Raw genomic sequence first — 56,778 nt, 5'->3', positions numbered from 1 at the left:
TCCAAGCCCGGACGGCAAAGGCACCCTGGAAATCAAGCGCGGCATCGAAGTCGGGCACATCTTCCAGCTGGGCAACAAGTACAGCAAAGCGATGAAGTGCGAAGTGCTGGGCGAGAACGGCAAGCCGGTGACCCTGGAAATGGGTTGCTACGGCATTGGCGTGTCCCGCGTGGTCGCAGCTGCCATCGAGCAGGGCAACGACGAAAAAGGCATCATCTGGAGCGACACCCTCGCGCCATTCCAGATTGCCCTGGTACCGCTGCGCTACGAAACCGAACTGGTACGCGAAGCCACCGACAAGCTCTACGCAGAACTGACTGCGGCCGGCTTCGAAGTGCTGCTGGACGATCGCGACAAGAAAACCAGCCCGGGCATCAAGTTCGCGGACATGGAGCTGATCGGCATTCCTCACCGGATCGTGGTCAGTGATCGCGGCCTCGCCGAAGGCAACCTGGAATACAAGAGCCGTACCGAGGCCGAGCCGCAAGCGCTGCCGGTCGCTGACGTACTGTCGTTCCTTCAGGCTCGCATCCGCCGCTGACACCAGATAGAGAAGTCATGTTCAAGCGAAACACCTTAAGCCTCGGTGGTGCTGCCCTGTGCAGCACCCTGCTGCTCAGCGGCTGTGCCAATCAAATGTCACAGCGCAGCGAGCACGAGGAACGTATCGAGCGCAAACTGCTCGATCACAGCCTGCAGATCGATGTCGGTGAGCCTAAGGTGCTTGAGCTGCCGCAACGCCGAGTGCGGATTCATGAACAGAAGACCTTCGAAGTCACCGAGTTCGAAGTCACCCGGCGCTACGACCGCTACACACCTTACCAACCCTGGCGGGAGGTCTATGAGATTCCGCTGGGCGCGGTCGCAGTGGTGGCAGGCGTCGGCGCCAACGTGGTCAACGTGTTTGCCCTCGGCAACCTGCCGGACAGCGTCACCAAGGACTGGATCAGCTACGGTTTTGCCGGGCTCAACCCGTTCATGAACGTGCAGTCCCACGGTCGGGCGCAACAGAACCTGGCGGGCATTGATGAAGTCGAGCGGGAAAAACGCACGGAATACTCAAGCCTGCCCTGGAGCGAACGCCCGGTAGAGGTCAAGACCGGCAAGCAGACCTTCGAGCTCACCACCGACCGCAATGGCGTGCTGCGCTTGAACCTGCTGGACAGTCCGTTCTCCGAACATGACCTGAGCCGCATCAGCAAGCTGCAGATCTCTGTCGCAGACGCCCAGGATGACGTGCACAGCGATTCCTCGCTGGCCATCAGCGGCAATTTGCGCGGCAAGCTGCTGGAAGCCCACGAACTGATTTACGACGACCTCGAAGATGACGAAGTGAGCCAGTGGGTGCACCGGGTCAAGCGCCTGTCGGAACTGGGCCTGGAAGAAGAGGCCAGCGAATTGGAGCAGAGCCTGATCGAACTGACCCGCAACGATCCCGAGTTGCAGAGTGAGTTCCTCAAGTCGCTGACCAAGGATGCCGGGCGCCTGGTGGCGGATCCGGGCGTCAATTAGTACCGCAAATGTTCGCGGGCAAGCCCTGCCCGCGACTACTTTCTAGCGCCCGAACAGGTCCAACTGCTCGAACCCACCGCGCAAATCCTGCAATCGCACGCCAATCCCCAACAACCGCACCGGCTTGCCACCCCGATTGAACGCCTGAGTCAGCAACAGCTGATAACTGCCCAGGTCACGCCCTGCCCCAGCCTGTTCCAGGGTGGTCTGGGTAAAGTCATGGAACTTGACCTTCACGAACGGCTTGCCCGGACGGTAACTGCTGTCGATGCGCGCCATGCGTCCATTCAGGCTTTCCAGCAGCTCGGGCAGCTTGTCCAGGCAACTGACCAGGTCGGGCAGGTCGACATCGTAGGTATTCTCCACGCTCACCGATTGCCGGCGACTGTCGTTTTGCACTGCCCGCTCATCAATCCCACGAGCCAGACTCCATAAGCGCTCGCCAAAACTGCCAAATTCACGCACCAGCGCCAGCTTGTTCCACTCGCGCAGTTGCAGGCAATCGACGATACCCAGGCGCGCCAGCTTGTCCGCCGTGACCTTACCGACGCCATGCAACTTGCTCACTGGTAACTGTGAGACAAAATCCTCGACCTGATCCGGCGTGATCACGAACAGTCCGTTGGGCTTTTTCCAGTCGCTGGCGATTTTTGCTAAAAACTTGTTTGGCGCCACCCCGGCCGACACCGTGATGTGCAACTGATTGGAGACGCGCCGGCGGATGTCCTGGGCAATCCGCGTGGCGCTGCCGGCAAAATGCCCACAGTCGGACACATCCAGGTAAGCCTCATCCAGCGACAACGGCTCGATCAGGTCGGTGTAGTCACGAAAGATCGCCTGGATTTCCTTGGATGCCTCGCGGTAAGCGTCCATGCGCGGCTTGACGATGACCAGGTCCGGACACAGCTTCAACGCATGGCGCGAAGACATTGCCGACCGTACGCCATAGGCCCGGGCTTCATAGTTGCAGGTCGCAATCACCCCCCGCCGATCCGCGGAACCACCCACCGCCAGCGGTTTACTGGCCAGCGTTGGGTCGTCACGCATCTCGATGGCTGCATAAAAGCAGTCACAGTCGACGTGAATGATTTTGCGTTGAGTCATAAAAGGCGGTGTTCGCTGAAGGAAAAAGGACAAATATCAGTCAGATCACCAGTATCTCACTGACACCTGTATATAGCACCAGTGCTTTTAATCTTCTGTTACAGCAGGCAATAGCGCCAGGATGGATTTATTTTATTAATCGAAATCAGACCATCAATAGAGCTGAGAGCCTTACGGGGCAAGCCCTGCAGCCCTCCAGGCATCTCCCGCATAAGCGCTAAGCGCTTGAACAGGAACAGATTTTTCTCAGTTAGCGGTTGACACCCCAGCGATCCTCTGTAGAATGCCGACACACAGACGCGGGATGGAGCAGTCTGGTAGCTCGTCGGGCTCATAACCCGAAGGTCGTCGGTTCAAATCCGGCTCCCGCAACCAAACATCAAAAAAGGCTACTCGAAAGAGTGGCCTTTTTTGTGCGTGGGTGTTTTTGCCCACAGCCTTTGAAGACATAACCGAGACGCGACAAATTCTCGTTATGCTTCTGACACTTAAGTGCAGCCCCCGCGTCTTCCCAGGGCAATTTACGTTTATTTGACCCAATCCACGATTAACGGTTGACACCCCTGCGTTCCTCTGTAGAATGCCGCCACACAGACGCGGGATGGAGCAGTCTGGTAGCTCGTCGGGCTCATAACCCGAAGGTCGTCGGTTCAAATCCGGCTCCCGCAACCAAACATCAAAAAAGGCTACTCGAAAGAGTGGCCTTTTTTGTATCTGCAGAAAAAGTCCTTTCGCAACAATGGTCTGGCAAGGTACTGCGAACCTTTGCCGCTCCCCGTGATCCATCAAGCTATGCTCAATCGCAGGCGACCCTTCCAGCGTTGAATCGCGCCCACGCGCCAAGGCTCAATGACAGGCGTCAGTATTTGTAACTATTTTTTACTACAGGGATTGGTAACTTGGCTGGATACCCCCATCCTGTCGCGCACAATCCAAGAGGTGATTGATGCGCGCCAACTCGTCTGATTCACAAGACACCGTCACTGCGACCCAACCGATCAAAGCCACACGCCTGCATTGGCTGGATCTGCTCAGCAAGTACCGCCAGCCCATCGGCCTGGCCGTGACCTTGTTGCTGTTCGCGATTGCCTTGATTGCCTGTCGCCATCTATTAAGCGAACTGGATCTCTACGCCCTGCATGACTCCATCCTGCAAGTGCCACAACCGGCCTTGCTCGGCGCCCTGGGTGCAACGATCGTCGGCTTCATCATCCTGCTCGGCTATGAGTGGTCGGCATCGCGCTATGCCGGTGTAAGCCTACCGGCCCGCAGCCTGATGTTCGGCGGCTTCAGCGCATTTGCCATTGGCAACGCCATAGGCCTGTCATTGCTCTCGGGCGGCTCGGTGCGTTACCGGCTCTACGCGCGTCACGGCCTCGGGGCTTCGGAAGTCGCCCACATGACCCTGTTTGCCAGCCTGTCCCTGGGCTGCGCCCTGCCCCCGCTGGCAGCCCTGGCGACCCTGAGCAACCTGCCGGCCGCCTCTGCCGCCCTGCACTTGTCCGAGGCCCTGCTGGGCGGCATCGCAATTGCCGTGCTGCTGCTCTGTGCGGTCCTGGCGATTGGCATCTACCGGCGGCGCCTGCCCGAGCAACCCTACCCGGACAACCTGCTGGTGCGTGCCGGGCGCCGCACCCTGCGCCTGCCGGGCCGGCGCCTGACCTTCCTGCAACTGATCATCACCGCGCTCGACGTCGCCGCGGCTGCCACCGTGTTGTATCTGCTGCTGCCGGAAACCCCGCCATTCGGTGCATTCCTGCTGGTCTACCTGCTGGCCCTGGCCGCGGGCGTGCTCAGCCACGTGCCCGGTGGCGTCGGCGTGTTCGAGGCCATTCTGCTGGCGGCCTTTGCCGACAAGCTCGGCGCCGCGCCGCTGGCCGCCGCCCTGCTGCTGTATCGCCTGATCTATGTGATCCTGCCAATGCTGGTGGCCTGCCTGCTGCTGTTGATCAATGAGGCCCAACGCCTGTTCAACAGCCGTGAGGCGCTGCGCACCGCTTCCGGCCTCGCCGCGCCGGTGCTCGCGGTGCTGGTGTTCCTGTCTGGGGTGGTCCTGCTGTTTTCCGGCGCCACACCGGAGATCGACACCCGCCTGGAACACATCGGCTTTCTGATCCCCCATCGCCTGATCGACGCCTCGCACTTCGGCGCCAGCCTGATCGGCGTACTGTGCCTGTTGCTGGCCCAGGGCCTGCGCCGGCGCCTGTCGGCCGCCTGGATGCTCACCACCGTGCTGCTGCTGGCCGGTGCCTTGCTGTCGCTGCTCAAGGGCTTCGACTGGGAAGAAGCCAGCCTGCTGATCCTGACGGCCAGCCTGCTGGCGATCTTCCGCCGCTCGTTCTATCGCCCCAGTCGCCTGACCGAACTGCCCTTCTCGCCGCTGTACCTGGTGGCCAGCGTGTGCGTGTTGGCTGCGTCGATCTGGCTGCTGCTGTTCGCCTACCAGGATGTGCCGTACAGCCATCAGCTATGGTGGCAGTTCACCCTGGATTCCGATGCACCGCGCGGCTTGCGTTCGCTGCTCGGTGCCGCGGTGCTGCTGGTGGTGGTGTCGCTGACCTGGCTGCTGCGCACTGCCCGCCCGGCCATTGACCTGCCCGACGCCACTGACCTGGCAAAAGCGCAGAAGATCCTGATGGCCTCGGCCCAACCGGACGGCGGCCTGGCCCTGACCGGGGACAAGGCGTTGCTGTTCCACCCCAACGGCGATGCCTTCTTGATGTATGCCCGGCGCGGCCGCAGCCTGGTTGCCCTGTACGACCCGATCGGCCAGCCGCAGCAGCGTGCCGAGATGATCTGGCAGTTCCGCGACCTCTGCGACCTGCATCACGCCCGCCCGGTGTTTTATCAGGTGCGCGCAGAAAACCTGCCCTACTACATGGACATCGGCCTGACCGCCATCAAGCTGGGCGAAGAGGCGCGGGTCGACCTGTTGCGCTTTGACCTGGAAGCCAAGGGCAAGGAGATGAAGGACCTGCGCTACACCTGGAACCGCGGCACCCGTGATGGCCTGTCGTTGGAAATCCACGAGCCCGGCCAGGCGCCGATGGACGAGCTGAAAGTGATTTCCGATGCCTGGCTCACCGGCAAGAACGTGCGCGAGAAAGGCTTCTCCCTGGGCCGCTTCAGCGATGACTACCTGAAGCACTTTCGCATTGCGATCATTCGTTTTGAGGGGCGCCCGGTGGCATTTGCCAACCTGCTCGAGACCTACAGCCACGACCTGGCCAGCCTCGACCTGATGCGCGCGCACCCGGACGCCCCCAAGTTGACCATGGAATTCATGATGGTCGGCCTGATTCAGCATTATAAGAACCACGGCTATGCACGCTTCAGCCTGGGCATGGTGCCATTGTCGGGCTTGCAACCCCGGCGTGGCGCGCCACTGACCCAGCGCCTCGGCTCGATGGTGTTTCGCCGGGGCGAGCAGCTCTACAATTTCCAGGGGCTGCGCCGCTTCAAAGACAAGTTCCAGCCTGACTGGGAACCTCGTTACATGGCCGTGCCCGCCGGACTCGATCCGCTGGTGGCACTGGCCGATACCGCCGCCCTGATTGCGGGCGGCTTGACTGGATTGGTGAAACGCTGATGATTCAACGCTCCTGGCGGTATGTATTGGCCACTCTGGTGGCTCTGGCTGTGATCCTTGGCGGTGGTTACTGGTACTGGAACCGTCCAGCCCCACAACCCACCGTGGAACTGTTGACGCCGGCTGACGGCGCGCCCATGACCCGGGTCATTCCGGGCACCCAGGTGCGCGCCCAGGTGATCGTCGCGGTCAATGCAGAGCAGAAGCTCAGCGACACCCAGTTGATCACCCTCAGCCGTGGCGGCGCAGCAGAAATCGTCCAGGTGATCCTGCCCAAGGACTGCATGCTGCAAGGACGTGCCCTGCAGTCGGCGCTCAAGCAGCTCAACGGCCCAGCCACCCTGGTCAGCGGTATCGGCCCGGGCGCAGTACTGGCGTGGCGCTGGCTGGCCGAGCAGAAGGACGACAAGTCCCAGGCGGTCTCGGTCGACCTGGCCCTGGAGAAACCCGGTTGCACCCACCTGCTGCCAAAAAGCGCCGCCCACGGCCACTGGCTGGTAGCGTGGAACGATAACCCCGACGACACCAGTGCCGGTTTCGTACGGGACCAGGCCAATGCGCAAACCAGCATCAGCGACTACGACATCAACCTGCCGCAGGTGCTGAACAACGAACTGCGCAAGCTGCTGATCGGTGCCGACAAGGGCAATGGCGGCCTGAACATTCCGGTGGTCGAAGTACCCGCCGGCCAGGCCAAGGACACCGTCACCCTGTTCCTCTCCGGCGACGGCGGCTGGCGCGACCTGGACCGCGACGTGGCCGGTGAAATGGCCAAGATCGGCTACCCGGTGGTTGGCATCGACACCCTGCGCTACTACTGGCAGCACAAAAGCCCCGAGCAGAGCGCCATCGACCTCGCCGAGCTGATGCAGCACTACCGGCAGAAATGGGGCACCAAGCGCTTCATCCTCACCGGCTACTCATTTGGTGCCGACGTTCTGCCCGCCATCTACAACCGCCTGGCGGAATCGGAGCAGCAACGGGTCGACGCGATCATCCTGCTGGCCTTCGCCCGCACCGGCAGCTTCGAGATCGAAGTCGAAGGCTGGCTCGGCAACGCCGGCAAGGAAGCCGCCACCGGCCCGGAAATGGCCAAGCTGCCCGCCGCCAAAGTGGTGTGCATCTACGGCGAGGAAGAAGCCGACGAGAGCGGCTGCACCGATAAGACTGCCGTGGGCCAAGCCATGAAGCTGCCAGGCGGGCACCACTTCGACGAGAATTACCCAGCCCTGGCCCAGCGCCTGGTGGACATCATCGAGAAGCGCCAGGGCGCTGACAAGGTCGCTGAAGACTGAGTGCGCCCCCCCCCCAACAAAAAGCCCCCGCTGCCATTAGGCCGCGAGGGCTTTTTTACATGTACAAGCATGAAGCGCTACCAACTCGCCGAACTTCATGCGGATGCTCTGAACTTCCAAGACTAAAACTGAACATCTATCCATGTCACGTCATCTTCAACAGCGATAAAGTCGCTATCCGGTGCTGCCAGCAAGCTGCGTTGCTGCTCCTGCGTTAACTCCGCCCAAAAGCCGTCGGTTACGAACACCAATCGCTCATCGACGGCCAATGGGTGAAAAACAAAGTCAGGGTTCGGGGGACGATCAACTTTCAGGCATCGGGTTATTCTGTTTCGAGCCGGATCTAGCGCCAGCTCAAGGTGCGAACGGTCGCGCCTCCAATTGGCCTTGCAATGGGGTGGTGTAATCCACTCGATCGTGCCTGCCGTTGTCACTACACCACACGAACAGTCCCCCTCATACGCAAGCGTGAGCCTCCCATGAGCAGCGAAACCGATCAGGTAACAGGTGGCCCCAGTCTGGCCCGCAAATAAAGCAGGGTGAAGCTCAGCCAGCACTGAAGCAAGTACCCGCTCAACTGCTCCATCCTCAGTGAGATCGCCCTCCCGATCCAAATGTTTCGGGTAGGCCGCTAAAACACCTTTTACGAAGCCTTCAGCAAGATCACCACTGCCAGGCTTCGCCGTACCGTCCGTGATGACGAATAGCCCTCTGTCGCCATCGCAGAGAGCTCCAGCACAATCATGATTGGCTTTCCTGGTCCGCCCTATTACTGATCTGGTGCCGTATCTCATGCGTTGCCCAGGCCCTTCATACGCTCGTGAATGATTCGCCCCCTACCCGGATTAGCCTGCACCGAACCCGAGCTCAGCGTGGCGAACCTCCTCCAAAAGCTCTGTACGACCATCAATCAAGATGATTATGTCTTCGACGTCTTTATGGTAGGGATAACCCTCGCCACGACCGCTAAAAGCCTCTAGTTTCGTCGCAAGAAAGTAGGTCGGTTTAAATATCTGGATTACGGTACCGCTGGGCAACGTAAATTTATCGGCCCTCGCCAGTCCCTCCACGAACCAACGGTTGGCATATCCGAGAACTTCAGGATCAGAAGGCATCACGTCAACGACGACGTCGTTGAAACGGAAACGACAGTTGACTTCATCCTCACCGGTGATCTTGAAGTGCTTGGTCGCCAGCCGCTCTATGAGGTGTTGCCAGGCGCTAATGCCTGCCAGCTCGATCACCAAGTCGACATCATCGGTGAACCGGATGTCGTCCAGCACAGCAGCATCAGTGACCAGCATGGCCGTGGTGCAACCGCCGACAAAGGCAACTTCAGCGAGAAACGCCTGCCCCAAGCCGTCTGCCACAAACTCTATGAGTTCGTAGTTGTGATCCGCGCTTGATGACATGTTATTTCAGCCCCATCCCTGCTTTCAGAATGTTGACCGCCACACCACGCTCTCGCGGGCCACCAAGACGGATCGCGTCAGCAAGCGCAAGATAGTGATAAAGGATTCTGTCCCTCTTCACCGCTTCCGGCACTGTCTTGTAGAGCGGCACTATCGCCTGACCACGCTCAGTTCCGAGTGCATCAGGCCAAACCGGAATCAACCCGCCAGCGCTCTTGATGCTTTTGGAAAGGGCCGGAGCTGCGAAGCCTGTTGGAATACCGCGAACCATCGCGCCCGGTTTCACGGGGAAAAAGTATTTCAGAGCGTGCTCGGTAATTTTCAGCAGCTCTCGCCGATTAACTTTCGCAAACCCGGTGTCGTAGTCATTGGTGAGAATTCCGGACTCACGGCACCTAGCCATAGAATTTGAAACTTCACTTTTGCTTATCCCAAGAGACGCAGATAACGCACGCAACGAGTAACCCTCACTCCAACTCGCCAGCCGCGGAGAAGGCACAGGCTCCGACCACCCTTCCCACCCATCCTCATCCCCCAAGGGCAAGTCGAACTCCTGGCGGCGGAATACAGTTTCTTCACCATCAATGGGGTAGCTGTCCAGCGGTAGCCCTACTCGCTCCCCTGCCGTCATTCGATTGATCTGCTGGGGCTTCAACAACTCTTCAACCCTGTTCGAATTCGACTCAGATTCCATCTTCCCAAAGAGATTTTCTTCCTGGGCATGCAAGCTGGCCATCTTGAACAAAAGCAAAATGTCTTGACTCTTCATGAAGCTAAAAACTCCAAGTGTCCACGTTCCATAAAACGTGGACACTTGCCTCATTGGAAATGTCGAGCAGTCAAGCTCTTTCGATACTTGTCAGTTTTCACTGGGCAAACCTGCAGATCGTCTGCCAATTCGCAAACAGCAGGGACAGTGACTGAGCTTAGAACCCCCTCGAACCGTAGCGCTAAAACCCCTTAGACGAAAAAGCCCCCGCGACCTTGAGGTGGCAGGGGCTTCTTCATCCAGCAACGCTTACATCTCCACCTGCGTCCCCAACTCAATCACCCGGTTCAGCGGCAGATTGAAGAAGCGCAGGTTGCCGTTGGCGTTTTTCAACATGAAGGCGAACAGCGCTTCGCGCCAGCGGGCCATGCCTTCGAGCTTGGAGGCGATCACCGTCTCGCGGCTGAGGAAGTAGGTGGTGCGCATCGGGCTGAAGTCCAGCTCATCGAGATGACACAGCTTCAGCGCCTGCGGCACGTCCGGCTCGTCGACGAAACCAAAGTGCAGGATCACCCGGAAGAACCCTTCGCCGTGGGCCTCGACTTCAAAGCGCCGCGCTGGCGGTACCCTTGGGATGTCTTCGTAGACCACGGTCAGCAGCACTACCTGCTCGTGCAGCACCTGGTTATGCAGCAGGTTGTGCAACAACGCGTGGGGCACGGCGTCCGGACGTGCGGTGAGGAACACTGCCGTACCCTGGACGCGATGGGGTGGCTGCACACGGATGCTGCTGATGAAGATCGGCAAAGGCAGGCCGCCCTCGTCCATCCGCTCAACCAACAGTTGTTTACCGCGTTTCCAGGTGGTCATCAGGACGAACAGCGCCAGACCGGCGATTACCGGAAAGGCCCCGCCCTGGACGATTTTCGGCACGTTGGCAGCGAAATACAGACCGTCCACCAGCAAGAAGCCCAGCAACACCGGGACGGCGAGCAGTGGAGGCCATTTCCACAGCAACAGCATGACCGCCGACACCAGGATGGTGGTCATCAGCATGGTGCCCGTCACCGCCACCCCGTACGCCGAGGCCAACGCCCCGGAGGATTCAAACCCGAGCACCAGCAGGATCACCCCGACCATCAGCGACCAGTTCACCGCGCCAATGTAGATCTGACCCTGTTCGGCACTGGAGGTGTGCTGGATGTGCATGCGCGGAATGTAGCCGAGCTGGATCGCCTGGCGGGTCAGGGAGAACGCCCCGGAAATCACCGCCTGGGAGGCAATCACCGTGGCCAGGGTCGACAGGCCGACCAACGGAATCAAGGCCCAGCTTGGCGCCAGCAGATAAAAGGGGTTGCGGGCCGCGCTTGGATCGCCGAGCAGCAACGCGCCCTGGCCGAAGTAATTCAGTACCAGCGCCGGCAGTACCAGGATGAACCAGGCACGGGCAATCGGCTTGCGGCCGAAGTGGCCCATGTCGGCGTACAGCGCTTCGGCACCGGTCAATGCCAGCACCACCGCACCGAGGATTGCCACGCCCATGCCTGGGTGGACAATGAAGAAGCGCACACCCCAGACCGGGTTCATCGCCTGCAGCACTTCCGGATGTTGCAGGATGCCGTAGACACCCAGCGCGCCCAGCACCAGAAACCAGGTGACCATGATCGGCCCGAACAGAATGCCAATACGCGCAGTGCCATGGCGTTGGATCAGGAATAGCGCCACCAGCACCACCAGCGACAGTGGCACCACCCAGTGGTCAATGCCGTCGAATGCCAGTCCCAGGCCTTCAATCGCCGAGAGCACGGAAATCGCCGGGGTAATCATGCTGTCGCCATAAAACAGCGCTGCGCCGATCAGCCCGCAGACCACCAGCAAGGTGCGCAATCGGGCATGCCCGGCCGCCGCTCGCCGCGCCAACGCGGTCAAGGCCATGATCCCGCCTTCGCCCTGGTTGTCGGCACGCAAGACAAACATCATGTACTTGATCGACACCACCCAGATCAACGACCAGAAGATCAGCGCCAGAATCCCCAGGACGCCGTCATGGTTGACCGGTACGCCATAGTTCCCGGAGAAGACCTCCTTGAGGGTGTACAGCGGGCTCGTGCCGATATCGCCGTAAACCACCCCAACTGCCGCCACCAGCATGCCGATCGGCTTGGCCGCCGAATGCTCGGAACCTGCCGCCTGACTACTTGCCTGCCCCATCCACCACCCCTACTACCCAGACCCGGACTGCCTTGGAAAAGCACGACGCTTTATCGTGCAGCATGCGCTGTTTTACTTTCCGTTACAGACGTTTTGTTGACTGTAAGAAATCGGCAAAGCCCAACGGCGCGAAGCATAGCGCAGCACTCGTCGTATTTCCCTGCATAAAGCTGGTCAAGTGGGCCGACCATCGCTAGAATTGCGCACTTTTTGATCAGAGGCGCTGTAAGCGCCCGTCTGTCGCCTTGCCGTTTCCGGCTGGAGGCGTCACAAATACCGAGGTTAGACATGTCCACCACTCCTGCGTCGGCCAACCCCAAGGTTGGCTTCGTATCCCTGGGTTGCCCAAAAGCGCTGGTCGACTCCGAGCGCATCCTTACCCAACTGCGTATGGAAGGCTATGACGTCGTGTCCACCTATCAGGACGCGGACGTCGTGGTGGTCAACACCTGTGGCTTCATCGACTCGGCCAAGGCCGAATCCCTGGAAGTGATCGGCGAAGCCATCAAGGAGAACGGCAAGGTCATCGTGACCGGCTGCATGGGCGTCGAAGAAGGCAATATCCGCAACGTGCACCCAAGCGTGCTGGCCGTCACCGGCCCGCAACAGTACGAGCAAGTGGTCAATGCCGTGCATCAGGTCGTGCCGCCGCGCCAGGATCACAACCCGCTGATCGACCTGGTGCCGCCACAAGGCATCAAGCTGACCCCGCGCCACTACGCCTACCTGAAGATTTCCGAAGGCTGCAACCACAGCTGCAGCTTCTGCATCATCCCGTCGATGCGCGGCAAGCTGGTCAGCCGCCCGGTGGGCGATGTGCTGGACGAAGCCCAGCGCCTGGTCAAATCCGGCGTCAAGGAACTGCTGGTTATCTCCCAGGACACCAGCGCCTACGGCGTTGACGTCAAGTACCGCACCGGGTTCTGGAACGGCGCGCCGGTGAAAACCCGCATGACCGAACTCTGCGAAGCCCTCAGCACCCTCGGTGTCTGGGTGCGCCTGCACTACGTTTACCCGTACCCGCACGTCGACGAACTGATCCCGCTGATGGCCGCGGGCAAGATCCTGCCGTACCTGGACATCCCGTTCCAGCACGCCAGCCCGAAAGTCCTCAAGTCGATGAAACGCCCGGCCTTCGAAGACAAGACCCTGGCGCGCATCAAGAACTGGCGCGAAATCTGCCCGGACTTGATCATCCGCTCGACCTTCATCGTCGGCTTCCCTGGCGAAACCGAAGAAGACTTCCAGTACCTGTTGAACTGGCTGACCGAAGCGCAACTCGACCGCGTGGGCTGCTTCCAGTACTCGCCGGTAGAAGGCGCACCGGCCAACGACCTGGACCTGGAAGTAGTCCCGGACGACGTCAAGCAGGACCGTTGGGAGCGTTTCATGGCGCACCAACAGGCCATCAGTTCGGCACGCCTGCAAATGCGCATCGGCCGGGAAATCGAAGTGCTGGTCGATGAAGTCGACGAGCAAGGCGCGGTCGGCCGCTGCTTCTTCGATGCCCCGGAAATCGACGGCAACGTATTTATCGACAACGGCAGCAACCTCAAGCCAGGCGATAAAGTCTGGTGCAAGGTGACTGATGCCGACGAGTACGACCTGTGGGCTGAACAGATCTAAGACAGGGCATCCCCTACGGATTGCACTGACTCCAAAAAGCCCCGCTCTTTTTCATGAGATGCGGGGCTTTTTTACGGCTATCGTTTGCTTATCCACTAAAAAGAGGCAGGCGGGCATGCGTCAGCATTCGGTCATCCACACACCGACACTCAGCGATTATCAGGAACTGACCCAGGTCTGGGAGGCATCAGTGCGTGCGACCCACGATTTTCTGCCAGACAGCTACATCGAGTTGCTACGCAATCTGGTGCTCACCCGCTACCTCGACGCGGTGATGCTGATCTGCACCCGCGACAAACAGCAGCACATCAGCGGCTTCGCCGGGGTTGCCGCCGGCAAGATCGAAATGCTCTTCATCGCCCCCCAGCATCGTGGTGAAGGCCTGGGCAAACAGTTGCTGCAGTACGCCATGCAACACCTGAATGCCGATGAACTGGACGTCAACGAGCAGAATCCGCAGGCCCTGGGCTTCTACTACAAGCAAGGGTTTGAAGTGATCGGACGCTCGGCAGTCGACGGCATGGGCCAGCCCTATCCGTTGCTGCACATGCGTTTGAAGCAGTCCAGGCCGCAAGCCCTGCGCGGCTAAAAACCACACAAGGCAAATGGACCCGCGATTAACCGGCGCGACGCAGGTACAATGCCTGCCCCCTTTTTGTTACGGCCCTGTCATGACTGACCCGATTCGTCTTTCCAAACGCCTCATCGAACTCGTCGGCTGTTCCCGTCGGGAGGCTGAGCTGTTCATTGAAGGCGGCTGGGTCACCGTGGACGGCGAAGTCATCGACGAGCCGCAGTTCAAGGTCGATACCCAGAAAGTCGCGCTCGACCCTGAGGCCAAGGCAACTGCGCCGGAGCCGGTGACCATCCTGCTGCATGCTCCTGCGGGCATGGACGTGGAGAGCGCCCAGCAATTGATCAGCGCCGACACCCTGAGCGAAGAGCACCGTTTCAGCAAGCGCCCGCTCAAGGGGCATTTCCTGCGCCTGACCGTCAGTGCCGACCTGCAGGCCAACGCCAGCGGCCTGCTGGTGTTCACCCAGGACTGGAAGATCCTGCGCAAGCTCACGGCCGACGCGAGCAAGATCGAGCAAGAGTATGTGGTCGAAGTCGAAGGCGACATGGTCGCCCACGGCCTCAACCGCCTGAACCACGGCCTGACCTACAAGGGCAAGGAATTGCCAGCGGTCAAAGCCAGCTGGCAGAACGAAAACCGCCTGCGCTTCGCGATGAAGAACCCGCAACCGGGAATCATCGCCCTGCTCTGCCAGGCGGTCGGCCTCAAGGTCATTGCCATCCGCCGCATCCGTATCGGCGGAGTTTCCATCGGCAAGGTTCCGCTGGGCCAATGGCGCTATCTGTCCGCCAAAGAGAAATTCTGAGGCTGCCACTCATTTCGGTGTCGCCGGTACCGGCAACGCCCACAGCTGAATGATCAGGACTGCACACATGATTCATAACGACGTACTGCGCAGCGTGCGCTACATGCTCGACATCAGCGACAACAAGGTCGTCGAGATCATCAAACTCGGCGGCATGGACGTCACCAAGGAAGACCTCGTTACCTACCTCAAGAAAGACGAGGAAGAAGGTTTCGTGTTCTGCCCCGACGACGTCATGGCGCATTTCCTCGATGGCCTGGTGATTTTCAAGCGTGGCAAGGACGAAAGCCGTCCGCCACAGCCGATCGAAACGCCGGTGACCAACAACATCATCCTGAAGAAACTGCGCGTGGCCTTCGAACTGAAGGAAGACGACATGCACGCCATCCTCAAGGCCTCCGAGTTCCCGGTGTCCAAGCCGGAGCTGAGCGCACTGTTTCGCAAGTTCGGCCACACCAACTACCGCCCGTGTGGCGACCAGTTGCTGCGCAACTTCCTCAAGGGCCTGACCCTGCGCGTCCGTCCGCAGTAAGAGCCGGCCAGCCGGCGATGGCGCCCTTCTAAACGCCATCGCCCGCAGCTCGACCCGCCCGTATGGCGGCACATTCCCGGTAAAAATAGTGGCTCCGCTTCCCGCGGCTGACGACTAGGGTGTAGTGACCCTCAGTTATCAGGATTCGCCATGCACCCCTACTTCTCCCTGCAAGGCCGCACCGCTCTGGTGACCGGCGGCACCCGTGGTATCGGCAAAATGATCGCCAAAGCCTTCGTCGAAGCAGGAGCGACGGTGTATGTCTGCGCGCGCGACGCCGAGGCCTGCCAACAGACAGCCGATGAACTGGGCGCCCTGGGGCACTGCCACGCGATCGCGGCCAACCTCGCCACAGAAGAAGGCGTCGCCCAATTGGCCAGTCGTCTCGGCGAACACGTGAGCCACCTGGACATCCTGGTGAACAATGCCGGCACCACCTGGGGAGCGCCGCTGGAGAGCTACCCAGTCAAGGGCTGGGAAAAAGTCATGCAGTTGAACGTGACCTCGGTATTCAACTGCATCCAGCAATTCCTGCCGCTGTTGCGCAAGGCCGGTTCGGCCGCCAATCCGGCCCGGATCATCAACATCGGCTCGGTCGCCGGGATTTCCTCCTTCGGTGAACAGGCGTATGCCTACGGGCCGAGCAAGGCAGCCCTGCACCAACTGTCGCGGATTCTCGCCAGGGAGCTGGTCAGCCAGCACATCAACGTCAACGTGATTGCCCCGGGACGCTTCCCGAGCAAGATGACCCAGCACATCGGTAATGATGAACTGGCACTGGCCGAGGATACGGCGTTGATCCCGATGAAGCGCTGGGGCCGCGTGGAAGAGATGGCGGCGCTGGCGATCAGTCTGGCGAGCACTGCTGGAGCGTATATGACCGGGAACATCATTCCGCTGGATGGCGGATTCAGTCTCTGAAATCGGCGGTGAGGCCATCGCGGGCAAGCCACGCTCCCACAGGGTTCTCGAGCGCACACAAAACCTGTGGGAGCGGCTTGCTCGCGAAGAGGCCGGTACAGGCACAACTGAATCCAGACTGATCGGGGTATCATGCCCGCCTCTATCCCGCCTCGACCGCAAACCATGACCTACAGCGTTTCCCCCATCGGCTTCGTGCGCTCCTGCTTCAAGGAGAAGTTCGCCATTCCCCGCCAGCCCCAACTGGCCCCGGCCGCGCGGGGCATCCTGGAGCTGGTGGCACCGTTCGACCAGGGTGATGCGGTACAGGGCCTGGAGCAGGTCAGTCACGTCTGGCTGCTGTTCCTGTTTCACCAGGCCCTGGAAGACAAGCCACGGCTCAAGGTGCGCCCGCCGCGCCTGGGCGGCAACAAATCCATGGGCGTGTTTGCCACGCGCGCAACCCACCGTCCCAATGGCATCGGGCAGTCAGTGGTGAAACTGGACAAGGTCGAGGCGAATCGCCTTTGGATTTCGGGCATCGACCTGCTCGATGGCACGCCGGTTCTGGACATCAAACCCTACGTCCCCTACGCCGACATCATCGACACAGCCTCCAACAGCATCGCCAGTGCCGCGCCGCAGCTGATTCCCGTGCAGTGGAGGGACGCAGCGCTGCAACAGGCTCACGAGCACGCTCAGCGCCTTGCAGAGCCCCTGGTGGAGCTGATCGAGCAATGCCTGGCACAAGACCCACGCCCGGCCTACCAAATTCCTACATCCGAGCGGGAATATGGCGCGCAGTTTTGGGATCTGGATGTGCGATGGCATTACCCGACACCGGAGCTGATCCGTGTGCTGGAAGTCATTCCCGCGCAGGTATAAACGCCAAAAACGAAAAAGCCCGCGCTGCCCTCTCAGGCTGCGCGGGCTTTTTTTGTAGGAGCTGGCTTGCCAGCGATGAACTCGAAGACACCGCGTTTACCCGGCAAACATGCGTTATCGTTGACGATCATCGCGAGCAGGCTCGCTCCTACAGGTGACCTTCGGTCACTTCTCGACGAACGCACGCTCGATCAGGTAGTCACCCGGCTCACGCATACGCGGCGACACTTTCAGGCCGAAGCTGTTGAGCACTTCGCTGGTCTCGTCGAGCATGCTCGGGCTGCCGCACAACATGGCGCGGTCGTCCTGCGGGTTGATCGGGGGCAGGCCGATGTCGCTGAACAGCTTGCCGCTGCGCATCAGGTCGGTCAGACGGCCTTCGTTTTCGAATGGCTCGCGGGTCACGGTCGGGTAGTAGATCAACTTGTCACGCAGGGCTTCGCCGAAGAACTCGTTCTGCGGCAGGTGCTCGGTGATGAACTCGCGGTAAGCGACTTCGTTGACGTAACGCACGCCGTGGCACAGGATCACTTTTTCGAAACGCTCGTAGGTTTCCGGATCCTGGATCACGCTCATGAAAGGCGCCAGGCCGGTACCGGTACTGAGCAGGTACAGATGTTTGCCAGGTTTGAGGTCGTCCAGCACCAGCGTGCCCGTAGGCTTCTTGCTGATGATGATCTCGTCGCCTTCCTTGAGGTGCTGCAACTGGGAAGTCAGCGGGCCATCAGGCACCTTGATGCTGAAGAACTCCAGATGCTCTTCCCAGTTTGGGCTGGCAATCGAGTAAGCACGCATAAGCGGGCGGCCGTTGGGCTGTTGCAGGCCGATCATCACGAACTGACCGTTCTCGAAGCGCAGGCCCGGATCGCGGGTGCACTTGAAGCTGAACAGAGTGTCGTTCCAGTGGTGAACACTGAGGACACGCTCGTGGTTCATGTTGCTCATGTACGTGGGACTCCTGGAGATTTTGCCTGCGCCGCTGTGCGCAATTGCATCGCATTCTAATGGCAGCGACAATATCTGTTAAATGGATTATTAAGATAAGGGTTATCGGTTATATAGATATGCGATTTACTCTACGTCAACTTCAAGTCTTCGTCGCCGTTGCCCAGCAGGAAAGCGTATCCCGTGCTGCGGGTCTGCTCAACCTCTCGCAATCGGCGGCCAGCACCTCGATCACCGAGCTGGAGCGCCAGTGCAGCTGCCAATTGTTCGATCGCGCCGGCAAACGGCTGAGCCTCAACGCCCTGGGTAAACAGCTGTTGCCGCAAGCGGTGGCCCTGCTCGACCAGGCCAAGGAAATCGAGGACCTGCTCAACGGCAAGTCCGGTTTTGGTTCCCTGGCGGTCGGCGCCACACTGACCATCGGCAATTACCTGGCGACCTTGCTGATCGGTAGCTTCATGCAGCGCCACCCCGAGAGCCAGGTGAAGCTGCACGTCCAGAACACTGCCAATATCGTGCAACAGGTCGCGCACTATGAAATTGATCTGGGTCTAATCGAAGGCGACTGCAGCCATCCGGACATCGAAGTGCAGAGCTGGGTCGAAGATGAGCTGGTGGTGTTCTGTGCCCCCCAGCATCCGCTGGCACAACGCGGCACTGCCAGCATGGAGGAGCTTAGCCATGAGGCGTGGATTCTTCGCGAGCAGGGTTCCGGGACTCGCCTGACCTTCGATCAGGCCATGCGTCATCATCGCAGCGCGTTGAACATCCGCCTGGAGCTGGAACACACCGAAGCGATCAAACGTGCGGTCGAGTCTGGCCTGGGCATTGGCTGCATTTCCCGCCTGGCCCTGCGCGACGCCTTCCGACGCGGCAGCCTGGTGGCGGTGGAAACCCCGGATCTGGACCTGGCGCGGCAGTTCTACTTCATCTGGCACAAACAGAAATACCAGACCTCAGCCATGCGCGAATTCCTCGAACTGTGCCGCGCCTTCACCGCCGGGGTTCAGCGCAGCGACGAGATCGTGCTGCCGAGCATCGCCTGAGGGGTCAGATCAGGATCACCGCCCACACCAGGGCAATCATGCTCAAAGCCACGAACTGCGCGGCGCTGCCCATGTCCTTGGCGTTTTTCGACAGCGGGTGCAGGTCGAGGGAGATGCGGTCAATGGCCGCTTCTACTGCGGAGTTGAGCAACTCCACGATCAGCGCCAGCAGACAGACGGCAATCAGCACAGCCTGTTCGACGCGGCTGACATTCAGAATGAAGGTCAGCGGAATCAGTATCACGTTGAGCAACACCAGTTGCCGAAAAGCCGCTTCGCCGGTGAAAGCGGCGCGCAGGCCGTCCAGGGAGTAGCCCGAAGCGTTGAGGATGCGTTTGAGGCCGGTCTGGCCTTTGAAAGGTGACATATGAGTAGGCAACTGAAAAAAGGAGTGGGAAAGCTAGATCAACAAAAGTCAAAAAAGCGTGAATGAGCCGGCTTCACTGCGGCGAAATTGACTCAAGTTGTTGCAGGAGCAACGCCGCCTGAGTCCGGGTGCGTACCCCCAGCTTGCGGAAAATCGCCGTCACGTGGGCCTTGATGGTCGCTTCCGACACACTCAGCTCGTAGGCAATCTGCTTATTCAGCAAACCTTCGCAGACCATGGTCAGCACGCGGAACTGCTGCGGGGTCAAACTCGCCAGGCCCTCGCTCGCGGCCTTGGCTTCCGGCGAGACACTGACCGCCTCGAACGCTTGCGGTGGCCAGAACACGTCGCCATCCAGCACCGCACGCACCGCCTGCTGGATCACTTCCAGCGAGCTGGATTTGGGAATGAAGCCGCTGGCCCCGAACTCCCGGGACTTGACCATGATCGACGCTTCTTCCTGTGCCGAGACCATCACCACCGGAATCTGCGGGTACTGGCCGCGCAACAGCACCAGCCCGGAGAATCCGTATGCACCCGGCATGTTCAGGTCCAGTAGCACCAGGTCCCAGTCGGCCTTCTCGGTCAGACGGATTTCCAGCTCGGCAATGCTCGCCACTTCCACCAGGCGCACGTCCGGGCCCAGCCCCAGGGTGACAGCCTGGTGCAGTGCGCTACGAAAGAGAGGGTGGTCATCGGCAATCAGGATTTCGTATGTGGCCATTGTTCAAATGATCCTGTTTTTTATGGCAGGCCTGATGCATTCAAGCCTCACCAAAACAACTCAAGGTAGCACCAGCAGGCGCAACCAACAGGGTACGTTCAACGCCAAGAGCCCATAAAACCGGCGTTTCAATCTTCGGCCGCACCCTAATCGGCGCCAAGGATGCCCAGCGAAGCCGGGGTGGTCAAGCCGCATCCTTTACGGCATCTTAGCTGGCTAACTAATAAGAGTGCCATCATGCAGACCAAAGCCCTGCGTGCCGATGTCCTGATGTTGATCACCGCGATGATTTGGGGATCAGGATTTGTCGCACAAACCTCCGGCATGGATCACATCGGTCCTTTCCTCTATTCCGGCCTGCGCTTCGCGCTTGGTTCGTTGTGTCTGCTACCGCTGGTCCTGCGTGGCTCCCGTCAGAACAGCCACCACGAGCCCTTCCTGACCCGTGGCTTGTTGATCGGTGGCGGCCTGATGGGCCTCGCCCTGGCTCTGGGGATCAACCTGCAACAGGTCGGTCTCTTGTTCACCAGCGTGACCAACGCCGGTTTCATCACCGGGCTCTACGTCATCGTCGTGCCACTGCTGGGGCTGTTGATTGGCCACAAGACCGGGCTCGGCACCTGGTTCGGGGCGATTCTGGCGGTGGTCGGAATGTTCCTGCTCAGCGTCGGCGATCAGTTCCAGGTTGCGTCCGGCGACTGGTTGCAATTGATCGGCGCCTTTGTCTGGGGTGGACACGTGGTGCTGGTGGGCGTTTTCGCCAGCCGCCACGACCCGATTCGCCTGGCATTCCTGCAGTTCACTACCTGCGCGGTGGTCAGCCTGGTCCTGGCCCTGTGCCTGGAGACCTTCGAGCTCAACGCAATCATCGCCGCCGGCCCGGCCATCCTCTATGGCGGCCTGATTGCGGTCGGCATCGGCTACACCTTGCAGGTGATCGCCCAGAAAGACGCAATCGCCTCCCATGCCGCGATCATTTTTTCCCTGGAGGCGGTGTTTGCCGCCATTGCCGGGGCCTGGTTACTGGGTGAGGAACTGAGCCCGCGCGGCTATGTCGGCTGTGGGTTGATGCTGGCCGGGATGCTGGCAGCCCAGCTCTGGCCAAAAAGCCCAGCGCTGACTCGCAGCACAACCTAGAGGTAGGGCTTGAGGCGAGCGTGGACTGCGTCGAGCGGATCGATCGCCTGCTGAAACTTGGCTGACAGGTAATGGGTGCTGAAGACGTCCAGGTAGGCGTCCAGCACTTCGCTGGCGGCTAGGTCGTCGGCCAGTTCCAGGCAGAGCGCGGCCACTTCGGCGGTGCAGAAGTGATCATCGCGCTTGGAACGGCGCAACTTGTAGCGCGACAGTTGCTCGGGCTGCAGGCTCAACACCGGCAAATGCTCGAGATAAGGGCTCTTGCGGAACATCTTGCGCGCCTCGCTCCAGGTCGCGTCCAGCAGAATGAACAGCGGGCGCTTGCCCGGTTCCAGCCGGACCTCGCTCACCACCCGCTGCGGGGCGACAAACTCCCCCGGAAACACGATGTACGGCTGCCACTGGGGATCGGCGATCAAGGCCAGCAAACCCGGCTCGACTTCGGTACGCGACCAGGGAAACGCACTGGTCTGCTCGATCACGTCGGCAATCAGCCAGCCGGTATTGCTCGGTTTCATCGGCTCGACATCATGCATCACCAGGCACATGGCCGATTTGGCGGCAACGGTCGGCCGCCAGGCACACATGCAATGGCTGGGGATCACCCGGCAGCCGGCGCACCGCTCAGCTCGCGAACCCCGCGCAACAAAGGGGCGGACGGCACGGGCCAGGCGCTGGGCGCGCAAACGGGAAACGGCGTGGCTCATGGCAGGTTTCGATGGCAAGGGGATTGAATCGACACAAAAAGCGCTCGGCAGGGCAATAAAGTGCCGGCAGTTTACCAGAGCAGCCCGCGCAAGCCTGTACCACCCGCCGCCCGCACCCTATAATTTGCCGCCACTGAACGCTCAGCCCTGTGACGGGTCGAAGCACCAGTCACTGAATCAGGAGAGTTTCATGCTGCGCCTAATCGTCCCCACCGCCGCCCTTGTGCTGGCTTTGCCTTTCTGCGCCCAGGCCGCGTCCCTGAAAGACTTGAACCTGAGCAAGATGCTGGAGAAGGTGGCCGCGGAAAGTAACGTTGGCCTGCCTCGCGAAGTCAGTGACAACATTCTGGACCAGGGCTACACGGTCGAAGGCAAGGAGCTGGTTGATCACCTCAGCGTGCAATCGGTGTACGCCGAAGAAATGCGCGCCAACCCGAAAGCCGTCTACCTGCAACTGGGTGCCAGCGTTTGCCGCAACCCCAACTACCGCAAGTTGATGGCCCAGGGCGCGATCTTGCGTTACGAATTCACCGAGAACAAAACCAACCGCCCGGTGGCCTCGGCCCGATTCCAGGAATCGGACTGCCCGGCAGAGCCTGCGAAAAAGAACAAGTAACTAGCCCGAACCCGCGCGTCGCTGCTCTTCATCGGCGCGCAATTCCGCCACCAGCGCCTGCAAATAAGGCGAGCGCTGTTCCCTGCCCTCCAGCCGCCGTCGACATTCCTCCTCCAGGCTCACCTGATGGTCCTCGGCTGCCGACTTGAGCATCTGATACAGCTGCGTATCGATCTCCAGTATCACCAGAGTCATAACCCGCCTCCGTGCCTAAGAATCGCCACTACTTGCGCGATGACTCCCCACAGCTCCTGGTGCCTTGCGTCTTGCCCTGGACGCACGACAAATGTGTTGCGTGTCTGTATTTCAGTAAATCAGAGCGTAGCGCCTAAGGTGGAGCTTCAGACAAGCGGTGAAAGTCGATCACCTATCGCCAACAAGCTATTGCCAGCACAGACTTTTCAGGACCATGATCAAGTCAGCGCAACTGACGCCGAGCGTCTAGATTTAACCTGTCGATGTTCAATGCTCACGGCAGAAAAGGGGCTGCCATCCAGAGCGGTGTCTTGCGAACATTTCTTTCATCCAAGGGATAAACAGAACCCGTCTGGATGACTCGACGGCCGTCCGCGGCGAGTCGGGTTGGCTGCAATGCCCAGGCGACACGAGGTGTGTCGCGGCCCCGACGAATCTTTCGGTCGGGCCGAAGGTTCTGTGTAGAAGGAGAAGTTGAATGCCTTACCAACCGAATGACCTTCTGATACGTCATTTTCAGAACAACGGTGTCGATCTCACGAGCAAGATCGAAGAACAACTCAACCTGGTTTCCCCCAACAGCCCGAACATTCCGATCTACCGCGACATGATGCTGACCGTCCTGCGCATGGCCCAGGACGACCACAACCGCTGGAATGCCAAGATCACCCTACAAGCCTTGCGCGAACTGGAGCACGCTTTCCGTGTGCTGGAACAGTTCAAGGGACGCCGCAAGGTCACCGTGTTCGGCTCAGCGCGTACTCCGGTGGAGCACCCGCTGTATGCACTGGCCCGTGAACTGGGGGAAAAACTCGCGCAATCGGACCTGATGGTGATCACCGGAGCCGGTGGCGGGATCATGGCCGCCGCTCACGAAGGCGCCGGCCGTGATCACAGCCTTGGGTTCAACATCACCCTGCCCTTCGAACAGCATGCCAACCCCACCGTCGGTGGCACTGCCAACTTGCTGCCCTTCCACTTTTTCTTCACCCGCAAACTGTTCTTCGTCAAGGAAGCCGACGCGCTGGTGCTGTGCCCGGGCGGCTTCGGCACACTGGACGAAGCCCTGGAAGTACTGACCCTGATCCAGACCGGCAAAAGCCCACTGGTACCCGTGGTGCTGCTGGATGCACCGGGCGGCAAGTTCTGGGAAAGCGCATTGGAGTTTATCCGCAATCAATTGGAGGCCAATCGCTACATCCTGCCCAACGACCTGAAGCTGGTGCGTCTGGTGGATAACGCCGAGGAAGCCGTGGCGCAAATCAATCAGTTCTACAGCAACTTCCACTCCAGCCGCTGGCTAAAAAACCAGTTTGTGATCCGTATGAATCACGCGCTCACCGAGCAGGCGCTGGCACACCTGCAAGTGGCGTTCGCCGATCTGTGCCTCAGCGATCACTTTCACCAGCATGCCTACAGTGGCGAGGAGCATGACGAAGCGCAGTTCAGCCACTTGGCGCGTCTGGCGTTCACCTTCAATGCCCGGGATCATGGGCGCCTGCGTGAGTTGGTGGACTACCTCAACCTGCCGGAAAACTGGGTCACCTCCCAGCCCGCAACTGCCCAGCGCCAACGGGACCCCATCAAAGTGACGTGAATAAAAAAGCCCGACTATTTCTAGTCGGGCTTTTTTAGTCGTCCATTGCTCGGCCGCTGAACAACCGGCCGATCATCTCCATGGAGTAACCGCGATAAGCGAGGAAGCGCCCTTGCTTGGCACGCTCGCGGGCATCGATTGGTAAATGCCCGGCAAATTTACGGCGCCAGGTGTCTTCCAGTTGTGCCTGCCAGCTGATTCCACACTCGCGCAAGGCGAGTTCGATATCAGCGCGCTGCAATCCGCGCTGGCTCAACTCTTCACGAATGCGCAAAGGGCCGTAGCCTGAACGGGCCCGGTAGGAAACGAAACTTTCGAGGTAACGGGATTCGGACAGCAACCCCTCTTCCGTCAGACGGTCGAGGGCAGTGTCGATCATTTCATCGGGGGCGCCGCGCTGACGCAGTTTACGCGTCAGCTCGACTCGACCGTGCTCGCGTCGCGCTAGCAGGTCCATTGCGGTTCGCCGCACCGCGACGAGGGTATCGAGTACGGCGGTCATGGGATCAATCAGATATCAGCGTCGGCCAGGTCATCTTCAGTCTCTTTGACCGGCGCGGCGTTGAGGTCCACCGGCGTCAGCAGCTTGTCGCGAATCTGCTTCTCGAGCTTGGCTGCAATGTCCGGGTTGTCCTGCAGGAACTTGGCCGAGTTGGCCTTGCCCTGACCGATCTTGCTGCCGTTGTAGGCATACCAGGCACCGGACTTCTCAACAAAACCGTGCAACACACCCAGGTCGATCATCTCGCCATTGAGGTAGATGCCCTTGCCGTAAAGAATCTGGAACTCGGCCTGACGGAACGGTGCCGCCACCTTGTTCTTGACGACTTTGACGCGGGTTTCGCTGCCGACCACTTCGTCGCCTTCTTTCACCGCGCCAGTACGGCGGATGTCCAGGCGAACCGAGGCGTAGAACTTCAGCGCGTTACCACCGGTGGTGGTTTCCGGGCTGCCGAACATCACGCCGATTTTCATCCGGATCTGGTTGATGAAGATCACCAAGCAATTGGCGTTCTTGATGTTACCGGTGATTTTACGCAGCGCCTGGGACATCAGGCGGGCTTGCAGGCCCACGTGCATGTCGCCCATCTCGCCTTCGATTTCCGCCTTGGGTACCAGTGCAGCCACGGAGTCGACGATGATCACGTCAACCGCGTTGGAACGCACCAGCATGTCGGTGATTTCCAGGGCTTGCTCGCCGGTGTCCGGCTGGGAAACCAGCAGGTCGTCGACGTTGACCCCCAGTTTGCCGGCGTATTCCGGGTCCAGGGCGTGCTCGGCATCGACGAACGCGCAGGTCGCACCGGCTTTTTGCGCTTGGGCGATGACCGACAGGGTCAGGGTGGTTTTACCGGAAGATTCAGGACCGTAGATTTCAACGATACGGCCTTTTGGCAGGCCGCCAATGCCGAGTGCGATGTCCAGACCCAGAGAGCCAGTGGAGATAGCCGGGATCGCCTGACGGTCCTGATCGCCCATACGCATTACGGCACCCTTGCCGAATTGACGTTCGATCTGACCCAGGGCCGCAGCCAAGGCTTTCTTCTTGTTGTCGTCCATTAAAGTCCTCACGTAATCAATAAGGCCTGACGGCCAACACCTGTATAAGTAGACAGTATTATTCCACAGCGATTGTGGATCGCCTACCCCTGATTTGAGATTTCTCCGGCGGCATGTTGCAGCAAGCCCTCTAGCGCGGCCTTCACCGTTTGTCGGCGGACCTCATCGCGGTTACCGGGGAAGTGCCGGCACTCGCTAAACACGGCCTCGCCCACCCCCCAGGCCAGCCAGACAGTCCCCACCGGCTTGGCCGGCGAGCCGCCGTCAGGCCCGGCGATCCCGCTGACCGCCACGGCAAACCGCGCATGGCTGTTGCGCTGCGCGCCGCGAACCATGGCCTCCACGACCTCGCGACTCACCGCCCCGACCTGCTCGAACAACTCGCCCGGCACCTTCAATTGCTGGGTTTTCTGGCGATTGGAGTACGTGACATACCCCGCCTCGAACCAGGCCGAACTGCCGGCAATCCGGGTGATCGCCTCGGCGATACCGCCCCCGGTGCAGGATTCGGCCGTGCTGACGTGGGCATTGAGAACCTGTAGACGCCGGCCCAGTTCCGCGGCCAGCTGAGTGATTTCATTCACGACTCTCTCCTTATCAGACGGGCGTGAGCACTACCCTACATGAGCAGGTTGCGCTTGCAAGGCGCTGGGGAAATCAAAATATGAGTGGCGCCGTGCCCGCGCACTACCGCTGATCCTCTGGGGCCTGGTCTTCCACTACGCCGATGCGCCTGGCCGCCCAGCGCTGATACAAGCCAATGGCGAAATCCGCACCGGCCATCGCCGTCAGGCAGCCGAATGCGGCAGCTGTCCAGGCCGAGATGTTGGCGGCATATAACAGCATCACCACCGAGACACCGCAGATCATGCTCGACCCAGAGCGCAGGCTCAGGCGCCGGACCAATGACCAGCCGCGCTCACCCTCCTTGTCCGCACGCCACATTTCACCAGACAAGCCACCCAGCAGCGTGAGTGCAATGACCAGCCAGACAGGGATCTCCAGCAAGGCTTGCTGTTCGATTGTCATTTGATTGCTCCTGAGTGACGAGTCAAAACATTATGCACTGATGCATATATAGTCAATCGGAAACCCATCACACTCAGCGAATATTCATGCATAAATGCATCAAAACAATTCACCTCCCCCCAAAAAAAACTCCAGGCGCAAAAAAACCCGCCAGAGGACGGGTTGGGATTGGCACAAGAGACAATCAGCGAGCGTACATACCCCACCAGAACACATGCCCCAGGATTACGATCTGCCCGGTCTGGATATCCTGGAAGCCATAGTCCTCATCCGGATGCTCATCGCGATTGAAGCTGCGCAGGCGAATCCCGGTGGGCAGTCGATACAGCTGTTTCACGCGCAACTGGCCGTTGTGGTTGATCGCGTAGAGATCGCCGTCGACGATATCGCCGATCCCGCATTTGCCGGCATTCACCCCTACCGTGGCGCCATCACGCAGCACCGGCAACATGCTGTTGCCGCGCACGGTCACGCATTTGGCCTGATCGAATTGCACGCCGTTGTGGCGCAGGCTGCGCTTGCCAAAACGCAGGCTGGCGCGCTCGCTTTCTTCGATCACGAATCTTCCTGATCCAGCAGCCAATTCAACCTCGCGCAGAAAGGGTACCGAGACCTCGTCGTCTTCGATGGGAGTGTCGTCATCCCACAGGCTGATGTCCTTGAGCTCCGAGTGCGCGGGAGCTCGTGGAGGCGGGTAACCCGGCGCGACATCGACACGGCCACGCAACTGGTCGGTGCTCACACGAAAATACTCGGCGATCTTCGAGATGTGTTTATCCGCCGGATCGGCGATCTTGCCGCCGAGTATCCGCGAGAGGGTGGATTGCGGCACGCCGGTACGCCGGTGAAGCTCCGTAGGGGAGATCCCGTGTTGATCGAGCAGCGCCCTGAGGACGGTAGAAACATTGCGTTTTTGCATACTTTGCATAATGCGGATTCTTTTTCGGGATGACAAATGCTGTTTCGCATAAATTGCCCTTCAGATTCGCAAAACCCCCCCACTTGGCGTTCATCCCTGGGTCGTGCGGAGCCGCCCATGGTAACCTTGCGCCCATCGCGCAAAGGCCTGGGCAACGCCCTCCTTTACCCACCCCTTTGAATGAATCCGCCTGATTACCCGATGAATAAAGCACTTTCCGACCTGTCCTCCCACACCCCGATGATGCAGCAGTACTGGCGCCTGAAGAACCAGCACCCAGACCAGTTGATGTTCTATCGCATGGGGGACTTCTACGAGATCTTCTACGAAGACGCGAAGAAAGCCGCCAAGCTGCTGGACATCACCCTGACGGCGCGTGGGCAGTCGGCCGGCCAGGCGATTCCGATGTGTGGGATTCCTTACCATGCCGCCGAAGGTTACCTCGCCAAGCTGGTCAAGCTGGGCGAATCAGTAGTGATCTGTGAGCAGGTGGGTGATCCGGCGACCAGCAAAGGGCCGGTGGATCGCCAGGTGGTGCGCATCATCACCCCCGGCACCGTCAGCGACGAGGCGTTGCTGGACGAACGGCGCGACAACCTGATCGCTGCTGTGCTGGGTGACGAGCGCCTGTTCGGCCTGGCCGTACTGGACATCACCAGCGGCAACTTCACGGTGCTGGAAATCAAAGGCTGGGAAAACCTGCTGGCCGAGCTGGAACGGGTCAACCCGGTGGAACTGATGATCCCGGATGACTGGCCAAAAGACCTGCCGGCGGAAAAACGGCGTGGCGTTCGTCGTCGCGCGCCGTGGGATTTTGAGCGAGATTCGGCGTTCAAGAGCCTGTGCCAGCAATTTTCCACCCAGGACCTCAAGGGTTTTGGCTGCGAGAACCTGACCCTGGCTATCGGCGCTGCCGGTTGCCTCCTGAGCTATGCCAAGGAAACCCAGCGTACCGCCCTGCCGCACTTGCGCAGCCTGCGGCATGAACGCCTGGACGACACCGTGGTGCTGGACGGCGCGAGCCGACGCAACCTGGAACTGGACACCAACCTGGCCGGTGGCCGCGATAACACCCTGCAATCGGTGGTCGATCGTTGCCAGACTGCCATGGGCAGCCGCCTGCTGACCCGCTGGCTGAACCGCCCGTTGCGCGACCTGCAGGTGCTACAGGCGCGGCAGAGTTCGATCACCTGCCTGCTGGATGGCTATCGCTTCGAGAAACTGCAACCGCAGCTCAAGGAGATCGGCGACATAGAGCGAATCCTGGCGCGGATCGGCCTGCGCAACGCTCGCCCGCGCGACCTGGCACGCCTGCGTGACGCCCTCGGCGCCCTGCCGCAACTGCAAGTGGCGATGAGCGAACTGGAAGCGTCGCACCTGAACCAACTGGCCGTGACCACCAGCACCTATCCCGAACTGGCGGCGCTGCTGGAAAAAGCCATCATCGACAACCCGCCCGCAGTGATCCGCGACGGTGGGGTGTTGAAAACCGGGTACGACACCGAGCTCGACGAGCTGCAATCGCTGAGCGAGAACGCCGGCCAGTTCCTCATCGACCTGGAAGCCCGGGAAAAGGCGCGCACCGGCCTGTCCCACCTGAAGGTCGGTTACAACCGGATTCACGGCTACTTCATCGAACTGCCGAGCAAGCAGGCCGAACAGGCCCCCGCCGACTACATCCGGCGGCAGACGCTCAAGGGTGCCGAGCGTTTCATTACGCCGGAACTCAAGGCATTCGAAGACAAGGCACTGTCGGCCAAGAGCCGAGCGCTGGCTCGCGAGAAAATGCTTTATGAAGCCCTGCTCGAGGACTTGATCAGCCAATTGCCACCCTTGCAGGACACTGCAGCGGCACTGGCCGAGCTGGATGTGCTGAGCAACCTGGCCGAACGCGCGTTGAACCTTGATCTGAACTGCCCGCGTTTCGTCAGCGAGCCGTGCATGCGCATCAGCCAGGGCCGCCACCCAGTGGTCGAGCAAGTGCTGAGCACCCCGTTCGTGGCCAACGACCTGAGCCTGGACGACAACACCCGGATGCTGGTGATCACCGGGCCGAACATGGGCGGTAAATCCACCTATATGCGCCAGACTGCACTGATCGTGTTGCTGGCGCACATCGGCAGCTTCGTGCCGGCGGCCAGCTGTGAGTTGTCGCTGGTGGACCGGATCTTCACCCGGATCGGCTCCAGTGACGACCTTGCAGGCGGGCGCTCGACCTTTATGGTGGAAATGAGCGAAACCGCGAACATTCTGCACAATGCCACCGAACGCAGCCTGGTGCTGATGGACGAAGTGGGCCGTGGCACCAGCACCTTCGACGGCTTGTCCCTGGCCTGGGCGGCGGCCGAGCGCCTGGCCCAACTGCGCGCCTACACGCTGTTCGCTACCCACTACTTCGAGTTGACGGTGCTGCCGGAAGCCCAGCCATTGGTGGCCAACGTGCATCTCAACGCCACCGAACACAACGAGCGCATCGTTTTCCTCCACCACGTGCTGCCTGGCCCCGCCAGCCAGAGCTACGGCCTGGCGGTGGCACAACTGGCGGGTGTGCCCACAGAGGTCATCCTGCGCGCCCGAGAGCACTTGAGCCGCCTGGAAACCACCAGCCTGCCCCATGAAGTCCCGGCTCCAGCCAAAGGCAAACCGGCAGCGCCGCAGCAGAGCGACATGTTCGCCAGCCTGCCCCACCCGGTGCTGGATGAACTGGCAAAACTCGATCTGGATGACCTGACACCACGTCGTGCACTCGAAATGCTCTATACACTGAAGACACGGATCTAACGCTGTTGCCTGCAAGCTGTTAGAATCTCGCGCGGTTTGGGGTGCTGCAGGCTATTAGCCTGGTCTGCAGGCAAGCGCTCCCAAACCTGGCGACCCCACCGTGAAGGGGCGCAGCACGCCGCCTGAGGAGAGAATTAGAAATGACCTTCGTCGTCACCGACAACTGCATCAAGTGCAAGTACACCGACTGCGTAGAAGTCTGTCCGGTGGACTGCTTTTACGAAGGCCCGAACTTCCTGGTGATTCACCCGGATGAGTGCATCGACTGCGCCCTGTGCGAGCCGGAATGCCCTGCTGTGGCCATCTTCTCCGAGGACGAAGTTCCGGACGAGATGCAAGAATTCATTCAGCTGAACGTTGAACTGGCCGAAATCTGGCCCAACATCACTGAGAAGAAAGATTCGCTGCCAGACGCAGCGGAATTTGATGGCGTCAAAGGCAAGATCAAAGACCTGGTTCGCTGATCTTCGCTGCACGCTCAAAAAAGGCCCTTCGCGGGCCTTTTTGCATTTTGGAGCGCGGTACTTTTCAGCTGGCAAAAAAAAGGGGCGGTATGACCCGCCCACATTTTTTCCCTAGTCCCTGTGTTCCTTTTCATCGTCCTGATGAATCACGTCCTTGCGATGTTCCTTGACCATCATCCTTGATGGCTGTGTCTATCCGTCGACACAGGGCTGATATTAAAGGCTTCGCCAGCAATCACAATCACCGCTTAGGCTTAAACAGTAGGTGTAGAAGTGCCTGCGCTAATAATTAATTACTTATAAAACAACATGTTAAAAAATGTATTACTGAGCAACAGCATTCATCCAGCAAGCATAAAAACCGAACACTTACGAAAGAGTAAGCCACGGCTTACAGCAACCCGGGAAAGCACCCGGGATACTCTCCCTGCTAAACACGTGGTGAAATCGCGGGCACAAAAAACCCCGAGATGCCGGGGTTTTTGCTGATCGAGTACCGGGGTTCCTGCTACTGGAACAAAGACTCGCTCGACAATCCATTTTTCTCGAGAATTTCACGCAGACGTTTCAGTCCTTCAACCTGGATCTGCCGGACCCGTTCGCGGGTCAGTCCGATTTCCAGGCCAACGTCTTCCAGCGTGCTGCTCTCATGGCCGCGCAAGCCGAAGCGGCGAATCACCACCTCTCGTTGCTTGTCGGTCAATTCGCACAGCCACTGATCGATACTCTGTGACAGGTCATCATCCTGAAGCAGCTCACAGGGATCGGTAGGGCGGTCGTCAGTCAGGGTGTCCAGCAGGGTTTTATCCGAATCCGGACCCAACGAGACGTCGACCGAAGAAACCCGCTCGTTCAGGCCGAGCATGCGCTTGACCTCTCCCACCGGTTTTTCCAGCAGGTTGGCGATTTCTTCGGGTGAGGGTTCATGATCGAGCTTTTGTGTCAGCTCTCGGGCGGCCCGCAAGTAGACATTCAGCTCTTTGACCACATGAATCGGCAACCGGATGGTCCGGGTTTGATTCATGATCGCGCGCTCGATGGTCTGACGAATCCACCAGGTTGCGTAGGTCGAAAAGCGGAAGCCACGCTCCGGATCAAACTTTTCCACTGCCCGGATCAGCCCAAGGTTGCCCTCTTCGATCAGGTCGAGCAATGACAGCCCACGATTGACGTAGCGTCGGGCGATTTTCACCACCAGTCGCAAGTTGCTTTCAATCATGCGTTTACGCCCGGCCGGATCTCCACTTTGCGACAGGCGCGCAAAATGAACTTCTTCTTCCGGGGACAACAGGGGGGAAAAGCCGATTTCATTGAGATACAACTGGGTAGCATCTAGCGCCCGTGTGTAATCAATGTACTTGTGTTGCTTGAGTGAGGCGGAGTGTTTGGATTTTGCGCGAACTGAAGGTGTAGCAGACCCCTCATTCGACGTCTGATCCGATGCGACGTCGGTCTCCATCAGGAGAACCTCATCGTCGATGTCAAACTCCGGCACTTCTTTACTGAGAGCCATTGTTATAGTCCTTTGGTGAGTTCGACCTCAAGCTCAAGCGGCGCCTTTATCCTTGGCAACGCTGGAGCCTGTTCCTCTACGTGAAGGAACAGGCTGGTAACAAATCAACGACGTGGCAGGAATTGCAGCGGATCTACTGGCTTACCTTGTCGGCGAATCTCAAAATGCAGTTTCACCCGGTCCGTACCCGTTGACCCCATTTCGGCAATTGTCTGCCCAACCTTGACCTGCTGCCCCTCCCGAACCAACAGCCTGCGGTTGTGACCGTAGGCACTGACGTAGGTATCGCTGTGTTTGATAATGACCAATTCACCGTAGCCCCGCAAGCCACTCCCGGCGTAAACGACAGTCCCATCAGACGCAGCTAAAACAGGCTGTCCCAAATCTCCGGCGATATCAATTCCTTTATTCAAACTACCGTTTGAAGAGAATTTTCCAATAAGAATGCCATTAGATGGCCAACCCCATCCTGTGGGAGCGGGCCCCGCTGGAGGCAATGGCGCCGGCGCGGGCTTGCTGGCAGTAGACGGTGCAGCAGTGGCCGTACTGGTGCCGGTCGCCGAAGCCGGACGGCGAGTAACCGTGAATTTTCCGGAAGACGAAGAGTTGGTGGTGGAGGACGTTACGACCGGGGTCGGCGTTGAACCCGAGCGCCCATCGAAGCGAATCGTCTGACCCGGATGTATCGTATAAGGCGTAGGAATGTTGTTGCGCGCGGCGAGGGCTTTGTAGTCCCAGCCGTAGCGGAAAGCGATTGAAAACAAGGTATCGCCGCGACGGACTACGTACTGGCCGGTGGTAACGGCAGGACGCTGGGCGGCCGTGCTGTTGCGATCGACAACCCGCACGTCACTCGACTTGGTGCTGGAGCAACCGACCAGCAATGAGCTCAAGACAAGGCCAGTCACCAGGCACTGAAAGCTTTTTGTACCAATACGCTGCGCAATGACTTTGAGACTCACCCGCCGCTCCCTTTCTGGTGGCTGAAAATAGTAGATGCCTGGTTCAGGCATGAAGTGTCGCAAGTATAACTGGCCGCTGGCGCATTACCGTCGGCAAAACGAAATCGATACAAGCCTGCGTTTACCGGCTGTAGTACAACGACGTTGAAGCCATCCTTGCCGCTGTAAGACCAAGGTAATCGGAGAGAATTCAGCGCCGTTGAACAAATGCTCAGGCCAATGGCCCGTTAAGCAACGGGACGAAGCGCACCGAGCCCAGGACACGCCTGGAAAACCCCTGTTCCTCGCGGATGATCAGCAACAATTGTTGAACCTCGCCTGACCCAACCGGAATCACCAGACGCCCTCCTGGCGCCAACTGATCCAGCAATGCCTGGGGCACATCGGTCGCCACCGCCGTGACGATAATGCCGTTGTAAGGTGCCAATGCCGGCCAGCCTTCCCAACCATCGCCCCAGCGAAACACCACGTTGCGCAGGTTCAATTCCACCAGGCGCTCTTTGGCCCGATCCTGCAGGACCTTGATCCGCTCGACCGAAAACACCCGTTCCACCAGTTGCGACAATACAGCCGTCTGATAGCCGGAACCGGTACCGATCTCCATTACCTTGTCCAACGGCCCCGCCTCTAAAAGCAGCTCGCTCATGCGTGCCACCATATAAGGCTGGGAAATGGTCTGGTTGTGGCCAATCGGCAAGGCCGTGTCTTCGTAGGCACGGTGGGCCAGCGCTTCATCGACAAACAGATGGCGCGGTGTACGGCGGATCACTTCCAGGACCTGAGCGTTGCTCACGCCTTCTTCATAAAGTCGCTGGATCAAGCGTTCACGGGTCCGCTGGGAAGTCATCCCGATCCCGCGGCGCAGCATATCGTCTTGCTCGCGAGCCATCAGCGCAGCCCCTCCAGCCAGCCATCGAGACTGGCAAAGGCATCATTGAAGGTGCGATCGAGCTGCAGCGGGGTGATGGAGACATACCCCTGCATGACGGCATGGAAATCCGTACCCGGCCCACCATCTTCCGCATCGCCGGCCGCAGCAATCCAGTAGCCGGACTTGCCGCGTGGGTCGACCACCTTGGTCGGCGCCGCAGCGCGTGCCCGGTGGCCCAGGCGGGTCAGTTGAATGCCCCGGATGTGGTCCAGCGGCAGGTTCGGAATGTTCACGTTCAACACCGTGCGCGGCGGCAGATTCAGCTCGGCATGAGCTTCCACCAGTTTGCGCGCAAAGTAGGCGGCTGTCGGCAAATTATCCACCTGCCGCGAGACCAGGGAAAACGCAAAGGACGGCTTGGCGAGGAAGCGCCCTTCGAGTGCCGCCGCAACCGTACCGGAATACAGCACGTCGTCCCCCAGGTTGGCACCCAGGTTGATCCCGGAAACCACCATGTCCGGCTCGCGCTCGAGCAAGCCGTTGAGGCCCAGGTGCACACAATCGGTCGGCGTGCCATTCAGGCTGATAAAGCCGTTGGCCAGGGTTTGCGGGTGCAGCGGACGGTCCAGCGTCAGCGAACTGCTGGCGCCGCTCTTGTCCTGGTCCGGGGCGATAACCACGCACTCGGTGTAATCCGCCAGCGCAGCATAAAGCGCGGCGAGACCGGGTGCGGTTACCCCGTCGTCGTTAGAAATCAGAATACGCATGGGCTGTCCGTCTGCCCCACCGGCACCAGATCAACGAGTTCACGCACCAATACGGTGGCGAAGCATCCGGCCGGCAGGACGAATTCCAGTTGCAGAATGTCCAGCGAAGGATAATGCCACGTCAACCCGCCAATGGGCAGCCGCAGGATGCGTCGTTCATGGCTCATTCCGGCGTTTACCAGCCAATCGCGCAGGTCCGCTTCGTTCGTGGCGATCCGTTGCTCCAGCTCATGAGTCGCACCAGCGGCAGGTGAATCGCCCTCGCCCCATTGCGGCCCGGTCGGATGCAGGTCGAGGATCGCCAGGCGCGGGTCGCTGCACTCCGCTTCGCCAGCCGGGAAAAAGCTGCGGCTGTCGGTGAAAGCCAGTAAGTCGCCAACCTGAGCGCGCTGCCAACTACCGTCGGCAACACGCGCCGCCAGCACCTGATTGAACAGAAAGCTACGGGCGGTGGACAGCAACCGCGAACGCACATTGCGCTGCTCCGGCAAGGCCTTGCGTGCCGCCCAGGCACGCGCGTCCACCACGTTGCCACCGTCATGGCCGAAACGTTGTGCACCGAAGTAATTGGGAATGCCCTGCTTGACGATCAGTTGCAGACGCGCTTCGAGCGCCTCTTTGTCACCGGCGAACTGGGTCAGGCGCAAGGTAAAACCGTTGGCCGAATGCGCGCCCCGTTGCAGCTTGCGCTTGTGCCGGGCGGTCTTGAGAATTTTCAGGGTGTCGTTTTCAGCCGCCGACAAATCCGGATCGGCCTTGCCCGGTAATTGCACGCTGAACCACTGTCGGGTCAGCGCTTGACGATCCTTCAGGCCGGCATAGCTGACGGTGCGCAAGGGCACGCCGGCGGCCTTGGCGATGCGTCGTGCCGCTTCCTCGGTGTTCAGGCCGCGCTTTTCCACCCAGATCCACAGGTGCTCACCATCGCCAGTCAGCGGAATATCGAGCACTTCATCGACCTGGAAATCTTCCGCGATGGCTTTCAGTACGGCGCTGCCGAGGGGTTCGCCGTAGGCACGCGGGCCGAGCAATTGCGCTTCGTTCATGGGCGCAGCAACAAGGCAACGGAATGCACGGCAATGCCTTCTTCGCGACCGACAAAGCCGAGTTTTTCGGTGGTGGTAGCTTTCACGTTCACTTGATCCAGTTCAACTTGAAGATCGGCGGCAATCAGCGCGCGCATCGCTTCGATATGGGGAGCCATTTTCGGCGCCTGGGCGACGATGGTGTTGTCGACGTTGCCGACTTTCCAGCCCTTGGCGTGAATCAGCGCAACGACATGACGCAACAGCACACGGCTGTCAGCACCCTTGAACTGGGGGTCGGTATCGGGGAAGTGTTTACCGATATCGCCCAGTGCCGCAGCACCCAGCAAGGCATCGCTCAACGCGTGCAACAATACGTCGCCGTCGGAGTGGGCGAGCAGCCCGAAGCTGTGTGCAATCCGCACGCCGCCCAGAGTGATGAAATCGCCTTCAGCAAAACGGTGCACATCGTAGCCGTGGCCAATACGCATAAAAAAACGCCCTGATTGAGTCAGGGCGTGATTCTACCTGCTTTAGGCGCCTAGGGCGTGCGCGTGATGCCGTAAGTGATCATCGATGAAGCTGGCGATGAAGAAATAGCTGTGGTCGTAGCCCGGTTGCAGGCGCAAGGTCAGCGGATGGCCGGCGAGTTTGGCTGCCTGCTGCAAGGCTTCAGGCTTGAGTTGGGTGGCGAGGAAGTCGTCCCGATCACCCTGGTCGACCAGCAGCGGCAGCTGTTCGCTGGCTTCGCTGATCAGCACCGTAGCATCCCACTCTCGCCACTTCGAACGCTCTTCACCCAGATAGCGCGAAAAGGCCTTCTGACCCCACGGGCAATCCATTGGGTTGTTGATCGGCGCGAACGCCGAGACCGACTGGTAGCGCCCCGGGTTACGCAGTGCGCACACCAGTGCACCGTGGCCACCCATGGAGTGACCGCTGACGCCGCGTTTGTCCGAGGCCGGGAAATGCGCCTCGACCAATGCCGGTAATTCCTGCACCACGTAGTCGTGCATCCGATAGTGTTTGGCCCAGGGTTGCTGGGTGGCATTCACGTAAAACCCGGCCCCTAGGCCAAAGTCCCAGGCGCCTTCAGGGTCCCCCGGCACATCGGCACCACGCGGACTGGTGTCCGGCGCCACGATGATCAAGCCAAGCTCGGCCGCCAGGCGCATGGCACCAGCCTTGTGCATGAAGTTCTCATCGGTGCAGGTCAAGCCCGACAACCAATACAGCACCGGCAACTTGCCACCCTGCTCCGCCTGGGGTGGCAGGTACACGGCAAACACCATGTCGCAACCCAGCACTTGGGAGTGATGTCTGTAGCGTTTGTGCCAGCCACCGAAGCTCTTCTGGCATGAGATGTTTTCCAGACTCATGGGAGTACTCCCAGCTTCAAGCCGCAAGCTGTGAACCGCAAGAGAGGGGAACCCGCTTGCCGCTTACAGCTTGGCGCTTGGCGCTGCGCTTAAAAGTGGATGACGGTGCGAATGCTCTTGCCTTCATGCATCAGGTCAAAAGCCTTGTTGATGTCTTCCAGGCCCATGGTGTGGGTGATGAAAGTGTCCAGTGGAATCTCGCCGGTCTGGGCCATTTCCACATAGCTTGGCAATTCGCTGCGACCGCGCACCCCACCAAAGGCCGACCCGCGCCATACGCGCCCGGTGACCAACTGGAACGGACGGGTGGCGATTTCCTGGCCAGCGCCGGCCACGCCGATGATCACCGACTCGCCCCAGCCTTTGTGGCAGCATTCCAGTGCCGCACGCATCAATTGGACATTGCCGATGCACTCAAAGGAAAAGTCCACGCCGCCATCGGTCATGTCGACAATGACCTCCTGGATCGGACGGTCGAAATCTTTCGGATTCACACAATCGGTGGCGCCCAACTGCTTGGCGATCTCGAACTTGCCCGGGTTGATGTCGATCGCAATGATGCGCGCGGCCTTGGCCTTGACCGCACCGATCACGGCCGACAGGCCGATGCCGCCCAGGCCAAAGATGGCCACGGTATCGCCCGGCTTGACCTTGGCAGTGTTGATCACCGCACCAATCCCGGTGGTCACGCCGCAGCCCAGCAGGCAGACCTTTTCCAGCGGCGCCTCTTTAGGAATCTTGGCCACGGAAATTTCCGGCAGCACGGTGTACTCGGAGAAAGTCGAGGTCCCCATGTAGTGGAAAATCGGCTGGCCTTTGTAGGAGAAGCGAGTAGTGCCGTCCGGCATCAGGCCCTTGCCCTGGGTCGCACGGATCGCCTGGCAGAGGTTGGTCTTGCCCGACTTGCAGAATTTGCACTGGCCGCATTCCGGGGTGTAGAGCGGGATCACATGATCGCCCACGGCCACCGAGGTCACGCCCTCGCCAATGGCTTCGACAACCGCGCCACCTTCGTGACCGAGGATCGACGGGAAGATGCCTTCCGGATCGGCACCCGACAAGGTGTAGGCGTCGGTGTGGCAAACGCCGGAGGCGACCACGCGCAACAGCACTTCACCGGCCTTGGGCATGGCGACATCGACCTCAACGATCTCCAGGGGTTTCTTGGCCTCGAAGGCAACGGCAGCGCGCGACTTGATCATCCTGACTCTCCAGCGAATTAAAACGAGACCGGGAGTGTAATACACGGCCATCCGATGAATAATCGAGACAAATGCAAAATATTATTGCCATACAGGGATAATCAGAATGTCCGAGAACCGCTGGGAAGGCATCGACGAGTTCGTCGCCGTCGCCGAATGCAGCCAGTTCACCGCCGCCGCTGAACGCCTGGGAGTCTCTTCCTCCCACGTCAGTCGACAAATCGTACGCCTGGAAGAACGCCTGCAAACCCGCCTGCTCTACCGCAGCACGCGCCGGGTGACCCTCACCGAGGCTGGACAAACCTTCCTGCAACATTGCCAACGACTGCAGGACGGACGCGAAGAGGCCTTGCGCGCCGTCGGCGACCTGACCAGCGAACCCAAGGGCATGCTGCGCATGACCTGTGCCGTGGCGTACGGCGAGCGCTTCATCGTGCCGCTGGTGACCGGCTTCATGGGGCTTTACCCACAGCTGCGGGTCGACATCGAACTGAGTAACCGCCCCTTGGACCTGGTCCACGAAGGCCTCGACCTGGCCATTCGCCTTGGCCGCCTGCAGGACTCGCGCCTGGTGGCCACCCGCCTGGCACCACGGCGCATGTACCTGTGCGCCTCCCCCTCCTACCTCGAGCGTTATGGACGCCCCCATAGCCTGTCGGAACTGAGCCGGCACAACTGCCTCATCGGCAGTTCGGACCTTTGGCAACTGGAACAAAACGGCCGCGAGTTTTCCCAGCGAGTCCAAGGCAACTGGCGCTGCAACAGCGGGCAAGCCGTCCTGGATGCCGCGCTCCAGGGCGTTGGCCTGTGCCAACTCCCTGACTACTACGTGCTGGAACACCTGACCAGTGGCGCCCTGGTGTCGCTTCTCGACGCCCACCAGCCACCGAACACCGCGGTCTGGGCGTTGTACCCACAGCAACGACATCTGTCGCCGAAGGTGCGCAAATTGGTCGATTTTCTTAAGGAAGGGTTGGCAAAACGGCCGGAATACAGCAGCTAGCCTGCTGCCAGGCTGAGCGATGGGCCGTACGTGAGGGTGAAACCTTAAGTAGGAGTTAGCACCGCAACGGGTATGACCACCAACCTCTACAGAGCCCCGCGCTGCCCCCAACGCAACCGCAACCACTCAAGATCCTCAGGCCGCGTCACCTTGAGGTTATCCGCCCGCCCTTCGATCAAGCGCGGCGCCTGCCCCGACCACTCCATCGCCGAAGCCTCGTCAGTGATCGTGACATCCGCCACCAGACTATCGGCCAACGCCCGATGCAGGGCCCCCAGGCGAAACATCTGCGGCGTATACGCCTGCCAGATCAAACTCCGGTCAACGGTCTCAAGCACCCGGCCGTGTTTGTCCGCCCGCTTGAGGGTGTCACGCGCCGGCACGGCCAGCAGCCCACCCACCGGATCATCCGCCAGCTGGGACAGCAGCTTGTCGAGATCATCACGAGTCAGGTTCGGCCGTGCCGCATCATGGACCAACACCCAATCCTCATCGCCAGCCCCCTGCGCATGCAGGTGCAACAAGGCATTGAGTACCGACCCCGAACGCTCTTCGCCACCGTCCACCCGCTGAATGCGCGGGTCGGCAGCGCAGGCCAGGTTCGGCCAATAAGGATCATCGATCGCCAGACTGACCACCAACCCCTTCAAGGCCGGGTGATCAAGGAAACAGCCAAGGCTGTGTTCAAGAATTGTGCGTCCGCCCAATTGCAGATACTGCTTGGGACGGTCGGCTGCCATACGGGCACCGACACCCGCGGCAGGAATCACGGCCCAGAAGGCCGGCAAGCTATTCATCATTGAGCCAGCTGGTAAAGGGTTTCACCGTCCTTGACCATGCCCAACTCATGGCGAGCCCGCTCTTCAACGGTCTCCATGCCTTTTTTCAGCTCCATCACTTCGGCGTCCATCACCCGGTTGCGCTCCAGCAGCGTCTGGTTTTCAGCCTGCTGATCGGCAATTTGCTGAGTCAGGTCGGCCACCTGTGCCAGGCTGCCGTTTCCCACCCACAGGCGGTACTGCAACCCCCCCAGGAGCAAGAGCAAGACAAGAAACAACCAATAGGGACTGCGCATCGAATATCAGGTATCCACTGAAAAAAAACAGCCATGCCAACACTTTGAAGCGTCTGATAGCACGAAGCCTGGAAGAACCAGGCTCGTACTCTAAGGCATCAGACTAGTGGCAAAAAACCCGCTAATGCGATTTTTTCGACACAATCCGGTGTCTTTTTACTCCACCAAGCTTAGCCGCGGAATTCGCTGCGGCCGTTGTACTTGGCTTTGCCACCCAATTGCTCTTCGATACGCAGCAGTTGGTTGTACTTGGAAACGCGGTCGGAACGGCACAGCGAACCGGTCTTGATCTGGCCTGCCGAAGTGCCCACAGCCAGGTCGGCAATGGTCGAATCTTCGGTTTCGCCGGAGCGGTGCGAGATCACGGCAGTGTAGCCAGCGGCCTTGGCCATCTGGATCGCTTCCAGGGTCTCGGTCAGGGTGCCGATCTGGTTGAACTTGATCAGGATCGAGTTGGCGATCTTTTTATCGATGCCTTCTTTCAGGATCTTGGTGTTGGTCACGAACAGGTCGTCGCCCACCAGTTGGGTCTTCTCGCCGATCTTGTCGGTGAGGATCTTCCAGCCAGCCCAGTCGGACTCGTCCAAGCCGTCTTCGATCGAGATGATCGGATAACGCTCGGTCAGGCCTTTGAGGTAGTCAGCGAAACCTTCAGCGGTGAACACCTGGCCTTCGCCGGACAGGTTGTACTTGCCGTCTTCGTAGAATTCGCTCGCCGCGCAGTCCAGTGCCAGGGTCACGTCGGTGCCCAGGGTGTAACCGGCGTTGGCTACGGCTTCGGAGATGACTTTCAAAGCGTCTTCGTTGGAAGCCAGGTTTGGCGCGAAACCACCTTCGTCACCCACTGCAGTGCTCAGGCCACGGGCCTTCAGTACAGCCTTGAGGTGATGGAAAATCTCGGTGCCCATGCGCAGGCCTTCCGAGAAAGACTTGGCGCCAACCGGCTGCACCATGAATTCCTGGATGTCGACGTTGTTATCAGCGTGCTCGCCACCGTTGATGATGTTCATCATCGGCACCGGCATCGAGTAGACACCCGGGGTACCGTTCAGGTTAGCGATGTGGGCGTACAGCGGCAGATCCTGATCGTGGGCTGCTGCCTTGGCCGCAGCCAGGGAGACGGCGAGGATCGCGTTGGCGCCCAGGCTGCCTTTGTTCTCGGTACCGTCGAGCTCGATCATGATGCGGTCGAGGGCTTTCTGGTCAACCGGGTCTTTACCCAGCAGGGCGGTGCGAATCGGGCCATTGATGTTGGCTACGGCCTTGAGCACACCTTTGCCCAGGTAACGGCTCTTGTCGCCATCACGCAGCTCGAGCGCTTCACGCGAGCCAGTGGAAGCACCGGACGGCGCGCAAGCGCTGCCGATGATGCCGTTATCGAGAAGCACGTCCGCTTCGACGGTGGGGTTGCCACGGGAGTCGAGAACTTCACGACCTTTGATGTCGACGATTTTTGCCATTGTTGTAAACACTCCAAAGTTGACGAAAACGCTGTATACCGATCGATTTATAACTTGTGGGTCACATTACTGTTTGTCGACGCTGACAATCCAGCGCCAACAAGACACAGAAGCCCAGGTAACGCAGCTTCTGCGTTGGAAAACTTTCAGCCAATCATCCAGCAACGGCCAGCGGCGTAATCGCGGCAACCCACGGGCCTTGGCAGCCCATGGGTCACATCGCGAATTCACGCCTTGGCGCGTCAGGCTTTTTTCTGGTGCTGAGTCAATGCTGCCTTGACGAAACCGCTGAACAGCGGGTGGCCGTCACGCGGAGTCGAGGTGAACTCCGGGTGGAACTGGCAAGCGACGAACCATGGATGATCCGGTGCTTCAACCACTTCAACCAGGGCGCCATCGCCGGAACGACCGGAGATTTTCAGGCCGGCTTCGATCAGCTGTGGCAGCAGATTGTTGTTCACTTCATAGCGATGACGATGACGCTCGACGATCACGTCCTTGGCATAGCAATCGTGAACCAGCGAGCCTGCTTCCAGCAGGCAGTCCTGGGCACCCAGACGCATGGTGCCGCCCAGATCGGAGGACTCGGTGCGGGTTTCAACAGCGCCGGTGGCATCTTCCCACTCGGTGATCAGGCCCACGACCGGGTGACCGCTGGCGCGATCGAACTCGGTGGAGTTGGCGTCTTTCCAACCCAGCACGTTACGGGCGAACTCGATGACCGCCACTTGCATGCCCAGGCAGATACCCAGGTACGGCACTTTGTTTTCGCGAGCGTACTGCACGGCGGTGATCTTGCCTTCCACGCCACGCAGGCCAAAACCGCCTGGTACCAGGATCGCATCGACACCTTCGAGCAGCGCAGTGCCCTGGTTCTCGATGTCTTCGGAGTCGATGTAGCGCAGGTTGACCTTGGTCCGGTTGCTGATGCCGGCGTGGCTCATCGCTTCGATCAGCGACTTGTACGCGTCCAGCAACTCCATGTACTTGCCGACCATGGCGATGGTGACTTCGTGTTCCGGGTTCAGCTTGGCATCGACCACCGCTTCCCACTCGGACAGGTCGGCGCTATCGCATTGCAGGCCAAAACGCTCGACGACAAAATCATCCAGGCCCTGGGAGTGCAGGATGCCCGGGATCTTGTAGATGGTGTCGGCGTCTTCCAGGGCAATCACCGCACGTTCTTCAACGTTGGTGAACTGCGCGATCTTGCGACGCGAAGACAGGTCGATCGGGTGATCGGAACGGCAGACCAGCACGTCCGGCTGCAGGCCGATGGAACGCAGTTCCTTGACCGAATGCTGGGTTGGCTTGGTCTTGGTTTCGCCTGCGGTGGCGATGTACGGTACCAGCGTCAGGTGCATCAGCATCGCGCGCTTGGCGCCGACTTCGAAACGCAATTGACGGATGGCTTCCAGGAACGGTTGCGACTCGATGTCACCCACGGTGCCACCGATCTCGACCATCGCCACGTCAGCGTCGCCAGCACCCTTGATGATGCGGCGCTTGATTTCGTCGGTGATGTGCGGAATCACCTGGATGGTTGCACCCAGGTAATCACCACGGCGCTCTTTGCGCAGCACGTGCTCGTAGACACGGCCAGTGGTGAAGTTGTTGTTCTGGGTCATGGTCGTGCGGATGAACCGCTCGTAGTGGCCCAGGTCCAGGTCGGTCTCGGCGCCGTCGTGAGTGACGAACACTTCACCGTGCTGGAACGGGCTCATGGTGCCCGGGTCGACGTTGATGTACGGGTCCAGCTTGAGCATGGTGACCTTAAGTCCCCGCGCCTCCAGGATGGCCGCCAATGATGCCGATGCAATGCCTTTCCCCAATGAAGAAACAACACCGCCCGTGACGAATATGTAGCGCGTCATGAAAAACCCTAGAAGTCTGCGTTAAAGCGGTCAGTGCCGCCGGGGAAAGCGAAGGAAGGCCGAAGCCCCCGATCACCTGCATTAATTACAGTGCATCTTTCAAAAAAACCGCCGCGTTGGGACAGACCGGTAGATGAATCACCAGTAGGTTGCTCGCTACACATTTTTTGGAATCGCCCAGCAAAGACTGCTTGGTAATCGGCAACTCCTGCAATTCAGGCGAATCCACAGAAGTTGTATCAAGAAGGGAGCGTAGTCTACCGGAAAGCCCCTTTCAGCTCAAACCTTGATCGTTGATTACTGGCTGCCATCGTAAAACCAGGTTTGCCCCCGCACTGACGTCCAGCCCGGGCAGGTTGGCCACGGCGATCAGTTGCTCATCGCAGTACAGCAGCGGCAATCTGCCACGGGCAAACAACGGCACCTGACGCTCATTGAGCAAGCGCTTGAGGTCACGGTGGCCACGACCGGGCAACTGCATGATTTCCCCGCCCTGGCGGTAGCGCACGCTGAGCAGGCCTTGCGGGGCTTCACCCGCCAGGCTGAGCCGGCCATTGCCGGGCAGTGCCAGTTCAACTGATGGATCAGCCCAGGGCACTGTACCCGTGAGCGCGGGCAGCCCCGCGCCGGACAACCACCAGACTCGCCCATTGGCCCGATGCAGCTCGCCATCTGCCAGGCGCCAGATCGGCCGGGCATCCGCCGCGGCATTCCGCAGGCTGTCCCAACCCGACCAATGGTCAGTGTCTGGCAGCCGAGTCAGCGTTGCCAACCAATGCCCCAAGGCGTTGCGCTGGCGAGCCGCGGACAGCCCGGCCAGCACCGCCAGGTCCAGCGACGGTTGCCCCAGCCAGGCAAATTCATGGGCAGTGGCAGCCTGGGCCAGGTCCATCTGGGCCAACTCATCAAGCAAGCCCTGAGCCTCGCGCAGATGGCCGGCACTGCGGGCCAGGGTGGCGGCAGCCTGGGGCCAGCGGCAACTGAGCACGGGGAAAACCTGCTGGCGCAGGTAATTGCGGGAAAACTGCTGGTCGCCGTTCGAGGGGTCCTCGACCCAGCGCAACTGATGCGCCCGGGCGTACGCCTCAAGCTCGGCCCGTGGCACATCCAACAACGGCCGCACCAGACTCCCGCGTCCCAAGGCACGATGGCCCGGCATTGCCGACAAGCCCCTGACCCCCGCGCCCCTTAACAGACGAAACATCAGGGTCTCAGCCTGATCGTCGCGGTGCTGGGCCGTCAGCAACAGCTCACCGGCCTCAGTCACCTGGATAAAGGCGGCATAACGCGCCTCGCGGGCGGCTCGCTCCAGGCTGGCACCCGCCTGGACCTGCACCCGAATCACCGCCAGCGGCACGTCCAACTCGTCACACACGGCCTGACAATGCTGCGGCCATGCATCAGCCGCAGCCTGCAGGCCGTGATGCACGTGGACAGCGTGGAGTTTTGGCAGGTCCTGGCTTTGAGCCAGTTGCGCCAGGAGGTGCAGCAGCACGGTGGAGTCAAGGCCACCGGAGAAGGCGATACGCCAGGTCGGTGCGTTGCGCCAGGGGGTCAGGTTCAACAGCAGTCTTGCAGATAGATCCGTGAGCTGGCGCATAACGATCACTTCGCACACATCAAAGGTGGGAGCGAGCCTGCTCGCGAAAAAAGCCAGCCAACACTGAGGTTGACTGTAGCTCCGTCATCGCGAGCAGGCTCGCCCCTACAATGATCTCGCGTCAGATCACAGACCGTAGCTCATCAGGCGCTCGTAACGACGGGCCAGCAGCGCGTCGTTGTCGAATTTCTTGAGCATCTGCAGTTGCGCGACCAGTTCGCCACGGATCGAGGCAGCCGCAGCGGCTGGATCACGGTGGGCGCCGCCCAATGGCTCGCCGATCACTTTATCGACGATACCCAGGCCCTTGAGGCGCTCGGCGGTGATGCCCATCGCTTCGGCAGCATCCGGGGCCTTTTCCGCGGTTTTCCACAGGATCGAGGCACACCCTTCCGGCGAGATCACCGCGTAGGTCGAATACTGCAGCATGTTCAACTGATCGCAGACACCAATGGCCAGTGCACCACCGGAACCACCCTCACCGATCACGGTGGCGATGATTGGGGTTTTCAGGCGGGACATGACCCGCAGGTTCCAGGCAATGGCCTCGCTCTGGTTGCGCTCTTCGGCGTCGATCCCCGGGTAGGCGCCCGGCGTGTCGATGAAGGTCAGGATCGGCATTTTGAAGCGCTCAGCCATTTCCATCAGGCGGCACGCCTTGCGGTAGCCTTCCGGGCGCGGCATGCCGAAGTTGCGGCGAACCTTCTCGCGCACTTCACGGCCTTTCTGGTGACCGATCACCATTACTGGCTGGTCGTCCAGACGGGCTACACCGCCAACAATCGCCGCGTCATCGGAGAAGTGACGGTCGCCGTGCAGTTCATCGAACTCGGTGAAGATGTGCTGGATGTAGTCCAGGGTGTAGGGACGACGCGGATGACGCGCCAGACGAGCGATCTGCCAGCTGGTCAGCTTGCCGAAGATGTCTTCGGTCAGCGTGCTGCTCTTGTCCTGCAGGCGCGAGATCTCATCGCCGATATTCAGCGAATTGTCATTACCGACCAAGCGCAACTCTTCGATCTTGGCTTGCAGGTCGGCGATCGGCTGTTCGAAATCTAGAAAATTCGGGTTCATAGGCGTCCGTCTTGGGTCGACGTCCAAGTGAGCTTGGGTCGGCCGGTTGTCTATTCGCGCCCTACCTTAAGGGACAGGCGCGTTCAGGTCGAGATTAAAAATTCGGGTCATGGCCAGGGCGCTTCAAGGGCCCCTGACCGTCAACGGTATTGGAGGAAGACGTTGTCTCGCCCGAACTGGTCACGCAGGGCTTGAATCAAGCTGTCTGCCGGATCGATTCGCCAGGTCTCGCCAAATTGCAGCAAGGCCTTCGCATCGGGGCTGGTGTACTCCATGGTGATGGGGCAGGCGCCACGATGACGCTTGAACAACTCCCCCAGCCAGCGCAACTGATCGCCCTTGAGGTCCTGGGTCTGCACCTTCAGGCGCAGGCTTTCGGCCAGGTTGGTGCGCGCATCTTCCATGCTCATCACCCGCTTGACCCGTAGCCGCAGGCCACCGGAGAAGTCGTCATTGCTGACTTCGCCCTCGACCACCACCATCGCGTCGGTTTGCAGCAGCGATTGCGCGGAATGGAACGCCTCGGCGAACAGCGACGCCTCGATCCGACCCGAACGGTCGTCGAGGGTGATAAAGCCCATCTTGTCGCCCTTTTTGTTCTTCATCACCCGCAGGGCGATGATCATGCCGGCGACAGTCTGGGTGTCGCGAGCCGGCTTCAGGTCGATGATGCGCTGGCGGGCAAAACGGCGGATTTCACCTTCATATTCGTCAATCGGGTGACCGGTCAGGTACAGCCCCAGGGTGTCTTTTTCACCTTTCAGGCGTTCCTTGAGCGTCAGCTCCTTGGCTTTGCGGTGATTGGCGTAGACGTCCGCGTCTTCTTCGACAAACAGTCCGCCGAAGAGGTCGGCGTGCCCGCTGTCGTGGGTCCGCGCCGTCTGCTCCGCCGCCTTGATCGCCTCTTCCATGGCCGTCAGCAGCACCGCGCGGTTACGGTCGATGTTGGCTTGGTAGGCTTTGGTCTCATCAAAGAAGTACGGACCCAGGCGGTCCAGCGCGCCGCTGCGGATCAGGCCGTCGAGGGTGCGCTTGTTGATTCGCTTGAGGTCGACCCGCGCGCAGAAATCGAACAGGTCCTGGAACGGCCCATCCTGACGCGCCTCGGTAATCGCCTCGACCGGCCCTTCGCCCACGCCCTTGATCGCGCCCAGGCCGTAGATGATCCGGCCCTCCTCGTTCACCGTGAACTTGAACTCCGAAGTATTCACGTCCGGCGCGTCGAGACGCAGCTTCATGGTCCGCACTTCCTCGATCAAGGTCACGACCTTGTCGGTGTTGTGCATATCTGCCGAGAGTACCGCGGCCATGAACGGCGCCGGGTAGTGGGCTTTCAGCCAGGCCGTCTGGTAAGACACCAGGCCGTAGGCAGCGGAGTGGGATTTGTTGAAGCCGTAACCGGCGAATTTCTCCACCAGATCGAAGATGTTACCCGCAAGGTCAGCGTCGATATTGTTGGTGGCGCAACCTTCGATGAAACCGCCACGTTGCTTGGCCATCTCTTCGGGTTTTTTCTTACCCATAGCCCGACGCAGCATGTCCGCACCGCCGAGGGTGTAGCCGGCCATGACCTGGGCGATCTGCATCACCTGTTCTTGATACAGGATGATGCCGTAGGTCGGTGCCAGTACGGGCTTGAGGCCCTCGTACTGGTAGTCGGAGTGCGGGTACGCCAGCTCGGCGCGACCGTGCTTACGGTTGATAAAGTCGTCTACCATGCCCGATTGCAACGGGCCGGGACGGAACAGCGCCACCAGTGCGATCAAGTCTTCCAGGCAGTCGGGCTTGAGCTTTTTGATCAGCTCCTTCATGCCGCGCGACTCGAGCTGGAACACCGCGGTGGTCTCGGCCTTTTGCAGCAAGCTGTAGGTCGGCTTGTCGTCCAGCGGGATAAAGGCGATATCCAGCGGCGGCTCATCGACCTTGGCACGGTCGCGGTTGATGGTTTTCAGCGCCCAGTCGATGATCGTCAGGGTCCGCAGACCGAGGAAGTCGAACTTCACCAGGCCGGCCGCCTCGACGTCATCCTTGTCGAACTGGGTGACCAGGCCGCCACCCTCTTCATCGCAATAGATCGGCGAGAAGTCGGTCAGCTTGGTGGGTGCGATCACCACACCACCGGCGTGCTTGCCGACGTTACGCACAACACCTTCGAGTTTGCGCGCCATCTCCCAGATTTCCGCCGCCTCTTCATCGACCTTGATGAAGTCGCGCAGGATCTCTTCCTGCTCGTAGGCTTTTTCCAGGGTCATGCCGACTTCGAAGGGAATCATCTTCGACAGGCGATCCGCCAGGCCGTAGGACTTGCCCTGGACCCGCGCCACGTCGCGCACCACCGCCTTGGCGGCCATGGAACCGAAGGTGATGATCTGGCTAACCGCGTTGCGCCCGTATTTCTCGGCCACGTACTCGATGACCCGGTCACGACCGTCCATGCAGAAGTCGACGTCGAAGTCGGGCATGGAGACCCGTTCCGGGTTGAGGAAACGTTCGAACAGCAGGTCGTATTCCAGCGGGTCGAGGTCGGTGATTTTCTGTACATAGGCCACCAGCGAGCCGGCACCCGACCCCCGGCCCGGCCCCACCGGAACCCCGTTGCTCTTGGCCCACTGGATAAAGTCCATCACGATCAGGAAGTAACCGGGGAACCCCATCTGGATAATGATATCCAGCTCGAAATTCAGCCGGTCGACGTAGACCTGGCGCTTGGCCTCGTAGTCCTCGGTGGTGTCCTTGGGCAGCAGCACGCTCAAGCGCTCTTCAAGCCCGTCGAAGGACACCTTGCGGAAATACTCGTCGATGGTCATGCCATCGGGAATCGGGAAGTTGGGCAGGAAGTGCTTGCCCAGTTTTACATCGATATTGCAGCGCTTGGCGATCTCGACCGTGTTCTGCACGGCATCGGGCAAGTCGCTGAACAGCTCAAGCATTTCCTCAGCACTCTTGAGGTATTGCTGGTCGCTGTAGTTCTTCGAGCGCCGGGGATCGTCGAGTGCCCGGCCTTCACCGATGCACACCCGGGTTTCGTGGGCGGCGAAGTCTTCCTGCTTGATGAATCGCACGTCGTTGGTAGCCACCAGCGGCGCGCCAATCTTGTCGGCCAGGGCCACGGCTGCGTGCAGTTGCTCTTCATCGTTGGGACGGTTGGTACGCTGGATTTCCAGGTAAAAACGGTCCGGGAACACCGCCATCCACTCGCGAGCCAGGGTTTCGGCTTCGTCCGGGTTGCCGCCGAGCAGGGCCATGCCGATCTCGCCCTCCTTGGCTGCCGAGAGCATGATCAAGCCTTCGTTGGCCTCTGCCACCCATTCGCGCTCGATGATGACCTGGCCATTGCGCTGGCCATCGATGAAGCCGCGGGAAATCAGCTCGGTGAGATTGCGATAACCGACCGCATTCATCGCCAGGAAGCTGATCCGGCTCAACGCGTTGTCCGGGTCCTTGTTCGACAACCACAGGTCGGCGCCGCAGATCGGCTTGATCCCCGCACCCATGGAGTTTTTGTAGAACTTGACCAGGGAACACATGTTGTTCTGGTCGGTGACCGCTACGGCCGGCATGTTCATGCCGACCAGGGTCTTGACCAGCGGCTTGATCCGCACCAGACCGTCGACCAGGGAGTATTCAGTGTGCAGGCGTAGGTGAACGAATGAAGCCGGCATAGTGATCCTGCTAATAACGTGGAGACAACAAGGCCCGGATTGTACCGGGCCTTGGCAAAAACATCAGCTTGGACTAGCGCTCAAGCAGCCCTTCGCGAGCCTCGTAAGCCTGCCGCACCGGCGCGAACGAACGCCGGTGAATCGGGGTCGGGCCCAGGCGCGCCAGGGCTTCCAGGTGCACTGGAGTCGGATAACCTTTGTGGCCGCCGATGCCATACCCCGGGTAAATCAATTCAAAGGCGGCCATTTCGCGGTCGCGGCTGACTTTGGCCAGGATCGACGCCGCGGCAATCGCCGGGACCTTGCTATCGCCCTTGACCACCGCTTCCGCCGGCATGGCCAGCTTGGGGCAGCGGTTACCGTCGATCATCGCCAGTTTTGGCTGGATGTGCAGGCCTTCGACGGCGCGCTGCATCGCCAGCATGGTGGCATGGAGAATGTTCAACTCGTCGATTTCTTCGATTTCAGCGCGAGCGATACACCAGCTCAGGGCTTTTTCACAGATTTCGTCGTAGAGCTTTTCGCGGCGAGCTTCAGTGAGCTTCTTCGAGTCATTGAGGCCGAGGATCGGGCGCAGCGGATCGAGGATCACCGCCGCCGTCACCACCGCGCCACAGAGTGGACCGCGCCCTACTTCATCGACTCCGGCGACCAGCGCTTGCGCATCCGCGACAAGGTTGAAATCCAGGCCCATTTGCATCTTTACCGTAGTCATTGTGGTGCGCCGATCAAATTGAGGACCGCGTCAGCAGCCTGGTTCGAGGCATCGCGGCGCAGGGTCCGGTGGATCTGGTCAAAACCGATGGTTTGCTCTTCGCCGCCATCGATCAGCGGCGACAGGGTCAGCGCCAACGCCTCGGGCGTCGCATCGTCCTGCAGCAACTCGGGCACCAGCAGACGCTGGGCCAGCAAGTTCGGCAAGGAGATGTAGGGGCTTTTCACCATGCGCTTGAGAATCCAGTAGGTCAGTGGCGCCAGGCGATAGGCCACGACCATCGGCCGCTTGTACAACAAAGCCTCCAGCGTCGCAGTCCCCGAGGCGATCAGGACCGCGTCGCAGGCGGCCAGCGCCAGGTGCGAGCGCCCGTCCAGCAGGGTGACCGGCAAATCACGGCCAGCCAGCAGCTCTTCGAGCTGCACCCGCCGCTCAGGGTTGGCACACGGGATGACAAACCGCACCCCGGGGCGCATGGCCCGCAACCGCTGGGCGGCATCGAGGAACAAGCTGCCCAGGCGCCCGACTTCACCGCCCCGGCTGCCCGGCATCAGGGCGACCAGAGGGCCGTCCGGCAGGCCCAGCTCGGCGCGCGCTGCGGCGCGGTCGGCTTCCAGCGGAATGGCATCGGCCAGGGTGTGGCCGACAAACCGCACCGGCACGCCTTTCTCTTCGTAGAACCGGGCTTCGAACGGCAGCAGCGTGAGCATCAAGTCGCAGCCTTCGCGGATTTTCAGCACACGCTTCTGCCGCCAGGCCCAGACCGAAGGGCTGACGTAGTGCACGGTCTTGATCCCGGCCTGGCGCAGCTTGAGTTCGATATTGAGGGTGAAATCTGGCGCATCGATGCCGATAAACACGTCTGGCTTTTCGGCGATCAAGGTCTTGATCAGCTTCTTGCGCCGAGCCAACAGTTCACGCAAGCGCCCCAGGACTTCCACCAACCCCATGACCGACAAGCGCTCCATGGGAAAATAGGACGTCAGGCCTTCAGCCTGCATGAGCGGGCCACCGACACCGATGAACTCGACCGCTGGGTGGCGAGCCTTGAGCGCACGCATCAAGCCCGCGCCCAGGATGTCGCCGGAAGCTTCGCCCGCCACCAGCGCTATACGCAGATTAGCCATGGTTAGCGGGTGATGCCGCGGGTCGAAGACTGGATCGAGTCACGGAACACTGCAACTTCCGGAAACTGCGCCGAAGGCTCGACCAGCTCAGCCAATGCCTGCTCCACGGTCAAGCCCTGGCGGTAGACCACTTTGTAGGCGCGACGCAGGGCATGGATAGCTTCTTCGCTGAACCCACGACGGCGCATGCCCTCGAAGTTCATGCTGCGCGCTTCGGCCGGGTTGCCGAACACCGTGACATAGGCCGGCACATCCTTGCCGATGGCCGTGCCCATGCCGGAGAAGCTGTGGGCACCAATGTGGCAATACTGATGAACCAGGGTGAATCCGGAGAGGATCGCCCAGTCGGCCACGTGTACATGCCCGGCCAACGCGGTGTTGTTGACCAGGATGCAGTGGTTGCCGATGACGCTGTCGTGGCCGATGTGGGCATAGGCCATGATCAGGTTGTGATCGCCCAGGGTGGTTTCCGAGCGGTCCTGGATGGTCCCACGGTGAATCGTCACCCCTTCACGGATAACGTTGTGGTCACCGATCACCAGCCGCGTCTCTTCCCCCTTGTACTTCAGGTCAGGGGTGTCCTCACCGATCGAGGAGAACTGATAGATGCGGTTGTGCTTGCCAATCCGGGTCGGCCCCTTGAGCACCACGTGCGGGCCGATCACTGTTCCCTCGCCGATTTCCACACCTGCGCCGACGATCGACCAAGGGCCGACCTCAACGCCCTCAGCCAGTACGGCTGTCGGATCGATGATTGCGCGAGGGTCAATCAAACTCATACTTTTTGTTCCGCACAGATGATCTCGGCCGAGCACACGGGCTTGCCATCCACCGAAGCCTGGCATTCAAACTTCCAGATCTTGCGCTTGCAGCTGATGAAGGTGGCTTCGAGGATCAACTGATCGCCCGGCTTGACCGGCTGACGGAAGCGTAGCTTGTCGGAGCCGACAAAGTAGTAAAGCGTGCCATCGGCAGGCTTGACGTCGAGCATTTTGAAACCAAGGATTCCGGCAGCCTGGGCCATCGCTTCGATGATCAATACGCCCGGCATGATTGGATGCGCGGGGAAGTGACCGTTGAAGAACGGCTCGTTGATGCTGACATTCTTGTAGGCACGAATGCGCTTTTCCTCAACATTGAGGTCCACTACGCGGTCCACGAGCAGGAACGGGTAACGGTGAGGCAGGTATTCGCGAATCTCGTTGATGTCCATCATTTCGGGGGGAAGCCTATGTAAAGATTGGGAACGCGCGACTGATGCACGCTCCTCTAGCAAATCAAGGAGGCAGTCTAACGGCTGTGCACGCTTGATATGGAAATGGTATCAGCCATCTGATGAAGCATTACCACCAGGGGTCACTTCACCTACCTGCTTTTCCAGCTGGCGCAGGCGTCGCGCGATGTCATCGAGCTGACGGATGCGTGCCGCGCTTTTGCGCCACTCGGCGGCCGGCTGCATGGCCGTACCGGAAGAATAGGCGCCCGGCTCGGTAATCGAGTGGGTAACCATGGTCATTCCGGTCAGGAATACGTTGTCGCAGATCTCGATGTGCCCCACCAGCCCTACACCGCCGGCCAGCATGCAATGCTTGCCGATCTTGGTGCTGCCGGAAATGCCTACGCACGCTGCCATGGCGGTGTGATCACCGACCTGCACGTTGTGCGCGATCTGAATCTGGTTGTCCAGCTTCACCCCATTGCCGAGGATGGTGTCAGCCAAGGCGCCACGGTCGATAGCGGTATTCACGCCAATCTCCACGTCATCACCGACCAGCACCCCACCGACCTGGGCAATTTTCTGCCAGATGCCCTTTTCGTTGGCGAAACCAAACCCTTCACCGCCGAGCACCGCACCGGACTGAATGACCACCCGCTTGCCAATGCGCACGTCGTGGTACAGCGTCACTCGCGGGGCCAACCAGCCACCTTCACCGATCTCGCTACGGGCACCGATGAAGCAATGGGCGCCGACCGTGACACCGGCAGCAATCCGGGCACCGCTCTCGATCACCGCAAACGCACCGATGCTCGCCGCCGGGTCAACCACCGCGTCCGCCGCGATGACTGCCGTCGGATGGATACCGGCAGCCGCCTTGGGCTTGGGATCGAACAGGTGGGACACCCGCGCGTACGCCGCGTAAGGATCCGGCACCACCAGCGCATCACCGGCAAAACCTTCGGCGTCAGCGGCCTTCAGCAACACGGCTGCGGCATGGCTGTCGGCCAGGTATTTACGGTATTGGGGGTTTGCCAGAAAGCTCAACTGAGCTGGGCCAGCCTCTTGTAAAGTGGCTAGCCCAGTAATTGTCTTCTCTGGGTCACCACACAATGTGGCGCCCAGGAACTCGGCCAATTGGCCGAGGGTTTTAGTCGCTGTCATGGATTACTTCAGCTGATTCATGCGCTCGATAACCTGGCGGGTGATGTCGTATTGCGGCTTGACATCAATCACTGCGCCACGCTCGAAGACCAGGTCAAAAGCACCTTTCTTGATGACTTCTTCCACAGCGCTGTCCAGTTTCGGCTTGAGCTGCTTGAGCATTTCACGGTCGGCAACGGCCTTGGCTTCGTTCAATTCCTTGGACTGGAACTGGAAGTCGCGGGCCTTTTGCTTGAATTCAAGCTCCAGACGCTCACGCTCGCCCTGGGCCATTTTGTCGCCACCGCTGACCAGACGATCCTGGATGCCTTTGGCACTGCTTTCCAGGGTCTTGAGCTTGCTCAGTTGTGGGCCGAACTTCTTCTCGGCGTCCACTGCGTACTTCTTCGCCGCGTCGGATTCCAGCAGCGCCATCTGGTAGTTCAGTACCGCGATTTTCATGTCGGCAAATGCCGGGGTCGCTACCAGGACAGTTGCCAGGAGAACCAATTGAGTCAACTTACGCACGATGCACTCCTACAAAATCCATTGTCGTTGTCTTGGGGCAGACGCTTAGAACGTCTGACCGAGGGAAAATTGGAACACTTGGGTTTCAGCGTTATCCGGTTCTTTCACCGGCATGGCCAGAGCAAAGCTCAAAGGACCCAATGCGGTAACCCAGGTCACGCCAATACCCACGGAGCTGGCCAGGTTGCTGAGGCTGACGTCGTTGCACTGTGTTTGGGACTTAGAACCATTGCTGTTGATGGTCTGCTCGCACTTGGAGTCGAATACGTTACCGACATCCCAGAACACGGAAGTACGTAGCGAACGTTGATCCTTGACGAATGGCAGCGGGAACAGCAGCTCGGCACCACCCTGGATCAGGACGTTACCACCAAACGGCAGCGGATCGTTGTCCGGGTCGGCAACCGTACCTTGGTTCCCCGTTTCCTTAACACCACGACTCGGGGTACTGCGAGGACCCAAGGTACTGTCCTTGAAGCCACGAACCGAGTTGAAACCACCAGCATAGTAGTTTTCGTAGAATGGCAAGCCATCGGTCGAGCCGTAGCCGTCACCGTAGCCCAACTCGGTATGCAGGCGCACGGTGTAGTTATCGGTCAATGGCTGGAACAACTGGCCACGGTAGTCGAGCTTGAAGAACGACAGGTCGCTGCCCGGCACCGTGGTTTCCAGGGTCACGCTCTGGGAGTGACCACGGGTGGCCAATACGCCTTTGTTCAGGGTCGACTCGGACCAACCGGCCGAAGCCTTGAAGTTCAGGTACTGGTCGCCTTCACGGTTAACGAAGTCGAAGATCTCGTCGACGGTGTACTGGCCGGTCTTGATCTTGTCTTGCTGTGCGTTCAGACCAAAGGTCAGGCGCGAAGTCTCGCTGATCGGGTAACCCACGCTGACACCGGCACCCAGGCTGTCCACGGCGTAGCTGGAAACGTCGGTATCGAGCTCATCGTAGTCAGTGGTGCGGTAGAACGCGTTGTAACCCAGGCTCACGCCATCGGCTGTCCAGTAGGGGTCCACGTAGCCGAAGTTGTAGCGGCTCTGGTATTCACTGCGGGTCAAACCGATGCTGACCTTGTTACCGGTACCCAGGAAGTTGTTCTGGGTGATCGAACCACCGAGGATCAGGCCGGCGCTCTGGGCAAAACCGACGCTGGCAGTGATGGAACCGGATGCTTGTTCTTCAACGCTGTAGTTGACGTCTACCTGGTCATCGACACCCGGCACGGCCGGCGTCTCGACGTTGACTTCCTTGAAGAAGCCCAGGCGCTCCAGGCGGGTCTTGGACTGGTCGATCAAGTAGGTCGAAGCCCAGCCACCTTCCATCTGGCGCATTTCACG

Annotated in this window: 53 protein-coding genes, 2 tRNA genes and 1 pseudogene (2 of these 56 only partly in view); 19 read left to right on the top strand and 37 right to left on the bottom strand. The window is 60.0% G+C overall.

Going from position 1 to position 56,778, the window contains the following annotated elements; translation table 11 throughout:
* Both QMK50_RS19670 and QMK50_RS19665 read left to right on the top strand, forming a co-directional pair.
* A protein-coding gene (locus tag QMK50_RS19670; protein WP_095166915.1) for a proline--tRNA ligase crosses the window boundary here: on the top strand, positions 1-541 show its end. 1,175 nt of this gene lie to the left of the window's left edge; the window shows 541 of its 1,716 coding nt (coding positions 1,176-1,716); its start codon lies off the left edge, out of view; it ends in the stop codon at positions 539-541.
* Between the two features lie 17 nt (positions 542-558).
* Entirely contained in the window at positions 559-1,512 is a 954-nt protein-coding gene (locus tag QMK50_RS19665) for a hypothetical protein (protein WP_095166902.1), read from the top strand.
* A gap of 42 nt (positions 1,513-1,554) precedes the next feature.
* Here QMK50_RS19665 and dinB read toward each other — a convergent pair whose 3' ends face one another.
* Positions 1,555-2,616 carry a DNA polymerase IV gene (gene dinB, locus QMK50_RS19660; protein WP_095166900.1) on the bottom strand — a complete coding sequence of 354 codons (1,062 nt, stop codon included), beginning with the start codon at positions 2,614-2,616 and terminating at the stop codon, positions 1,555-1,557.
* A gap of 298 nt (positions 2,617-2,914) precedes the next feature.
* Between dinB and QMK50_RS19655 the strand changes: the two genes are divergently transcribed.
* From QMK50_RS19655 to QMK50_RS19640, 4 genes are all read left to right on the top strand, one after another.
* Positions 2,915-2,991 (top strand) — tRNA-Met (locus tag QMK50_RS19655).
* Between the two features lie 220 nt (positions 2,992-3,211).
* A tRNA-Met gene (locus QMK50_RS19650) sits at positions 3,212-3,288 on the top strand.
* 274 nt (positions 3,289-3,562) lie between these two features.
* Positions 3,563-6,205, top strand: coding sequence for a bifunctional lysylphosphatidylglycerol flippase/synthetase MprF (mprF, locus tag QMK50_RS19645; RefSeq protein WP_095166898.1), 2,643 nt, complete (start codon positions 3,563-3,565; stop codon positions 6,203-6,205).
* A complete protein-coding gene (locus QMK50_RS19640) occupies positions 6,205-7,500 on the top strand; it encodes a virulence factor family protein (protein ID WP_320333755.1) in 1,296 nt (431 codons plus the stop codon). The genes mprF and QMK50_RS19640 overlap by 1 nt, the downstream gene beginning before the upstream one ends.
* 122 nt (positions 7,501-7,622) lie before the next feature.
* Here the strand turns inward: QMK50_RS19640 and QMK50_RS19635 are convergent, their stop codons facing one another.
* The 4 genes and pseudogenes from QMK50_RS19635 to QMK50_RS19620 form a co-directional block, all read right to left on the bottom strand.
* Positions 7,623-8,294: a serine/threonine protein phosphatase gene (locus tag QMK50_RS19635; RefSeq protein ID WP_320333754.1), complete on the bottom strand. Its 672-nt coding sequence runs from the start codon at positions 8,292-8,294 to the stop codon at positions 7,623-7,625.
* A pseudogene (locus tag QMK50_RS19630) lies at positions 8,291-8,912 on the bottom strand (hypothetical protein). The gene QMK50_RS19635 and the pseudogene QMK50_RS19630 overlap by 4 nt, the downstream one beginning before the upstream one ends.
* 1 nt (position 8,913) lies before the next feature.
* Positions 8,914-9,681, bottom strand: a complete 768-nt coding sequence (locus QMK50_RS19625) for a MarR family transcriptional regulator (RefSeq protein ID WP_320333753.1) — start codon at positions 9,679-9,681, stop codon at positions 8,914-8,916.
* 249 nt (positions 9,682-9,930) lie between these two features.
* On the bottom strand, positions 9,931-11,832 hold the full coding sequence (locus QMK50_RS19620) for a potassium transporter Kup (protein WP_095166894.1): 1,902 nt from the start codon (positions 11,830-11,832) through the stop codon (positions 9,931-9,933).
* Between the two features lie 288 nt (positions 11,833-12,120).
* Between QMK50_RS19620 and rimO the strand changes: the two genes are divergently transcribed.
* From rimO to tsaA, 6 genes are all read left to right on the top strand, one after another.
* Positions 12,121-13,458: a 30S ribosomal protein S12 methylthiotransferase RimO gene (gene rimO / locus QMK50_RS19615; RefSeq protein ID WP_095166890.1), complete on the top strand. Its 1,338-nt coding sequence runs from the start codon at positions 12,121-12,123 to the stop codon at positions 13,456-13,458.
* A 115-nt stretch (positions 13,459-13,573) separates the two neighbouring features.
* On the top strand, positions 13,574-14,047 hold the full coding sequence (locus QMK50_RS19610) for a GNAT family N-acetyltransferase (protein ID WP_095166887.1): 474 nt from the start codon (positions 13,574-13,576) through the stop codon (positions 14,045-14,047).
* An 82-nt stretch (positions 14,048-14,129) separates the two neighbouring features.
* Complete coding sequence (locus tag QMK50_RS19605) at positions 14,130-14,840, top strand: rRNA pseudouridine synthase (RefSeq protein WP_159994071.1); 711 nt, start codon at positions 14,130-14,132, stop codon at positions 14,838-14,840.
* A 67-nt stretch (positions 14,841-14,907) separates the two neighbouring features.
* Complete coding sequence (locus QMK50_RS19600; protein ID WP_095166883.1) at positions 14,908-15,372, top strand: DUF1456 family protein; 465 nt, start codon at positions 14,908-14,910, stop codon at positions 15,370-15,372.
* A gap of 150 nt (positions 15,373-15,522) precedes the next feature.
* Complete coding sequence (locus QMK50_RS19595) at positions 15,523-16,293, top strand: SDR family oxidoreductase (RefSeq protein ID WP_095166881.1); 771 nt, start codon at positions 15,523-15,525, stop codon at positions 16,291-16,293.
* 165 nt (positions 16,294-16,458) lie between these two features.
* On the top strand, positions 16,459-17,157 hold the full coding sequence (gene tsaA, locus QMK50_RS19590) for a tRNA (N6-threonylcarbamoyladenosine(37)-N6)-methyltransferase TrmO (RefSeq protein WP_320334531.1): 699 nt from the start codon (positions 16,459-16,461) through the stop codon (positions 17,155-17,157).
* 165 nt (positions 17,158-17,322) lie between these two features.
* Here the strand turns inward: tsaA and fpr are convergent, their stop codons facing one another.
* Entirely contained in the window at positions 17,323-18,102 is a 780-nt protein-coding gene (gene fpr / locus QMK50_RS19585; RefSeq protein WP_003443014.1) for a ferredoxin-NADP reductase, read from the bottom strand.
* 119 nt (positions 18,103-18,221) lie between these two features.
* Here fpr and QMK50_RS19580 point away from each other — a divergent pair, with 119 nt between their 5' ends.
* Positions 18,222-19,148 (top strand): LysR family transcriptional regulator, encoded by a 927-nt coding sequence (locus QMK50_RS19580; protein WP_095166878.1) that lies wholly within the window; start codon positions 18,222-18,224, stop codon positions 19,146-19,148.
* A gap of 4 nt (positions 19,149-19,152) precedes the next feature.
* Here the strand turns inward: QMK50_RS19580 and QMK50_RS19575 are convergent, their stop codons facing one another.
* Positions 19,153-19,515, bottom strand: coding sequence for a diacylglycerol kinase (locus QMK50_RS19575; RefSeq protein ID WP_095166877.1), 363 nt, complete (start codon positions 19,513-19,515; stop codon positions 19,153-19,155).
* A gap of 73 nt (positions 19,516-19,588) precedes the next feature.
* Positions 19,589-20,239: a response regulator transcription factor ErdR gene (gene erdR, locus QMK50_RS19570; RefSeq protein WP_159994067.1), complete on the bottom strand. Its 651-nt coding sequence runs from the start codon at positions 20,237-20,239 to the stop codon at positions 19,589-19,591.
* 237 nt (positions 20,240-20,476) lie between these two features.
* On the opposite strand from erdR, the gene QMK50_RS19565 reads away from it, so the two are divergent.
* Entirely contained in the window at positions 20,477-21,376 is a 900-nt protein-coding gene (locus tag QMK50_RS19565; protein WP_095166873.1) for a DMT family transporter, read from the top strand.
* Here the strand turns inward: QMK50_RS19565 and QMK50_RS19560 are convergent.
* Positions 21,373-22,083: a tRNA-uridine aminocarboxypropyltransferase gene (locus tag QMK50_RS19560; protein ID WP_095166871.1), complete on the bottom strand. Its 711-nt coding sequence runs from the start codon at positions 22,081-22,083 to the stop codon at positions 21,373-21,375. The genes QMK50_RS19565 and QMK50_RS19560 overlap by 4 nt on opposite strands.
* A gap of 190 nt (positions 22,084-22,273) precedes the next feature.
* On the opposite strand from QMK50_RS19560, the gene QMK50_RS19555 reads away from it, so the two are divergent.
* Positions 22,274-22,699 (top strand): PA3611 family quorum-sensing-regulated virulence factor, encoded by a 426-nt coding sequence (locus tag QMK50_RS19555; RefSeq protein WP_095166869.1) that lies wholly within the window; start codon positions 22,274-22,276, stop codon positions 22,697-22,699.
* On the opposite strand, the gene QMK50_RS19550 is transcribed toward QMK50_RS19555, so the two are convergent.
* On the bottom strand, positions 22,700-22,894 hold the full coding sequence (locus QMK50_RS19550; protein WP_095166855.1) for a hypothetical protein: 195 nt from the start codon (positions 22,892-22,894) through the stop codon (positions 22,700-22,702).
* A 478-nt stretch (positions 22,895-23,372) separates the two neighbouring features.
* On the opposite strand from QMK50_RS19550, the gene QMK50_RS19545 reads away from it, so the two are divergent.
* Entirely contained in the window at positions 23,373-24,491 is a 1,119-nt protein-coding gene (locus tag QMK50_RS19545; protein ID WP_095166853.1) for a TIGR00730 family Rossman fold protein, read from the top strand.
* Between the two features lie 34 nt (positions 24,492-24,525).
* Here QMK50_RS19545 and recX read toward each other — a convergent pair whose 3' ends face one another.
* The 5 genes from recX to QMK50_RS19520 all read right to left on the bottom strand — a co-directional run bounded on the left by recX (position 24,526) and on the right by QMK50_RS19520 (position 28,008).
* Positions 24,526-24,993 carry a recombination regulator RecX gene (recX, locus tag QMK50_RS19540; RefSeq protein WP_095166851.1) on the bottom strand — a complete coding sequence of 156 codons (468 nt, stop codon included), beginning with the start codon at positions 24,991-24,993 and terminating at the stop codon, positions 24,526-24,528.
* 8 nt (positions 24,994-25,001) lie between these two features.
* The gene (gene recA, locus QMK50_RS19535) at positions 25,002-26,051 is read right to left on the bottom strand and encodes a recombinase RecA (protein WP_095166849.1); all 1,050 of its coding nucleotides are present in this window, start codon (positions 26,049-26,051) and stop codon (positions 25,002-25,004) included.
* Positions 26,052-26,134: 83 nt separating this feature from the next.
* Positions 26,135-26,635: a CinA family protein gene (locus tag QMK50_RS19530; RefSeq protein ID WP_159994057.1), complete on the bottom strand. Its 501-nt coding sequence runs from the start codon at positions 26,633-26,635 to the stop codon at positions 26,135-26,137.
* Positions 26,636-26,738: 103 nt separating this feature from the next.
* A complete protein-coding gene (locus QMK50_RS19525; protein ID WP_095166845.1) occupies positions 26,739-27,080 on the bottom strand; it encodes a phage holin family protein in 342 nt (113 codons plus the stop codon).
* 184 nt (positions 27,081-27,264) lie between these two features.
* Positions 27,265-28,008 carry a helix-turn-helix transcriptional regulator gene (locus tag QMK50_RS19520; protein WP_320333752.1) on the bottom strand — a complete coding sequence of 248 codons (744 nt, stop codon included), beginning with the start codon at positions 28,006-28,008 and terminating at the stop codon, positions 27,265-27,267.
* Positions 28,009-28,200: 192 nt separating this feature from the next.
* On the opposite strand from QMK50_RS19520, the gene mutS reads away from it, so the two are divergent.
* Together mutS and fdxA are read left to right on the top strand one after the other, a co-directional pair.
* Positions 28,201-30,780, top strand: coding sequence for a DNA mismatch repair protein MutS (gene mutS / locus QMK50_RS19515; protein ID WP_320333751.1), 2,580 nt, complete (start codon positions 28,201-28,203; stop codon positions 30,778-30,780).
* 140 nt (positions 30,781-30,920) lie between these two features.
* A complete protein-coding gene (gene fdxA, locus QMK50_RS19510) occupies positions 30,921-31,244 on the top strand; it encodes a ferredoxin FdxA (protein ID WP_095166841.1) in 324 nt (107 codons plus the stop codon).
* Between the two features lie 508 nt (positions 31,245-31,752).
* Here fdxA and rpoS read toward each other — a convergent pair.
* The 8 genes from rpoS to QMK50_RS19470 all read right to left on the bottom strand — a co-directional run bounded on the left by rpoS (position 31,753) and on the right by QMK50_RS19470 (position 38,963).
* On the bottom strand, positions 31,753-32,757 hold the full coding sequence (rpoS, locus tag QMK50_RS19505; protein ID WP_095166839.1) for an RNA polymerase sigma factor RpoS: 1,005 nt from the start codon (positions 32,755-32,757) through the stop codon (positions 31,753-31,755).
* Positions 32,758-32,861: 104 nt separating this feature from the next.
* Positions 32,862-33,719, bottom strand: a complete 858-nt coding sequence (locus tag QMK50_RS19500; protein ID WP_095166837.1) for a peptidoglycan DD-metalloendopeptidase family protein — start codon at positions 33,717-33,719, stop codon at positions 32,862-32,864.
* Positions 33,720-33,930: 211 nt separating this feature from the next.
* Positions 33,931-34,566, bottom strand: a complete 636-nt coding sequence (locus QMK50_RS19495) for a protein-L-isoaspartate(D-aspartate) O-methyltransferase (protein WP_174244610.1) — start codon at positions 34,564-34,566, stop codon at positions 33,931-33,933.
* Positions 34,567-34,607: 41 nt separating this feature from the next.
* Entirely contained in the window at positions 34,608-35,357 is a 750-nt protein-coding gene (gene surE / locus QMK50_RS19490) for a 5'/3'-nucleotidase SurE (protein WP_159994049.1), read from the bottom strand.
* Positions 35,345-36,403, bottom strand: a complete 1,059-nt coding sequence (gene truD, locus QMK50_RS19485) for a tRNA pseudouridine(13) synthase TruD (protein ID WP_320333750.1) — start codon at positions 36,401-36,403, stop codon at positions 35,345-35,347. Before truD ends, surE begins: the two co-directional genes overlap by 13 nt.
* Entirely contained in the window at positions 36,400-36,873 is a 474-nt protein-coding gene (gene ispF / locus QMK50_RS19480) for a 2-C-methyl-D-erythritol 2,4-cyclodiphosphate synthase (RefSeq protein WP_095166830.1), read from the bottom strand. The genes truD and ispF overlap by 4 nt, the downstream gene beginning before the upstream one ends.
* Positions 36,874-36,915: 42 nt before the next feature.
* Positions 36,916-37,761 (bottom strand): S-formylglutathione hydrolase, encoded by an 846-nt coding sequence (gene fghA, locus QMK50_RS19475; protein ID WP_095166828.1) that lies wholly within the window; start codon positions 37,759-37,761, stop codon positions 36,916-36,918.
* An 89-nt stretch (positions 37,762-37,850) separates the two neighbouring features.
* Complete coding sequence (locus tag QMK50_RS19470) at positions 37,851-38,963, bottom strand: S-(hydroxymethyl)glutathione dehydrogenase/class III alcohol dehydrogenase (RefSeq protein WP_159994045.1); 1,113 nt, start codon at positions 38,961-38,963, stop codon at positions 37,851-37,853.
* 106 nt (positions 38,964-39,069) lie between these two features.
* On the opposite strand from QMK50_RS19470, the gene QMK50_RS19465 reads away from it, so the two are divergent.
* Positions 39,070-39,966 carry a LysR substrate-binding domain-containing protein gene (locus tag QMK50_RS19465; protein WP_095166824.1) on the top strand — a complete coding sequence of 299 codons (897 nt, stop codon included), beginning with the start codon at positions 39,070-39,072 and terminating at the stop codon, positions 39,964-39,966.
* 86 nt (positions 39,967-40,052) lie between these two features.
* Here QMK50_RS19465 and ispD read toward each other — a convergent pair whose 3' ends face one another.
* From ispD to bamA, 14 genes are all read right to left on the bottom strand, one after another.
* Positions 40,053-40,766: a 2-C-methyl-D-erythritol 4-phosphate cytidylyltransferase gene (gene ispD, locus QMK50_RS19460; protein WP_320333749.1), complete on the bottom strand. Its 714-nt coding sequence runs from the start codon at positions 40,764-40,766 to the stop codon at positions 40,053-40,055.
* Complete coding sequence (ftsB, locus tag QMK50_RS19455) at positions 40,763-41,041, bottom strand: cell division protein FtsB (RefSeq protein WP_027619031.1); 279 nt, start codon at positions 41,039-41,041, stop codon at positions 40,763-40,765. Before ftsB ends, ispD begins: the two co-directional genes overlap by 4 nt.
* Positions 41,042-41,211: 170 nt before the next feature.
* Positions 41,212-42,501, bottom strand: a complete 1,290-nt coding sequence (gene eno / locus QMK50_RS19450; RefSeq protein WP_095166820.1) for a phosphopyruvate hydratase — start codon at positions 42,499-42,501, stop codon at positions 41,212-41,214.
* Between the two features lie 242 nt (positions 42,502-42,743).
* A complete protein-coding gene (locus QMK50_RS19445) occupies positions 42,744-44,375 on the bottom strand; it encodes a CTP synthase (protein WP_095166818.1) in 1,632 nt (543 codons plus the stop codon).
* A gap of 274 nt (positions 44,376-44,649) precedes the next feature.
* Positions 44,650-45,975, bottom strand: a complete 1,326-nt coding sequence (gene tilS, locus QMK50_RS19440) for a tRNA lysidine(34) synthetase TilS (RefSeq protein ID WP_320333748.1) — start codon at positions 45,973-45,975, stop codon at positions 44,650-44,652.
* Positions 45,976-46,101: 126 nt separating this feature from the next.
* Positions 46,102-47,049, bottom strand: a complete 948-nt coding sequence (locus QMK50_RS19435) for an acetyl-CoA carboxylase carboxyltransferase subunit alpha (protein ID WP_095166814.1) — start codon at positions 47,047-47,049, stop codon at positions 46,102-46,104.
* Between the two features lie 140 nt (positions 47,050-47,189).
* Complete coding sequence (gene dnaE / locus QMK50_RS19430; protein ID WP_095166812.1) at positions 47,190-50,711, bottom strand: DNA polymerase III subunit alpha; 3,522 nt, start codon at positions 50,709-50,711, stop codon at positions 47,190-47,192.
* Positions 50,712-50,784: 73 nt separating this feature from the next.
* The gene (rnhB, locus tag QMK50_RS19425) at positions 50,785-51,411 is read right to left on the bottom strand and encodes a ribonuclease HII (RefSeq protein ID WP_095166810.1); all 627 of its coding nucleotides are present in this window, start codon (positions 51,409-51,411) and stop codon (positions 50,785-50,787) included.
* A gap of 11 nt (positions 51,412-51,422) precedes the next feature.
* The gene (gene lpxB, locus QMK50_RS19420) at positions 51,423-52,553 is read right to left on the bottom strand and encodes a lipid-A-disaccharide synthase (RefSeq protein ID WP_320333747.1); all 1,131 of its coding nucleotides are present in this window, start codon (positions 52,551-52,553) and stop codon (positions 51,423-51,425) included.
* Between the two features lie 2 nt (positions 52,554-52,555).
* Positions 52,556-53,332, bottom strand: a complete 777-nt coding sequence (lpxA, locus tag QMK50_RS19415; protein ID WP_095166805.1) for an acyl-ACP--UDP-N-acetylglucosamine O-acyltransferase — start codon at positions 53,330-53,332, stop codon at positions 52,556-52,558.
* Positions 53,329-53,769: a 3-hydroxyacyl-ACP dehydratase FabZ gene (gene fabZ / locus QMK50_RS19410; RefSeq protein WP_027619040.1), complete on the bottom strand. Its 441-nt coding sequence runs from the start codon at positions 53,767-53,769 to the stop codon at positions 53,329-53,331. The genes lpxA and fabZ overlap by 4 nt, the downstream gene beginning before the upstream one ends.
* A gap of 108 nt (positions 53,770-53,877) precedes the next feature.
* The gene (gene lpxD / locus QMK50_RS19405) at positions 53,878-54,933 is read right to left on the bottom strand and encodes a UDP-3-O-(3-hydroxymyristoyl)glucosamine N-acyltransferase (protein ID WP_095166803.1); all 1,056 of its coding nucleotides are present in this window, start codon (positions 54,931-54,933) and stop codon (positions 53,878-53,880) included.
* A 3-nt stretch (positions 54,934-54,936) separates the two neighbouring features.
* On the bottom strand, positions 54,937-55,440 hold the full coding sequence (locus tag QMK50_RS19400) for an OmpH family outer membrane protein (RefSeq protein ID WP_095166801.1): 504 nt from the start codon (positions 55,438-55,440) through the stop codon (positions 54,937-54,939).
* A 45-nt stretch (positions 55,441-55,485) separates the two neighbouring features.
* Positions 55,486-56,778, bottom strand: partial view of an outer membrane protein assembly factor BamA gene (bamA, locus tag QMK50_RS19395; RefSeq protein WP_320333746.1) — the 3' portion only. The gene runs 1,095 nt beyond the window's last position; only the last 1,293 of its 2,388 coding nucleotides appear in the window; its start codon lies off the right edge, out of view — the gene reads right to left on this strand; its stop codon occupies positions 55,486-55,488.

Origin of the sequence: Pseudomonas sp. P5_152 (assembly GCF_033989915.1) — a bacterium.
GTDB lineage: Bacteria > Pseudomonadota > Gammaproteobacteria > Pseudomonadales > Pseudomonadaceae > Aquipseudomonas.
Note: the sequence above shows the minus strand (reverse complement) of the source record. Positions and strands in the feature narration are given on the sequence as shown.

Excerpts from the sequence above, each read along its gene's own strand:
- QMK50_RS19665 (WP_095166902.1), top strand. The coding sequence starts at position 559 with ATGTTCAAGCGAAACACCTTAAGCCTCGGTGGTGCTGCCCTGTGCAGC.
- dinB (WP_095166900.1), bottom strand. The coding sequence starts at position 2,616 with ATGACTCAACGCAAAATCATTCACGTCGACTGTGACTGCTTTTATGCA.
- mprF (WP_095166898.1), top strand. The coding sequence starts at position 3,563 with ATGCGCGCCAACTCGTCTGATTCACAAGACACCGTCACTGCGACCCAA.
- QMK50_RS19640 (WP_320333755.1), top strand. The coding sequence starts at position 6,205 with ATGATTCAACGCTCCTGGCGGTATGTATTGGCCACTCTGGTGGCTCTG.
- QMK50_RS19635 (WP_320333754.1), bottom strand. The coding sequence starts at position 8,294 with ATGAGATACGGCACCAGATCAGTAATAGGGCGGACCAGGAAAGCCAAT.
- QMK50_RS19625 (WP_320333753.1), bottom strand. The coding sequence starts at position 9,681 with ATGAAGAGTCAAGACATTTTGCTTTTGTTCAAGATGGCCAGCTTGCAT.
- QMK50_RS19620 (WP_095166894.1), bottom strand. The coding sequence starts at position 11,832 with ATGGGGCAGGCAAGTAGTCAGGCGGCAGGTTCCGAGCATTCGGCGGCC.
- rimO (WP_095166890.1), top strand. The coding sequence starts at position 12,121 with ATGTCCACCACTCCTGCGTCGGCCAACCCCAAGGTTGGCTTCGTATCC.
- QMK50_RS19610 (WP_095166887.1), top strand. The coding sequence starts at position 13,574 with ATGCGTCAGCATTCGGTCATCCACACACCGACACTCAGCGATTATCAG.
- QMK50_RS19605 (WP_159994071.1), top strand. The coding sequence starts at position 14,130 with ATGACTGACCCGATTCGTCTTTCCAAACGCCTCATCGAACTCGTCGGC.
- QMK50_RS19600 (WP_095166883.1), top strand. The coding sequence starts at position 14,908 with ATGATTCATAACGACGTACTGCGCAGCGTGCGCTACATGCTCGACATC.
- QMK50_RS19595 (WP_095166881.1), top strand. The coding sequence starts at position 15,523 with ATGCACCCCTACTTCTCCCTGCAAGGCCGCACCGCTCTGGTGACCGGC.
- tsaA (WP_320334531.1), top strand. The coding sequence starts at position 16,459 with ATGACCTACAGCGTTTCCCCCATCGGCTTCGTGCGCTCCTGCTTCAAG.
- fpr (WP_003443014.1), bottom strand. The coding sequence starts at position 18,102 with ATGAGCAACATGAACCACGAGCGTGTCCTCAGTGTTCACCACTGGAAC.
- QMK50_RS19580 (WP_095166878.1), top strand. The coding sequence starts at position 18,222 with ATGCGATTTACTCTACGTCAACTTCAAGTCTTCGTCGCCGTTGCCCAG.
- QMK50_RS19575 (WP_095166877.1), bottom strand. The coding sequence starts at position 19,515 with ATGTCACCTTTCAAAGGCCAGACCGGCCTCAAACGCATCCTCAACGCT.
- erdR (WP_159994067.1), bottom strand. The coding sequence starts at position 20,239 with ATGGCCACATACGAAATCCTGATTGCCGATGACCACCCTCTCTTTCGT.
- QMK50_RS19565 (WP_095166873.1), top strand. The coding sequence starts at position 20,477 with ATGCAGACCAAAGCCCTGCGTGCCGATGTCCTGATGTTGATCACCGCG.
- QMK50_RS19560 (WP_095166871.1), bottom strand. The coding sequence starts at position 22,083 with ATGAGCCACGCCGTTTCCCGTTTGCGCGCCCAGCGCCTGGCCCGTGCC.
- QMK50_RS19555 (WP_095166869.1), top strand. The coding sequence starts at position 22,274 with ATGCTGCGCCTAATCGTCCCCACCGCCGCCCTTGTGCTGGCTTTGCCT.
- QMK50_RS19550 (WP_095166855.1), bottom strand. The coding sequence starts at position 22,894 with ATGACTCTGGTGATACTGGAGATCGATACGCAGCTGTATCAGATGCTC.
- QMK50_RS19545 (WP_095166853.1), top strand. The coding sequence starts at position 23,373 with ATGCCTTACCAACCGAATGACCTTCTGATACGTCATTTTCAGAACAAC.
- recX (WP_095166851.1), bottom strand. The coding sequence starts at position 24,993 with ATGACCGCCGTACTCGATACCCTCGTCGCGGTGCGGCGAACCGCAATG.
- recA (WP_095166849.1), bottom strand. The coding sequence starts at position 26,051 with ATGGACGACAACAAGAAGAAAGCCTTGGCTGCGGCCCTGGGTCAGATC.
- QMK50_RS19525 (WP_095166845.1), bottom strand. The coding sequence starts at position 27,080 with ATGACAATCGAACAGCAAGCCTTGCTGGAGATCCCTGTCTGGCTGGTC.
- QMK50_RS19520 (WP_320333752.1), bottom strand. The coding sequence starts at position 28,008 with ATGCAAAGTATGCAAAAACGCAATGTTTCTACCGTCCTCAGGGCGCTG.
- mutS (WP_320333751.1), top strand. The coding sequence starts at position 28,201 with ATGAATAAAGCACTTTCCGACCTGTCCTCCCACACCCCGATGATGCAG.
- fdxA (WP_095166841.1), top strand. The coding sequence starts at position 30,921 with ATGACCTTCGTCGTCACCGACAACTGCATCAAGTGCAAGTACACCGAC.
- rpoS (WP_095166839.1), bottom strand. The coding sequence starts at position 32,757 with ATGGCTCTCAGTAAAGAAGTGCCGGAGTTTGACATCGACGATGAGGTT.
- QMK50_RS19495 (WP_174244610.1), bottom strand. The coding sequence starts at position 34,566 with ATGACTTCCCAGCGGACCCGTGAACGCTTGATCCAGCGACTTTATGAA.
- surE (WP_159994049.1), bottom strand. The coding sequence starts at position 35,357 with ATGCGTATTCTGATTTCTAACGACGACGGGGTAACCGCACCCGGTCTC.
- truD (WP_320333750.1), bottom strand. The coding sequence starts at position 36,403 with ATGAACGAAGCGCAATTGCTCGGCCCGCGTGCCTACGGCGAACCCCTC.
- ispF (WP_095166830.1), bottom strand. The coding sequence starts at position 36,873 with ATGCGTATTGGCCACGGCTACGATGTGCACCGTTTTGCTGAAGGCGAT.
- fghA (WP_095166828.1), bottom strand. The coding sequence starts at position 37,761 with ATGAGTCTGGAAAACATCTCATGCCAGAAGAGCTTCGGTGGCTGGCAC.
- QMK50_RS19470 (WP_159994045.1), bottom strand. The coding sequence starts at position 38,963 with ATGATCAAGTCGCGCGCTGCCGTTGCCTTCGAGGCCAAGAAACCCCTG.
- QMK50_RS19465 (WP_095166824.1), top strand. The coding sequence starts at position 39,070 with ATGTCCGAGAACCGCTGGGAAGGCATCGACGAGTTCGTCGCCGTCGCC.
- ispD (WP_320333749.1), bottom strand. The coding sequence starts at position 40,766 with ATGATGAATAGCTTGCCGGCCTTCTGGGCCGTGATTCCTGCCGCGGGT.
- ftsB (WP_027619031.1), bottom strand. The coding sequence starts at position 41,041 with ATGCGCAGTCCCTATTGGTTGTTTCTTGTCTTGCTCTTGCTCCTGGGG.
- eno (WP_095166820.1), bottom strand. The coding sequence starts at position 42,501 with ATGGCAAAAATCGTCGACATCAAAGGTCGTGAAGTTCTCGACTCCCGT.
- QMK50_RS19445 (WP_095166818.1), bottom strand. The coding sequence starts at position 44,375 with ATGACGCGCTACATATTCGTCACGGGCGGTGTTGTTTCTTCATTGGGG.
- tilS (WP_320333748.1), bottom strand. The coding sequence starts at position 45,975 with ATGCGCCAGCTCACGGATCTATCTGCAAGACTGCTGTTGAACCTGACC.
- QMK50_RS19435 (WP_095166814.1), bottom strand. The coding sequence starts at position 47,049 with ATGAACCCGAATTTTCTAGATTTCGAACAGCCGATCGCCGACCTGCAA.
- dnaE (WP_095166812.1), bottom strand. The coding sequence starts at position 50,711 with ATGCCGGCTTCATTCGTTCACCTACGCCTGCACACTGAATACTCCCTG.
- rnhB (WP_095166810.1), bottom strand. The coding sequence starts at position 51,411 with ATGCAAATGGGCCTGGATTTCAACCTTGTCGCGGATGCGCAAGCGCTG.
- lpxB (WP_320333747.1), bottom strand. The coding sequence starts at position 52,553 with ATGGCTAATCTGCGTATAGCGCTGGTGGCGGGCGAAGCTTCCGGCGAC.
- lpxA (WP_095166805.1), bottom strand. The coding sequence starts at position 53,332 with ATGAGTTTGATTGACCCTCGCGCAATCATCGATCCGACAGCCGTACTG.
- fabZ (WP_027619040.1), bottom strand. The coding sequence starts at position 53,769 with ATGATGGACATCAACGAGATTCGCGAATACCTGCCTCACCGTTACCCG.
- lpxD (WP_095166803.1), bottom strand. The coding sequence starts at position 54,933 with ATGACAGCGACTAAAACCCTCGGCCAATTGGCCGAGTTCCTGGGCGCC.